The following is a 57,671-nucleotide window of genomic DNA, read 5'->3' as shown; positions in this document are numbered from 1 at the left end:
CACCACGGCCAGCTCGAGGGGCGGACGGTGCGCGCCTCGCTGCACCTCGCCCGCGCCCCCGAGGAGCCGGTCGATCAGGCCTGCCTCGCCTTCCACGAGCGGCTGCTCGCGGCCGTGCGCCGGCCCATCCTGCGCACCGGGAGCTTCGCCACGCTCACCGCGCGCGGGCCGGGCGCCGACGCGTTCGTCGCCTACCGGTGGGAGCCGCTCCCGGCCTGCGGCGCGCCCCGGAGCGCGGCGCCCCTCGTGGCGGTGATCAACTTCGCCCCGTCGCGCAGCGGGTGCCGCATCCCGCTCGACATCGCCGGCATCGCCGGCCGCAAGGTCCTGCTCGCCGACCTCATGACCGGCAACGAGCACCCGCGCGACGGCGACGAGCTCGTCGATCTGTCGCGCGGCCTCGGCGTCGAGCTCCCCGCGTACGGCATCCACCTCTTCGAGATCCGGCGCTGATGCGCGTCGCGCCCGGGTCGTCCAGGGACCTTGGAGATCCTCATGGCTGATCCTGGCGCGGGCGCGCCCCTCCGCCTCATCACCATTCCCTGGAGCCACTTCTGCGAGAAGGCGCGGTGGGCGCTCGATCGCGCCGGCGCGCGGTACCGGGAGGACGCCTACCTCCCGCTCGCCCACGCGCTCCCGTCGCTGAGGGCCGGCGGGCGCCGCTCCGTCCCGGTGCTCGTCTCGCCGGCGGGCGTGCTCGGTGACTCGACCGACATCCTGCGCTACGCCGACACGCTCGTGCCGCCGGAGCGCGCGCTCTTCCTCCAAGGTTCCCGCGAGCCCGACGCGGGCCGCGCCGAGGTCGAGGCGCTCGAGCAGCGCTTCGACGCCGACCTCGGCCCCGCGACCCGCCGCGTCGCGTACTTTCACCTCCTGCCCGACGCGGAGGGCGCGTTCGCCCTGATGGGCGGGTCGTTCCGCTCTCTCGAGGGCGCTGGCGCGGCGCCGCCCTGGTGGTTCGGGCGCGGCACCTTCCGCGCTTACTACCCGGTCGCGCGGGCGGTCATGAAGCGCGTCATGCGCATCGACGCCGCCTCCGCCGAGCGCTCGCGAGGCAAGCTCCGCGCGGTCTTCGACGCGGTGAACGAACGCCTCCGCGATGGGCGCCCGTACCTCGTCGGAGACCGCTTCTCGGCCGCCGATCTCACCTTCGCCGCGCTCGCCGCGCCGCTGCTCGCGCCCGAGCACCACCCGTCGCCGCTGCCGCCGCCCTCCGAGCTGCCGTCCGAGCTCCGCGCGCTCGCCGAAGGGCTCCGCGGCGAGCCGGCCGGCGCGTTCGCCCTGCGCATGTACCGCGAGCACCGGCGCGCGAGGCCCGGGCGAAGCGCCGTCGGGTGACGCTCGACGCCGCCCGGCCGCGGGCCAGCGCCGGCGCCGGCCCGCGCGCTCACGCGAGCGACGCGCTCACGCGAGCGCGGGCACGCCCGCGATGAGATCCCGCGCCGCAGGCCCTGCCTTCAGCGGGTCGCGGTGCGCGCCGAAGTGCCGCGCGTGATCCCGGACCGCGCCCATCGCCGCCTCGGGGGCGAGGCCGTGCCGGGCGCGCAGCCACGCCGCCAGCACGACGCCCGCGCGGCCCGCGCCGGACGCGCAGTGCACGACGGCAGGCGCGCCGCTGGACTCGGCGCGCCTCAGCGCGTCGAGCGCGCGCTCCAGCGCGTCGGGCGAGGGGAGCGCGCCTCCGTCGAGCGGCACGTGCGTCACCCGGAGGAACTCGCGCTGGTAGCGGCCGAGGAGCGGGATCCGGTGGAGCGCCAGCTCTCCCTCGTCGAGCAGGCAGAGCACCTCGCGCATCCCGTGCCGCGCCATGAAGGCGAGCCACGCCTCGACGGGCGCGTCGCTCGGATCCGGGTGAGCTGCCGAGCTCGGCGGCGCGACCACGGACGAGCGGATCCCGGAAGCCGACCAGTTCGCCATCCCGAAGCCGGGCCGCTCCGCGCCGTGGACGATCCGGTCGAGCGGCGACGCGGGCGCGAAGTTGAAGGGGGCCGGCGTCGCCTGCTCGTGCGCGCTCCGGTAGAACAGCTCGAACTCCGCGACCGACGCCTCGAGCTCGGGGTCGTCGATGGAGCCTGGCCGCACGCGCCGCACCTCGGCGATGGCCTCGGCCGCCGACCTGCCCAGCGACACGAGGCGGCACGCCAGCACGACCCCGGTGCGCCCGACGCCGCCCTCCCCGTGAACGGCGATCGGCCGCGGCGCCCGGCCGAGGAACGCCACGGCGCGGAGGAGGTCCACGCTCGGGATGCGCGTGAAGTCGGCGAGCGGGCAATGCAGGTGGATGAGCGGGCCCACCGCCGCAGGCGGTGGCGCCCGACGCGAGAGCGACACCAGGCTGCGGAAGCCGAGCTCCGCGAGCTCCTCGACCGCCTGGGGCGCGTGGGGATAGGCCATGCCGGCGAGCTCGCCGGGGATCACGAACGAGAAATTTTCGAGCTCACTCATGGCCGTCGCTCGGTGCGCAGGAGGTCGTGGCTCGCGCCTCGGGGTGGGGCATCCGTCTGCACCTCACCTCGAGGTCGCAGCTCGTCGCAGCGCTTCGCCGCCGCGCTCTGCGAGGCAACCCGGAGCGGCTGCTCCGGGCCGTCGGGCGGCGGCCGCTCGTCCGTCCTGCGGGCGAGCGGGGCGCCGGGCGGGCGGCGGCGGCGGCGAGGCCGAGGACCGCCGAGAGCGTGGGCCTGGGCGCAAGGGCATTCCTCATGGTGGGTGAGCATTGTAACGGCAGTTCACCGCCGCATGGCAGCCGTCACCGCGGGGCGGTTCGTCCAGGTCGCGCCGACCCGTGCGAATCGCGGACGGTACGGGTGAATCGCGGACGGTGCGGGTGACTCGCGGGGGGTGCGGGTGAATCCGGAGGGGCGGCGCGGCGGGGCCGCGCCCTGACGATCGCACGTCGCTCCTGGTTCCCTCGGCACGGTCCGGCGTGTATGAAGGGCCCGTGGTCCGCTTTGCCCTCGCCCGGACGGCCATCGCGCGTCCGCTGATGCTCGTCGCGCTCGGGCTGGGCGCGGCGTGCAGCGGCGCCGCTCCGCCGACGGCGGCGCCAGCGCCGCCGCGCCAGGGTGAAGAGGCGCCCGCGACCCTGGCGCCCGCGGCGGCCCGGCCGGATGCCGCCCCCCCGCAGGCGGCGCCGCCCGGCCCGGCCGAGGCGCAGGCCTTCGTGGCCGCCGTCGACCGGGAGCTGCGCAGGCTGCGGATCCAGTCCGCGCGCGCGTCCTGGGTCAACCAGACCTACCTCACGGACGATACCGACGCGCTCGCCGCCTCCGCCGAGGAGGCGAGCATGGAGTACCTGAACCGCACGATGAAGGCGGCGGCGCGCTTCGACGGGCTCGCGTTGCCCGCGGACGTCGCCCGCCAGCTGGCGCTCCTCAAGCTCTCGACCTCCCTTCCGGCGCCGAGCGACCCGGCGGAGCGCGCCGAGCTCGCCGCGCTCTCGGTCGAGATGACGAGCCTGTACGGCAAGGGCAAGCACTGCCCGAAGGCCAGGCCAGGGCGGGCGACGACCGCAGCCCGGGGCGCTGCGCGCGCGGGCGCCGGGGCCGAGCCGAAGTGCCTCGCGCTCGACGAGCTCTCCAGCCTCCTGAAGACCAGCCGCGACTGGGACGAGCTGCTCGATGCATGGGCGGGCTGGCACGCGATCGCACCGCCGCTCCGGCCGAAGTTCGAGCGTTACGTCGCCCTCGGCAACAAGGGGGCGGCGGAGCTCGGCCTCCCGGACGTCGGCGCGCTCTGGCGAGCCGGATACGACATGTCCCCCGATGCGTTCGAGGCCGAGACCGAGCGGCTCTGGGGCAAGCTGAAGCCGCTCTACGACGAGCTGCATTGCTATGTGCGCGCGAGGCTGCGCGCGATCCACGGCAAGGACAGGATCGGCGAGAAGTCCCCGATCCCGGCGCACCTCCTCGGCAACATGTGGGCGCAGGAGTGGTCGAACGTCTACGGGCTCATGGAGCCGTACAAGGGCCAGCCCTCGCTCGACGTGACGCGGAAGATCAAGGCGAAGAAGCTCGACGGGAAGCAGATGGTCTCGCTCGGCGAGCGGTTCTTCACCTCGCTCGGGTTCGACCCGCTGCCGGCGACCTTCTGGGAGCGATCGCTGCTCAAGAAGCCGGCCGACCGCGAGGTCGTCTGCCACGCGAACGCCTGGGACGTGGGCGACCGGGACGATCTCCGCCTCAAGATGTGCATCGAGCCGAGCGAGGAGGATCTCATCACGATCCACCATGAGCTCGGGCACATCTATTATTACCACCAGTACTACAAGCTCCCGATCCTGTTCCAGTCGGGCGCCAACGAAGGCTTCCACGAGGGGATCGGGGACACGCTGGCCCTCTCCGTGACGCCGAGCTACCTGAGGTCGCTGGGGCTGCTCGACAGGGTGTCCGAGGACGAGAAGGGGGTCATCAACTTCCTCTTCAAGAAGGCGCTCGACAAGATCGCGTTCCTCCCGTTCGGCAAGCTCATCGACCAGTGGCGGTGGGATGTCTTCTCGGGCAGGACGAAGCCGGCCGACTACAACGCGGCGTGGTGGGCGCTGCGGCTGAAGTACCAGGGCGTCGCGCCGCCGGTGCAGCGCAGCGAGGCCGATTTCGACCCGGGGGCGAAGTTCCACGTCGCGGCGGGCGTCCCGTACATGCGTTACTTCCTCGCGCACGTCTACCAGTTCCAGTTCCACCGCGCGCTGTGCAAGGCGGCCGGGCACACGGGGCCGCTCCACGCGTGCTCGATCCACGGCAGCGCGGCCGCGGGCGAGAAGCTGCGCGCCATGCTCTCGCTCGGCGCGAGCCGCCCGTGGCAGGAGGCGATGCAGGCGGTGACGGGGGAGACCGCGGCCGATCCGGGCGCCATGCTGGAGTACTTCGAGCCGCTCCGGAGGTGGCTCAAGGAGCAGAACAAGCGTGAAGTCTGTGGGTGGTAATTGAGCGTGGGTGAGCGTAGGTGAGCTGTGCGTGTCTTCGTCGCCGTTGATCCGGGAGCCGAGCTCCTCGCCAAGGTCGGAGATCTCCTGCGGGAGATCTCGCCGCGGGCTCCGTCCGCCAAGTGGGTGGAGCCTGCTGGGCTGCATCTCACGCTCGCCTTCATGGGCGAGATCGGAGAGGAGCGCCTGCCGCTCGTCATCGCTGCTGCCGGGAGCGTCGCCGCGTTCCACAGGCCGCTCACGTTGCGCATCGAGAAGGGCGGCGCGTTCGGAACGCGGCGCCGCCCGCGCGTGCTCTGGCTCGGCGTGGGCGGCGCTGTCGGCGCCCTCACCGCGATCCACCGCGACCTGGAGCAGACGCTCTCGATGTCGACGGGCTACGTCCCCGAGGACCGGCCGTTCGAGCCGCACCTCACCCTTGCCCGCTCGCGCGATCCGCGCGGCGATCCGGCGCTCGACGCCTGCGCTCAGGCGGTCGGCAACGTCGACTTCGGCGAGACGCGGATCGAGGAGATCATCGTCTACCAGAGCGAGCTGACCCCGAAGGGGGCGCGCTACACGGCGCTCGCGCGCGTGCCGCTCGAAGGGATCGGCACCCCCGAGCCGGCGCGCTGAGCGTCGTCCTCCTCCGTGGAGGCGCTGCGCTCCGTCCTTCGAGAGGACGGCGTCTCGCTCGGGCTCCTCAGCGCTTGCGCGGCCCGGCCGGAGGGATGAGCCCGAGGCGCACCGCCTCCTTGTAGGCGAACGATCGGCTCAGCCCGAGCAGCCGTCCGGCCGTCGCCGCGTTGCCGCCTGCCGCCCGGAACGCTCGGGCGAACGCGTCGCGGCGGGCCCTCTCGAGCGCCTCTGCCAGGAGCTCCACGGGCTGCCCCAGCGGCGCGTCCGCGAGCCGCAGCCGCTCCCCGGGGAGCTCGATCCGCGGGGCGAGCGAGCGCTCCTGCGCGCCGCCGTCGATCGCGTCGAGATCCTCGCGCCGCACGACGAGCGCCCTGCCGGCCGCGCTCTTGCCCTCCGCGATCGTCCGGCGAAGCACGGCGCGCTCCACGGCGTTCTTCAGCTCGCGGACGTTGCCCGGCCACGCTCCCTGCGCGAGCGCGCCCAGCGCCGGCTCGGTGAAGTCCACCCGCCCCGCGCCGAGCTCGGCCGCGAGCTCGGCGGCGAAGCGCTCGCAGAGGGCGGGGATGTCCTCGCGCCGCTCGCGCAGGGGCGGCACGCAGATCGGGTAGACCCAGAGCCGATGGAACAGATCGGCGCGAAAGCGCCCCTCGGCGACCTCCCGCCGGAGATCGCGGTTCGTGGCCGCGACGACCCGCGCGTCGACGCGGCGCGCCCGGTCCTCGCCCACGGGCTGGATCTCCCCCTCCTGCAGCGCGCGCAGGAGCTGCGCCTGCGCCGAGAGCGGGAGCTCGCCGATCTCGTCGAGGAAGATCGTCCCGCCGTGCGCCGCCTCGAACCTGCCAGCGCGCGCGGCCGTGGCGCCGGTGAACGCGCCTCTCCTGTGGCCGAAGAGCTCCGATTCGACCAGCTGCGCGGGGATCGCCGCGCAGTTGACGATCACGAGCGCCCGGCTCGCCCGGGGCGATCGCTCGTGCAGCGCGCGGGCGACGAGCTCTTTCCCCACGCCCGTTTCGCCCGTGACGAGCACCGGCACCGACAGCGGGGCGAGCACCGCGATCTCGCGCTCGATCCGCTGCATCCCGGCCGAGCGGCTCGCCGGCGCCGGGCCGCTCGACGCCGGCCCGGAGGCGCGCCGCGCGATCGGCCCGGCGCCGGCGTCGAGCCGCAGCGCGCCGGCGTCGAGCCGCAGCGCGCCGGCGCAGAGCCCCGCGAACACGCGCGCGTCCTCGTCGCGCAGGCCGCGGAGGCCGTGGGGATCGCAGGCGTCCAGCGTCAGCAGCCCGGCGAGGCGGCCCTGCACGTGCAGCGGCACGGCCATGCAGGCGTGGATCGGATGGATCTCTCCGGGGTTACCGAGCAGCCAGCCGCTGTAGGGGTCGGGCTCGCTCGGATCGAGGAACCGGATCGGCCCGGCCGCCTGCGTTGCCCTGCGGAGCCGCGGGTGCTCCGCTGGCCGGAAGCTCATCCCCAGGGCGGCCGGCGACAGCCCGATCTGCGCGGCGACGCCGACCGAGCCGTCCTCCGCCGCCGTGAGCACCGAGAGCGCGTCCGCCGCCGTCACCCGCGCGAGCGCGCGCAGGATCCGCTGCAGCGCCTCGTCGCGGGCGGGCGCTTCGGACAGGCTGAGCACGGCGTCGAGCAGGGTCACGCGGTTCCTCGAGGAGACGGAGGCGACGGAGGTTTCCTGTCGGAGACACCGGCAGGAAACACCGTGGGGTGCAGCGGAGCAAGGCGCGCGCCGGGGCAGCGCGCGGGGGGGCGCCCCCGGAGCGGCCGCCCTCGGCAGCCGGCCAGGTTTCCCGTGGGAAACCGCCGCCGGTCGCCGGGCGCGCCGACCCGGCGAGGATCGACGCGATCCCCGGAGAAAAGCCCCTGGCACGGCCCGTGCGAACGCTTTCGGCCAGCGCGCGCCGACGGGCGAATCGACCGCCGACGACGGCTATCACGGGCACAGCGCCCGGCCGGGAGGTTTTCATGGGATTGAATGTTGGCTTGCTGCGGGAGAGCTTCGAGCTCGTGATCGAGAGGGCGCCCAACCTCACGCACCGTTTCTACGGGATCCTGTTCTCTCGGTATCCGCAGGTGAAGCCGCTCTTCGGGCGCAATAGCCAGGAGCAGCAAGAGAAGATGCTCACGGAGGCGCTCGCCGCGGTCATCGACCGGCTGGAGGACGCGTCGTGGCTCGAGGAGAAGCTCATGGCGATGGGGGCAAAGCACGTCGACTACGGTGTCACGGACGCGATGTACCCCTGGGTCGCCGACGCGTTGATCTCCGCGATGGCCGAGGTCGCGGCCGCGGACTGGTCCCCGGCGCACCAGGAGGCCTGGACCGACGCGCTCGGCGCGATCGCCTCGCTCATGCAGCGCGGTGCGAGGGAGTACGGCGCCGCGAGGCCCCACGCGCCGCCACCCGCGGCGCACGCGGGCGGCTAGGGAGACGAGCCCCCTCGACCCTGTCGCCCGCGGAGCCCGCGCGTCGGCCGGCGGCGTCACTCTCCCATCGCCTTCACGACGACGCGCTTGCGCCGGCCGCCATCGAACTCCGCGTAGAAGATCTGCTGCCAGGGCCCGAGATCGAGCTTCCCCGCGGTGATGGGCACGATCACCTGGTGGTGCACGAGGATCGATTTGAGGTGAGCGTCGCCGTTGTCCTCGCCGGTCCTGTGGTGCTTGTAGTCGGGCCCCTCGGGGGCGAGCTGCTGGAGCCACGCCCAGATGTCCTCCCAGAGGCCCGGCTCGTGGTCGTTCACGAACACGCCGGCGGTGATGTGCATGGCGCTCACGAGGACCATGCCCTCCCGGATGCCGCTGGCGTTGACCACGGCCGCGACGCGCTCGGTGACGTTGATGAGCTCGCGCCTGGCCTTCGTCTCGAAGTAGAAATAATCGGTCTTCGATTTCATGGCTTCTCCCCCGCGCGGGTCACGGAGCGTGACGGAGCGCGTGATCGACGAGCGCGCCGCGGCCGCCTGCCGCCGCGGGCGCTCCCTCCTCGCGCCGCGCTCAGGGGTAGAGCCGCTCGACGCGCCAGCCGTCGCCGTGGCGGACGTACACCACGCGGTCGTGCAGGCGGTTCTCCTGGCCGTACCAGAACTCGACGCGCTCCGGCACCACCCGGTAGCCGCCCCAGAACTCCGGCCGAGGCACCGGCCGGCCCTCGAAGCGGCGCTCGATCTCGCGCACCCGATCGAGGAGCGCCTCGCGCGAGGGCAGCGGCGCGCTCTGCCGGGACGCCCACGCGCCGATCTGGCTGCCCCGCCCGCGGGTCTCGAAGTAGGCGTCCGACTCCGCGTCGCTGACCCGCTCGATCCGCCCCTCGACGCGGATCTGCTCCGCGGCCTTCGCCCAGTGGATGCACAGCGCGGCGAACGGGTTCGCCGCGAGATCCATCGACTTGCGGCTCTCGTAGTTGGTGAAGAAGACGAACCCGCGATCGTCGATGCCCTTCAGCAGCACCATCCGCGCCGAGGGGCGCCCGGACGCGTCCGCCGTGGCCAGCGTCATGGCGGTCGCGTCGGTCGGTTCGGTGGTTTGCCGCTGCTCGAGGAGCTCGCGCGCGAGGACGAACGGATCGGTCGGCTCGGTGATCATGGTGAAACGGTGCTCATGGTGAAATTGCGTCATGCATATACAAGCAGAGCGCGCCGCTGGCGAACCCGCGATGCATGCGAGCAACGCGCGCGAGCTCGGGTGGCTATGGCGGCGCGGCGGCTTCCCTCGCCCCTCGCTGATTTCCGGGAAAGCTCGCGTTGTCGCGCACGCGCTGTTTTGATACTAGCGGAGGGGCGGAGCGAGGGCGTGCATGGTCGTACCGGTGAGCGTGGGGGACGTCCTCGCGGAGAAATACGAGGTCGAGCGCGTCCTCGGTGAAGGCGGGATGGGCGTGGTCGTCGCCGCCCGCCATCTCCTGCTGGGCGAGCGGGTGGCCATCAAGTTCCTGCAGCCCCAGGCCCGCGAGCGCGCGGACCTCGTCGCCCGCTTCCTGCGCGAGGGGCAGGTCGCGGCGCGCATCCGGAGCGAGCACGTGACGCGCGTGTACGACGTCGGCACGCTCGCGCGCGGCGAGCCTTACCTCGTCATGGAGTACCTCGAGGGGACCGACCTCAAGGCCGTCCTGCGCGATCGCGGGCCGCTCCCGGTCGCGCTCGCCTGCGACTACCTGCTCCAGGCGTGCGACGCGCTCGCGGAGGCGCACGCGCTCGGCATCATCCATCGGGACCTGAAGCCGGGCAACCTGTTCCTGACCCAGCGGGCCGACGGCAGCCCGCTCATCAAGGTCATCGACTTCGGCATCTCCAAGATGGCCCTCGCGGCGGAGGCGGCCGGGCCCAAGGCGCACGACATGACCGAGAGCTCGACGATGCTGGGCTCGCCGTTCTACATGGCGCCCGAGCAGATGGTCTCCTCGAAGAGCGTCGACGCGCGGGCCGACGTCTGGTCGATGGGCGCCATGCTCTATCAGCTGCTCACGGGCGCCGTCCCCTTCCGGGGCGACTCCGCGATGGCCATCTACGACCGCATCCTGGAGGGGCCGCCGCGGCTCGACGCGCAGCGGTCCGACGTGCCCGAGCGCCTCGGCTGGGTGGTCCAGCGCTGCCTCCAGAAGAGCCCTGCCGATCGCTTCGGCAACATCGCCGAGCTCGCCGCCGAGCTCGCTCGGTTCGCGCCGCCGCACGCGCAGCACCTGGCCGATCGCGCCGCGCGCGTGCTGCAGATCCGCCTCGACGCGAGCGCCGAGGCGGGCCGCGCGCCCGGGCCGCCCCGCCGCTCGAACTCCACGTCGCCTGGGCCCGCCGGCGGGACGCCGTCGCCCAGCGACCCGGATGGGAAGGGCGTGGCGGCCGGCTCCGCGTGGTCTGGGGCGCCCACGGCGCTCCTCTCGGACGGCGCGGCGACGGATCGCTCCTGGGGCGGCACGCGCGCCTCGTCGGGCCAGGGCGGCGGGGCGCGCACCCTCGGGATCGCGGCGGCCCTCGCGGCGGCGCTCGTGGGCGCCGCGGGGCTCGCGTGGCTCGTGTGGTTCGCGCTCCGCGTCCCCGCGTCGGGTGGGGCGCCGCTCGCCGCGTCGGCGCCCTCGGAGGCGCCGCTTTCGCCGGAGGCACCCTCGCGCGACGCGGCGGTGCCCGCGGCCGATCCGGCTGCGGGCAAGGCGGCCGAGCTCCTCGACGGCGGCCCTGCGCCGCCGCCTGAAGCGCCCGTGTCCGAGGTCGCGACCGCGCGGCCGACCGCGAGCGGGTCTGCGGCGCCGCGGCCGCCGGCGTCGTCGAAGGGCGCGCGGCCGTCGGGGCGGACCCCGCCGCCGACCCGCCCCACATCGACCGCGCCGCAAGACTTCTTTTCCGATCCGCGATGACATCCCGTGAGCCCAGGAGAGGTGCCGTCTTGCTTTGCCATCGTCGTCTCGCGAGCCCCTGTCCGGAGTCCGGCTGCCCTGCTGCGGTCTCCCGCGCGCCGCTGGCCGGGTCCGGTCGCCGTCGAGCGGTAGCGCTCCTGTCGGCGCTCGCTGCGCTCGCCTCGCTCGCGCCGGCCGCGGGCGCCGCCGAGCCGACCCGGGAGGAGCGCGCCGCTGCGGTCGCGCTGTTCGACGAGGGCCGCGCGCTGATGGCCGCTGGGAAGCACGCCGAGGCCTGTCCGAAGTTCGCCGAGAGCCATGTGATCGACCCGGGCATCGGCACCCTCTTCAACCTCTCCGACTGCTACGAGCGCACCGGCAAGATCGCGACGGCGTGGATCGGCTTTCGCGACGTCGCGGCCGCCTCGCTCTCGGCCGGGCAGACGGAGCGCGAGCGGGTGGCGCGCGCCCGGGCCGCCGCGCTGGAGCCGCAGCTCTCCCGCCTCCAGATCGTGGTCCCGCCGGCGGCGTCGATCGCGGGGCTGGGCCTCACGCGGGATGGGGTCGCTGTGGGCAGGGCGCTCTGGGGGACGGCGGTGCCGCTCGACCCGGGCGAGCATCGGATCGCCGCCGCCGCGCCTGGGTACGAGCCCTGGGAGGTGAAGGTCACGATCGACAAGCCGGGCGTGGTGAGCGTCACGGTGCCGGCGCTCGAGCGCGCCACGGAGCCGGCCTCCGCCCCGGGAGCGAGCGGCGCGCCGACGCCGGCGATCGCGCCGCCCCCGGTCCGTCCGCCGGCGAGCGACCCGCCCTCGGCGCAGGGCGGGAGCATCCGCAAGCCGCTCGGCATGGTGGGGGTCGGGCTCGGCGTGGTCGGGCTCGGCGTCGGCACGGCGCTCGGCTTCATGGCGAAATCGACGTTCGACAAGGCCACCGAGGGCGGCCATTGCGACGAGGCGGGCCGCTGCGTCGATCAGACGGGCCTCGATCTGCGCGACGACGCGGTGGCGAAGGGCAACATCGGGACGGCGGTGTTCATCGCGGGTGCGGCCCTCGCCGTGGGCGGGGCGATCCTCTGGATCACCGCGCCGTCTGCGCCTGACGCCGCGGCGTCAGCGCGCGGCCGCGGGCCGACGGCCGACGCCCCCTGGAGCGCGCGCGTCGGCCTGGGCCCAGGGAGCGTGTGGATCGCGGGCACTCTCTGAGCGGAGCGCCACAGGAGCAGAGGGGGCGTCGTCGCAGCGGGGGAGCTCGCGGGACGCCGTACGACGTGCGGCGTCGAGCCGGGTGAGCCGACTGGCACCGAGGACAGAGGAGAGCCGGCGTGAGCGAGGGCGCCAGGAGATACCGGCGTTCAGCGAGGCGCCTCGATTGACACGGATCCCCTCTCCGACATGGCGCCGTGCGGCGAGCTGACCGATGATGCCGAGTCGGCCGGCGTCGATTGCGGTGCACGGGTGAAACACAGCACGTCTCTCCGCCGGGCTCGTCCGGCGCGGTGAGCCAGGCGCCGTCGCGCCATGGCGCGGCGCGGCTGGCCTGCTGGTGACGCTGCGCGCCGGCCAGCGAGCTCCGGCGGCGAGGGCGCGGCGAGCGATGATCCGTCGCAGGCGATGATCAGAAGGGTCCTGGACGGGAATATAGCCCCGGCCCCGAGCGGACCTCGGGGACTCGTACGTACCGCTCTGTTTCAAATATCCACCTCGACGAGTGAGCAGCGCATCGATGGCCCACGTCGGCGTGCGCCAGGCGCATTTCATCTGAACGGCTGATCAAATCATGGGCAATGCTGCTCGACACCGGTCGAGGGGCGCTGTTCTCCCATGGCTCGATTGCGGTGGCGACCGGGCGAACGAGCCTGTTGAATGCCCTTGCGCCCACAGGCCCTGGGGAGAGGAGGGGCCGCCGGCGTCTCCGAGCTCGCATCGAGCAAACGTGCGCCGTCGGCCGGCCAGACGAGCGCGTGTTGACGTCTTGCGGGCATGATCCGTCACCTGCTCACCCCGGGCTCCGATGTCCTGTTCTTTCCCCCGGCAGTAGTTCATGAGTGCGCCACGGCGCTTGTCATGTATAGAATGCGTCCCATGACGAAACAGCGTTCAACCTTGGCTTTGTGGATGACCTTCGCGCTGGGTGGCGGCGCGTGTCTCGCGCTGGGCGCCGGTGCGTGCAGCGACGACGGGGCGACCAGCTCTGGCGACACCGCGACGAGCGGGGGGAATCAGGGCTCCTCCGGTGCGCAGACGGGGACGGGGGCCGGCGCTGGCTCCGCCTCCAGCTCCGGCGCAGGCGCCGGCTCCAGCTCTGGTTCGGGCTCCGGTTCCGGCTCCGGCACCGGCGGTGGCAGCAGCACCACGTCGTCGTCCGGGACCACCGCCGGACAGGGCGGCTCCGGCGCCGGCGGCGGCGACCCGGTGGAGTGCGATGCCAGCGCGGCGCCCGACGTCGGGAAGCTGGCGCTCGCTCCCGTCGTCACCGGCGTGGACAAGCTGGTTTACGCCGCTCAGCCGAAGGGATCGAGCGACTGGTATCTCGTGCTGCAGACCGGGCAGATCCGCGTGTTCTCCGGCGGTCAGCTGCGCAGCGGGGTCTTCCTCGACGTGAGCAATCAGATCACGCTCAGCTCCGGCGCCTTCGACGACGAGCGCGGGCTCATCAGCATGGCGTTCCCGCCCGACTACGCGACGAGCGGCAAGTTCTACATCATGATGACGGCGACCACGGGCACGAACATGAACCGTGACATGGTGGTCGAGTACAAGCGGTCCAGCGATCCTTACGTGGCGGATGCAAATTCGGCGAAGACGATCGTGCGGCTCGACGCGTCCGCGGTGAATCACAACGGCGGCCATATCGTGTTCGGGCCCGACGGCATGCTCTACGTCGGTACGGGCGACGGGGGCGGCTCCTGCAACAGCGACAAGCCTGGCGGGCCGCAGGACCCGGCCTCGCTGTTCGGCAAGATCCTGCGCCTCGATCCGAATGCTGCCGAGCCGTACGCCGCGGCCGGCAATCCCTTGGACGGCGCGGCCTCGCGCGTCTGGCACTATGGTCTGCGCAACCCGTATACCTTCACCTTCGATCGTGGGACGGGCGACCTCTTCATCGGCGATGTCGGCCAGGATGGCTACGAGGAGGTCGACTACGTTCCTGCCGGCACCTCGGGGCTGAACTTCGGCTGGCCGAAGTGGGAAGGCACCCACGCGGATACCTGCCAGGGGCGCACCATGCGCGCGGGCGATACGCACACCCCGCCCATCGCCGACATGGATCGTCGGCAGAGCGCGACAGGGCCGTACCGCGACTACAAGTCGGTCGTCAGCGGGTTCGTGTACCGGGGCAGCCAGGTGCCGCAGCTCCGGGGCGTCTACCTGTTCGGCGACTACACCGGCGGGAAAATGGGCGCGCTCATGCAGTGCGGGGCGCAGACGTCGCCCATCACGATCATCAACAAGAACCCCGATCCGAACGCGCCGAACGCTCCGGCATTCGCGCGTCAGGGCAGCCTGCCGACCTTCAACGCGCTCACCGCGATCGTCGAGGACAACGACGGCGAGCAATACTTCGTCGCGAACCGCAACAGCCTGGTGAAGATCGTTCCCGGGACCTGACCAGGCCGCCCAGGGCGCGGGCGCCGGAATCTCGCGCCCGGCCCTGGATCCAGCGCGCGAGCTCCCGCACGCTCCTGGACGCGGGCGGCCACGCGCGCCCGCTCCGGCTCCTCCGACGCAGCCAGCCCCGCGCAGCCGCCGTCGCGCCGCCTCCGATGGCAGCGGACGGCGCGCCCCCCTTCCGAGCGCCCAGCGGATGTGCTTCGCTTGCCCCGCTCGTTCAGGAGGAGTCCCATGAAGAATGTCTTGACAGTGCTTGTTGCGCTCGGCGCCCTGTGTCTCTTCGGCTGCGAGGGCAAGCCCCAGGCGACGCCCGAGGCGAAGCCCGCCGCCACGACCGAGGCGGCGAAGCCCGCGCCCAAGGCCGAGCCGGAGAAGGCGGCGCCGGCCGCGACCGCGAAGCCGGCGAGCACTGGCGGCTGGTGATCGGCGCGGCGGCTCGGCCCGCTGCCCCCCGGCGCAGGCGCATGGCCGCGGTCCGCCTCGCGCTCGCGCTCGCGCTCTCGCTCGGCCTGGCCGCCGTGGCGTGCGACGGCCGCCCTGCGCCCCCGGTCCACGGCGGTGCCCCCGATCCGGACCCGCTCGAGCCGCTGCGGCGCTTCGAGGCGGCGCGCCGAGCGGAGGCCGATTTCTCCCGCGCATCCAGCTCCGACCGGCTGTTCGGGGCCGACCCGATCGCGCTCCGCCCCGTGGATCCGCTGGGCCGCCCCGCCGCGCCGGGCGCGCCCGCGCTGCTCTCTCCGCTCCGCGGCCGCGACGCGCTCGTCCTGCTCGACGCGTCGCTTCGCGAGCTCTCCCGCGCCCCCGCGCCGGCCTCGCCGACAGGGGTCGCGGTCACGCCCACCGGCGAGGTCTTCGCGAGCGGCGAGGCGTCGCCCTCGCTCTTCCGCTATGCCGTCCGCGGCGCCTCGCTCGAGCCCGCGGGGCGCATCGAGCTCGCGGGCCTCCACGGCGTCCGGGACGTCGCGGCCGGCCCCGAGGGCCTCCTTTACGCGCTCGACGAGCGCGCCGGCACGCTCGTCACGCTGCGCCCTGGTCGCACCGGCGCGGACGGACGCATCGAGGTCGAGCGCTGGGACGAGCCGATCGGCGCTGGCCCGTTCCGCGTCGTGCGCCTCGCGCATCACCTGATCGTCGATTGCCTCCTCGACCAGACGCTCGTCGTGCTCCCGGTCGGCCCCGATGGCCGCCCGCTCCCGGGCGGCGCGGCGCGCGTCCGCCACGACGGCCCGATCTGGAGCTTCGACGCGCTCGAGACGGGCGGCGCCGGGGGCGGGCTCCTGCTCGCGGCCGGCGGGGTCGAGGATCATCCGCTCGACCGGACCGGCGGCTCGTTCGGATACATCGACTCGTTCGTCTTCCTCTACCGCGTCGCCGCCGGCGCCCGGCCCGAGGTGACGCGGCTCTCGGCCGTGAACGTCTCGGAGCTCGGCGTCCTCACCCCGAAGGCCGTCGCGCTCTCGGCGATACCCGGATCGAGCGGCGTGCGCGTGATCGCGACGGGCTATGGCGGCGATCGCCGGGCCGAGCTCCTCTTCCGCGCCACGGACGCCGGCCTCTCGAGCGCGCCGGAGGTCTCCACCCGCCCGCTTTCCCCCGGCGTGGCCGCCATGGCCGCGCTCGGCGGCGGCGCCTTCGCCTATGCGAACCCATTGCTCGACGCGTGGCTGCTCGACGTGGGCGACGGCGCGGTCGTGAAGCAGCCGGTCCGGGACGGCGGCGAGGACGCCCGCTCCGACGAGATCCGCCTCGGCGAGGCGCTCTTCTTCACCTCGCTGATGGCCCCATGGAACAAGGCCGACGGCCCGCTCAGCCGGTTCACGTGCGAGACGTGCCACTTCGAGGGCTACGTCGACGGCCGCACGCACCACACGGGTCGAGGCGACGTGCGCGCCACGACCAAGCCGCTGCTCGGTCTGTTCAACAACCGCCCCCACTTCTCCCGCGCCCTCGATCCGGATCTCACCGCGGTGGCGGACAACGAGTTCCGCGTCGCCGGCGCGCTGAGCGGCCACGACCCATGGTTCTCCATCTCGAGCGAGGCCGCGCCGTGGCTCGCCGATCTCGGGCTCGCCGACGCCGGGCGCGCGGCGCGGCCTCCCGAGGCGCTCCGCCGCGCGCTCATGAGCTTCCTCATGGCGTTCTCGCACCGCGCGAACCCCGCCATCCTCGGCCGGACGAGCTTCACCCCGCTCGAGCGCGACGGCGCCCGGGTGTTCCGGGACCGCTGCGCTCGCTGCCACGCGCCGGTGCTCCGCAGCGACGACCCCGGCTCCGCGGCCCCGTTCGAGCGCTGGGAGGCGCTCGTGTTCGCGCCCGAGGGCCCGATCGTGTGGGGGAGGGCCGGCTACGAGAAGACCGGCGTCGTGCCGTACGTGCACGAGGACGGCGCGCGGGTGCCGTCGCTCCGGCGGCTCTACAAGAAGCGGCCCTACTTCACGAACGGCTCCGCGAAGACGCTGCGCGATGTGCTCGAGCGGGCGCGCTTCGAGGACACGGGCGGCCGCGCCGCCGGCGATCACCGCAGCACGGCCGCTGCCGCTGCGCCGAGCGCCTTCTTCCACGACGGCGCGCCCGCGGGCGAGGGCCTCGTCGCGCTGGACGCCGGCGCGATCGAGGCGCTCCTCGCCTTCCTCGATCTGCTCTGATCGCGCGGCGCGTCCGCCCGTCCGCGGGCAGGCAGACCGTGGGCGCGCCGTGCGGAGCGCGCGTGTCCGCGTGTACCCGATCCCGGCGGCGGCCAGCCCTGAGCCCGCCCGCGCGGATCCCCCAGCATCGCCGCGCGATCCGCGGTAAATGGGGGAGATGCGACAGCATCCCACGTTCCCCCGCCCGTCGGCGTCGGCCATCGACAAGGCGCGCCGGCTCCTCGAGCGCGCGCTCGGCCCCTCGAAGGTCATCACGTCGGCCGACGGGTGCGCGGCCTACGCGGGCGACGAGTCGGATCAGCCGCCGGTGAGCCCGGACGCGGTCGTGCTCGCATCCTCGGCCGCCGACATCGAGAAGGCGGTGCGGGCGGCGAGCGAGGCGGAGGTGCCGGTCGTGCCGCGCGCCGCTGGCAGCGGCAAGTCGGGCGGCGCGGTGCCGGTCGGGGGCGGGATCGTCATCGCCACGATCGGCATGAACTCCATCAAGGAGATCAGCCGCGAGGAGCAGATCGCGGTCGTCGAGCCGGGCGTCATCCTCGCCGACCTGCACGCGGCCGTCGAGGCCGAGGGGCTCTTCTATCCGCCCGATCCGAACTCGCTCAAGATGTGCGCGCTCGGCGGCAACATCGCCGAGAACGCGGCCGGCCCGCGCGCCTTCAAGTACGGCGTCACGCGCGAGTACGTGCTCGGGCTCGACGCGATCCTCATCGACGGCACGCGCCTCCGCACCGGCCGGCGCACCGTGAAGGGCGTGACGGGGTACGACGTCACGGCGCTGCTCGTCGGCAGCGAGGGCACGCTGGCGATCACGACGGAGGCGACGCTCCGGCTCATCGCGAAGCCCCCGTCGGTCATGACGCTGCTCTGCCTGTTCCCGGACGTGCGCGCCAGCGGGCGCGCGGTGAGCGCCCTGGTCGCCGCCGGCGTCGTCCCGCGTTGCCTCGAGCTGCTCGATCGCCCCACGCTCGACGCGGTGCGCGCGCGCGGCGTCGGGGTCGACGAGCGCGCGGGCGCGATGCTGATCATCGAGGTCGACGGCGAGCCCGCCGACTGCGAGGTCCAGGCCGAGCGGGTGGGGGAGGTCTGCATGGATGCCGGGGCGCTCGACGTGCTCGTCGCGCAGGACGAGGCGCAGCGCGAGCGGCTCTGGGAGGCGCGCCGCCAGCTCTCGCCCACGACGCGCGCCATGGCGCGCTACAAGATCTCGGAGGACGTCGTGGTCCCGCGCGACAAGATCCCGGCGCTGCTCGACGAGGTCGCGGAGATCTCGGCGGCGACGGGCGTCCGCATGCTGACGTACGGCCACGCCGGGGACGGCAACCTCCACGTCAACCTGCTCTGGAACGACCCGGACCTCGTCCCCCAGGTGGAGACGGCGCTGTCGCGCCTGTTCCGCGCGGTGATCGGCATGCGCGGCACGCTGAGCGGCGAGCACGGCATCGGGACGTCGAAGGCGGACTTCCTCGCGCTCGAGCAGTCGCCGGAGCTCATCGCGATCGAGCGAAAGATCAAGGCGCTGTTCGACCCGAAGGGCCTGCTCAACCCGCACAAGATCTTCCCGCGGCGGACGCTCGAGGCGGCCGAGCGGGGCGAGCGCGACGGGGGGGCCGAGCGCGCGCCGGGCTTCCCGACCCACGTCGTGGCGCCCTCGCACGGGGCCTGCTGAGCCGATGCGGGTCCTCGGCATCGATCCCGGCTCGCGCCACCTCGGCTGGGGCCTGCTCGTGCGGCACGGCACGCGCATCGAGCACGTCGCGCACGGCGTCATCGACATCGACACGAGCGGGACGTTCGCCGCCCGGCTCGTGGAGATCGACGACGAGCTCGGCAAGGTGATCGCGTCGCTCGCGCCCGACGCGGCCGCGGTGGAGAGCCTGTTCTTCGCCAAGGACGCGCAGAGCGCGGCGAAGCTCGGCCACGCGCGTGGGGTCGTGCTGCTGCGGCTGGCGCGCGCGGGCGTGCCGATCTCGGAGTATCCGCCGGCGCTGGTGAAGCGGACCATCGTCGGCCGGGGCGCGGCCGAGAAGGCGCAGGTCGCGCAGGTGATGACCGCGGTCCTGCGCCTCGCCGCGCCCCCGCGGCCGGACGCTGCCGACGCGCTGGCCATCGCGATGACCCACCTCAGCGCCGCGGGCTTCGCGGCGGCGCTGGCGGCGTCGGGCGCGCCCGCCCCGCGCCGCGCCCGGCCGCGACGGGCGCGCCTCGGGTGAACGTGGGCCGACGCGGCTCCCTGGTTGCGCATGGGGACGAAGGGCGCGGCGCCTCGTTTGACTGCGTGACAGGGGGGCGGGCGGGGGCGGTCCGGGCGCACATCCCGTGTGCTATGGAGCCTGCATCGGACGCTCCCGCGCCGCGTCCAACATGAAAACGTGCGGCGCGCCCCGGCTTCAGCGAGGGTGCGGCTGCCAGGGCACGGAACCGGCGGTGCATCTGCCGGCGCCCCCACCGCCGACGAGCGGGGGCGAGACGCCTCTGGACATCAAAGGAGATCGGGAAGGATGACGCGAACCTCACTCAACCGCCTCGCCGCCGCGTGCCTCATCGGGCTGACGGCGCCCCTCACGGTCGTGCTCGCGACGCTCGCGACCGCCGGCGAGTCCCAGGCCGCGGGTCCCACCGCCGAAGAGCTCGGCAGGCGCGTCCAGCAGTTCTACGACTCCACGAAGACCTTCAAGGCGAGCTTCACCCAGACCTACACGATCAAGGTCCAGGACGTGAAGAAGGTCTCCACCGGCAAGGTGACCTTCGAGAAGCCGGGCAAGATGAGCTGGATCTACGACGCGCCGAACGGAAACCGCGTCGTCTCCGACGGCATCACGATCAAGGTCTACGAGAAGGACAACGAGCAGATGTTCGAGACCCCGGTGAAGGGCTCTCAGTATCCGGCGGCGCTCGCGTTCTTGATGGGCAAGGGGCAGCTCACGAAGGATTTCTCGCTGCGCCTGCTCGATCCTGCGCAGATGAAGTTCGAGGGCGGCTATGTCCTCGAGGGGACGCCGAAGGAGGCGACCCCTGCGTATCAGAAGATGCTCCTTTACGTGGACGGGCAGACCAACCAGGTCCGCCGCGTGCTGATCCTCGACGCGCAGGGCAACCGGAACCGGTTCGATTTCTCGTCGCCGGTCGTGAATCAGCCGGTCGGGAAGACCGAGTTCGACTTCACGCCTCCACCGGGCACGCGCGTCGTCCGCCCCTGACGTTCTCCCGCCACGTTCGGCGCGGAGGAGCCGCTGCTGCGTTACCCCGCCGACCCCCGACAGCTCGTGGAACCCGTGGAAGCGGAGCGTCACAGCCTCCGCGCTCCTCGCCGGCAGCGCGCCGTGGCGAAGCTGCTGGGATATATGCCCGGCGCGTCCCTGCCGTGGTAGAAATATTCCGTGATACTTCGATCCCACGGGCGTGAGCGACAGCTCCGAGGCTGGCGTCGCCCGGCGCGGATCGTCACCGCTGCTTTCGGCTCCACGCGCGCGGCGGGGATTCGCCTCGGCTGAACGGTCAACGCTGTCACGAGGCTTTCGCGAGAGCGCTCGATCCATGCACAATCCCCACGGACATCGTCCCGATTCCCCCGGCGTGCCGCAACAACCCCGGCCGGCGGAGCGCTTGAGCGAGCGCGCGCAGGGGGGCGGGCAGGGCCCTTCGGGGTATCCGGCGCAAGGTGCGGGGCAGAGCACCATGGGGCAACCGCCGCACGGGCAGCAGGGCCACGGGCAGGCGCCGCAGGGGTACGCGCACGCGCAGCCAGCGCAGGGCTACGGGCAGGGGCACGCGTATCCGCAGGGGCCGCAGGGCTATGCGCAGGGGCCGCAAGGCTATGCGCAGGGGCCGCAAGGCTATGCGCAGGGGCCGCAAGGCTATGCGCAGGGGCCGCAAGGCTATGCGCAGGGGCCGCAGGGCCACGCGTATTCGCAGGGGCCGCAGGGCCACGCGTACCCGCTGGCACCCCAGGGCTACGCGCGGGGGCAGCAGGGTCACGCATACGCGCATCACCACGCAGGCTACCCGGCGGCCGTTCGGAGGTTCGACCCGGACCGGCGGCTGCGCATCGCCGGGCTGTGGCTGTGGGCCATCGGCCTCACCGCGGGCGCGGTCCTCAACGTGCTCTTCACGCTCCTCGGCGTCATCGAGTCCGGGGGGAGCATGCTGAGCGCCATGCTCGTCGGGGCGCTCTTCGCGTTCCCGCCGCTCGTCCTCTACCTGTTCGTCCCGATGATCATCGATCGGTACGATCCCGAGCCGTGGTGGTGCCTGCTGATGGCGTTCCTCTGGGGCGCGCTCGCGGCGACCGGCTTCTCGATCCTGATCAACACGGGCGTCCACATCGGCGTCTCGAGCAACTTCGGCGAGCCGGCCGGCGAGCTCGTCAGCGCATCGGTCAGCGCGCCGTTCGCAGAGGAGCTCTTCAAGGGGCTCGGCGTGTTCGGCTTCTTCTACTTCCTGCGCCGGGAGTTCGATGGGATCGTCGACGGCATCATCTACGCCACGTTCTGCGCGCTCGGCTTCGCCGCGGTGGAGAACGTGCTCTATTACGCGCGCGCCTCGATGCAGGGCAGCGACGTTCTCGCCGGCACGTTCGTCCTGCGGGGCGTCTTCACGCCCTGGCTCCACCCGCTGTTCACGTCGATGACCGGCATCGGCTTCGGGCTCGCCCGGGAGTCGTCAAAGACGTGGGTGCGCGCGGCGGCCCCGATCGGCGGCTACCTGCTCGGCGTCGCGCTGCACGCGGTGTGGAACTTCCTCCCCACCGCCCTGGGGCGCGCGATGGGGGACATCTTCATGCCGTGGCTCCTGCTCTGGTTGTGCTTCGTCGCGTCGTTCTTCGGGATCATCGTGGCGCTCGTGATCCGCAAGGGCTGGGTGATCCGGGATCATCTGCGCGACGAGGTCGCGCTCGGCATGCTCACCCAGGACGAGCTCGAGCTCGTCTGCTCGCCGATCGGCCGGCTCCGGTGCACCCTGGGCTGGCGCGGCGCCACGGGGCGGAGCTTCATCCGCGCCGGCGCGCGGCTCGCGCTCAGCAAGTGGCACACGGCGCGCGCGCTGCAGGGCCGGAACCGCACCCTGAGCGCCGATTTCATCGGCCCGCTCCGGCAAGAGATCGCGCAGCTCAGGCAAGAGCTCCTCGCCCGGGCTCCTCGATAGAGCGCCGGTAGAGCGGCGGTCACCCGCGTCGGATACGGGCCCATCTCGACGTTTTCGGTGCTCAGCGCACGTGAGTGCGCTTCCGCGCCGAAAACGCCGATCTGGGCCCGTCTCCTGTGCGGGTGACCGCCGCTCTGGAACCCTCGATCCGCCGTGCGCCGGTCAGCTCTGCGAGGTGTTGGTCCCGTCCGCGGCCGGGCGCGCGGCGGGCTGGGCGGCGCGGTCCTCGCGCCGCTGCACGGGCTTCGCGGGGATGCCCACGACCGTGGTGTTCGGCGCGACATCGTGCACGACCACGGCATTGGCGCCGATCCTGGCGCCGTCACCGACCGTGACCCCGCCGACGATCTTCGCCCCCGCGCCGATGAAAAGGTCGCTCCCGAGCACCGGTGTCTGCCGCCGATCGGCGCCGATGGTCACCTGGTGCTCGATGAGCACGTTCGATCCGCCTCGGACGTTGCCATTGATGACAACGCCGTTCGAGTGGATGAGCACGAACCCGGGCCCGAAGTCCGCGCCGCGCCCGATCACGCAGCCGCCGGCCAGGTTGGTCGCCTTGTTGAGCACCATCTCGAGCACCGGCATCCGGTGGGCTCGCGCGGCCTGCGTGAACCTGTAGAGGACCATCGCCGCCGTGCCGTCGGTCGCCAGCGTCTTCAGGAGTGTCGGCAGTGGATCGCTGCCGTAGCACCATGTGGCCTTCTGGCGCACGTCGGCCGCGATGAGTCGCAAAGTCCGCAGCATCCCGACGAGCCTAGCGCATCTCGCCCCGCCCGTGCGACCTTTCGCCGCGCGCCCTCGGGGCACCTCGTCTGTCTCGTCTCGTCTCGTCTCGTCTCGTCTCGTCTCATCGCGCCGCGCCGCGCCGCGCCCGCGTGACCTTTCGCCGCGCCTGCGCTCCCCTGCTACATCCCGTCGTGCGCCCGCTGCGCCAGCGTGCCCGTGCGGTCTTTTCGGCGCCGCACCGCCCTGTTGCCATCCGGTCATCGCTCCGTCACATCGCTCGGGTACACGCGCTCTTCACCATGGCGCGGATTTTAGTCATCGAGGACGAGCCGGCGCTCCAGAAGGTGCTCGATTACAACCTCAGGCAAGCCGGGCATGAGGTGCTCCTCGCGGGGCAGGGCGGTGAGGGGGTCCGGCTGGCCGTGGACCAGCGGCCCGATCTCGTCTTGCTCGATCTCATGCTGCCCGACATCCCGGGGACCGAGGTGTGCCGTGCTCTCCAGCAGAGCGATGGCACCCAGCGGATCCCCGTGATGATCGTGTCGGCGCGCGGGGACGAGGTCGACCGCATCGTCGGCTTCGAGCTCGGCGCCGTCGACTACGTCGTCAAACCGTTCAGCGTGCGGGAGCTCGTGCTGCGCGTGCAAGCCGTGCTCCGCCGCGCGAAGTCCTCCGGGGACGGGGAGCGGAGCATCGAGTTCGGGTGCCTGCGGATCGACGAGGGCGCTCACCGCGTGTGGGTCGAGCGCGAGGAGGTCGAGCTGACGCTCCTCGAGTTCAAGCTCCTCGTCGCGCTGTACGAGGCGCGCGAGCGCGTGCAGACGCGCACCGCGCTCCTCGACGGCGTCTGGGGCATCGACGTGAGCATCACGACGAGGACCGTGGATACCCACGTCAAGCGGCTTCGCGACAAGCTGCGCCGCGCCGGCGATTATATCCAGACCGTCCGCGGTATCGGTTATCGATTCGCCGCTTCGCCCGACCTCCCCGAGAGCCGCAGCGCCTGAGCGCCCTGCCGGGCGAGCACGACAATCGTTGCCCCACCGTCACCGGGCCGCAACGGCGGCCGGTGTACCGTGCAGACGGTGATTCACATGATGGGCGACCTTGTTGAAGCCTGCCGGTCCCTCTCATGAGGTCAGGTGGAGCTCTGGTGTTGTCGCCAACGTGTGCCGGGAGCCTCGATGCACCTTGAAACGTGGAATGCAGGGGAGGCCGATCCTGAGCGGGCAAAGCGCCTCGCGATCGGGGTTGCGGCAGGGCTCCTGCTGTTCGCGGCCATCACGCTCGCCGCTGCCCGCCTGAGCGGCGCGATCGCGCCTCCTCCACCCGAGGAGGAGGTCGTCGAGGTCAAGCTCGCCACCCAGCTCCCCGAGGCGCCCCCCGTCGCCCCGGCGCCCGCGCCCCCGCCGCCGGCGGCGGAGGCTCCGGCGCCTCGCCCCGCGGCGCCCCGGCGCCCGGCGCTCGTCGCGCCGACCGCCGTGCCCAGCGAGGCGCCGGCGGAGGCGGACCCGAGCCAGGCCAAGGCGAGCGACGACGACACCTACGGAGAGCCGGGAGGCGTACCGGGCGGCGTGCCCGGCGGGGTCCCCGGCGGCACGGGGACGGCCGCCGTGGCTGCGCCCGCGCCGCCGCCACCGCCGCCGCCTCCGCAGCCGAAAGGGCCGATTCACCTCCCCGAGAACGCCACGCCGCCTGTCGCGCTCTCCAATTCCCTCCCTCCCATCCCCGAGGCGGCGCGGAGCGCGGGGATAGAGGCCACCGTGGTCGTCAGGTTCGTGGTGACCGAGACCGGCGAGGTCACGAACGTCACCATCGTCCGCGGCCATCCGCTGTTCAACGACGTGGTGCTCGCGACGGTGAAGACGTGGCGCTACCGGCCGGCGATCCACGAGGGGAGGCCGGTGTCGACCTTCAAGACGGTCCGGATCCCGTTCAAGGCGAAGAGATGACGTCGAGCGCGCGGCCGCGGACGCGGCCTCTCGCCCGAGGAACGAAGGAGGTTAACCATGATGCAGTTTGATCTCGGGCACATCTGGGCGACCATGGGGCTTTTGAGCAAGCTCGTCGCGTTCGCCCTCGTGCTCATGGCGCTGGCGAGCGTCGCCGTCGTGGTGGAGCGGCTCATCGCGCTCGCGCGTCAGGCGTCGGAGACCCGGCGCTTCGCGAGGGAGGCGCGCCCCGTGATGGAGGCCTGGGACACCGCGCGGCTCGTCTCGATCGCCGACGGCTATGGACGCTCCGCGCTCGCCCGGCTCGTCGGTGCGGCCGTGCGCCGCTTCCAGCGCGCCGTCGAGGCCGGCGAGGGCGGCGTGCCGCCGGTGGAGCTCGCGCGCCGCGAGGTGTCTCGGCGCCGGGAGGCGATCTCCGCCGACCTGCGCCGCGGCCTCTCGGTGCTCGCGACGGTCGGCTCGGTGGCCCCGTTCGTCGGGCTGCTCGGCACCGTCATCGGCATCATCACCGCCTTCCAGACCATCGCCTCGACCGGCTCGGGCGGCCTCGGCGCCGTGAGCGCCGGCATCTCCGAGGCGCTCATCGTCACCGCGCTCGGGCTCGCGGTCGCCATCCCGGCGGTGCTTTGCTTCAACTACCTCACCACCCGTATCGCTGCGGTGGAGCTCGCGCTCGAGCGCAGCGCGGGTGAGCTCATCGACGAGATGGAGAACGAACATGGGCGTTCGAGCGGAGAGCGGTCGCTCGGGTCGGCAGCAGCCGCCTGAGCCGGAGATCAACGTCACGCCGCTCGTCGACGTGGTGCTCGTGCTCCTCATCATCTTCATGGTGATCGCGCCCCAGATGGAGCACGGCGAGCGGGTCGAGCTCCCGGCGGTGTTTCAGCCGGATCCGAAGGCGAAGTCGAAGCTCGATCCGATCTACGTGACGATCACCGGCGCAGGCACCGTGTTCCTCGAGAAGGAGGCTGTCGCCGACCTCGGCGCGCTCGGCGAGCGGCTGCGGGCCATCCGCGCCGCCGAGCCGGAGCGCCGGGTGGTCATCAAGGGCGACTCCTCGGTGAGGTACGGCCGCGTGCGGGAGGCCTTCGCGCTGTGCCAGGAGGTCGGGTTCGCCGGGATCTCGCTGCAGGTGAGCCAGCGGGGCGGCGGGGCGTCCGCGGAGCCGGAGGAGGGATAGCGCCGTGGGAATGAGCGTTCCGCAGGGCGGAGGCAAGAAGGGCGGTGTCGCGCCGAGCATGAACGTGACGCCGCTCGTCGACGTGGTGCTCGTGCTCCTCATCATCTTCATGGTCGTGACACCGCTGCTCGCCAAGCAGTTCTGGCTGAATCTGCCCAAGAAGGACGACACCGCGAAGCTCGCGCCGCCTCCCATCGACGCCGACAAGCCCGTGGTGCTCACGGTGGATCGGCGCGGCGTCCTCCGCATCAACCAGGCCGAGGTGCAGCGCGGCGAGCTGAAGGAGCGGCTCGCGCGCATCTTCGCGGCGCGCTCGGACAACGTTCTTTATTTCGACGCGGATGACGAGGCCGTCTACGCGGTCGCCGTGGAGGCCATGGACGCCGCGCGCATGGGCGGGGCCAAGACGATCGCCGTCCTGACGGAGAAGCCCGCGCGCTGAGCCAGGGCAGAGGCCCGAAGAGGTGAAGTCGAGGCGCGCGGGAGCCGCCGCCGCGTCGCTCGAGCGCGCGAGCGCGGCGGGGTGCACGGGACGGGAGAGGGCGCGAGTTGGCCCTCCGCTCTCCTCATCAGACGGGCGCGCGTGCGCCCGGCCATCGAATCGAGAGTCGCGCCCGGGCTCGGAGCGCGCGAAGGGACAGGTGCATGAGTCGCAGAAGGATCTCGGGGGTAGTCGCAGCGCTGGTGACACCGCTTTGCTGGGGGGCCACGGCCCTCGCGCAGGGCGACCCCGGAGCCGCCGCGCCGCAGCCAGACGGCGCGGCGCCTCGGGCCGGCGGTCCTGCGGCGGAGGACGTCGCGGGGCTCGACGAGCCGAGCCCGTCGCGCCCGCCGCCCGCGGGGAAAGGCGTGGTGTGGGGCGTCGTCACGGACACCGCCACGAAAGAGCCCTTGCTCGACGCCCAGGTGTCCGTCGTGGGGACGAAGCTCAAGGCGATCGCGGACCTCGACGGGCGGTATCGCCTGGAGCTCCCGCCGGGCACCCATCAGCTGCGGGTCTGGTACGAGGCGTACGAGCCGCAGCGCGTGCAGGACGTACGTGTGACCGCCGGGCAGGTGGTCCAGGTCGATGTCGGCCTCGATCCCGATCAGCAGACAGAGGAGGTCATCGAGGTCGAGTTCGAGCCGGAGCGGGCGAGCGTCGCGGCGCAGCTGCTCATCCGGAAGAACGCGGCCCACGTGGGCGACGCCATCGGCGCGAAGGAGATCGCGAAGACACCCGATCGCAACGCCGCCGAGGCCGCGAAGCGCATCGTCGGCGCGACCGTGGTCGACAACAGGTACGTCTACGTCCGTGGCCTGGGCGAGCGCTACACGAACGCGCTCCTGAACGGCGCCCCGCTGCCGAGCCCCGAGCCCGATCGGCAGGCCGTCCCGCTGGACCTCTTTCCGTCGCTGGTCCTCAGCGACATCACCGTCGTCAAGACGTTCACGCCCGATCTCCCCGGCGACTTCGCGGGCGGCTCGGTCCAGATCAACACGCGCGAGCTCCCGACGAAGTTCCTCTTTCAGGCATCGCTGTCGCTCGGGCTGAACAGCCAGGCGACGTTCCGCGATCGCCTGACCTACGCCGGATCGAGCACCGACTGGCTCGGGATCGACGGCGGCGCGCGCGCGCTTCCCAGCGAGATCCCCGACTACAAGGTGTTGCGGCTCGGCTCCAAGCCGGGCGGCGGCACCATCACGAGGGACGAGATGACGGCCTATGGGCGGGCGATCAACTCGTCGATGGTGACGACGCGGTCGTTCACCCCGCCGAACGGGAGCGGCAGCGTGGTCGTCGGCGACACCCTGAAGCTCGGCGGCGAGCAGCGCCTCGGTTACATCGCCACCCTGAGCTATGGCCGGAAGTTCGCTCCGCGCGCTGAAGAGCGCACGAGGAAATTCGATCCCGATCCTCTGGGCGGCGAACCCGTACCCAACGCCGACACCAGCACCGGGAGCATCCGTGACCAGGTGTCCTGGGGCGCGTTCGCCAGCGCCACCTACAACCCGGATCAGAACCACAAGGTGACGATCACCGGGCTCCACAGCCGCTCGTCGGAGGATCTGGCCAGCGAGATCAGCGGGAACCCTCTGGACGGCAGCAGCGCGTTTCGCGACACACAGCAGCGGTTCATCTCCCGCGCCCTCACCTTGGGTCAGCTCCAGGGAGAGCACCGCTTCGGAGCGCTGGACGGCGGTACCCTCGACTGGAAGGCGTCCATCTCCGGCGCGTCCTCGGACGAGCCCGATACGAGGGAGACCGTCTACATCAGGGACGATACGAGCGGAGCCTTCTCGTGGGACGAGGGCACGCTGAGCGGCGCCCACTTCTTCAGCGACATGACCGACGTGAACTACGGCGGGCAGCTCTCCTATACCCAGCCTCTCGTCCGTGGGGACACTCCGACCCGGCTGAAGCTGGGCGGTCTGTTCAACCTCCGAGAGCGCGAGTTCAACGCGCGCCGGTTCCGGTTCAAGCAAAGCCCGGGCTCGGATCCGACGATCTTCCGCCAGGAGCCGGGCCAGCTGTTCTCGGACGAGAACATCGGTACGGCGCTCGAGCTGGAGGAGATCACGCGCGAGACCGACTCCTACACGGCGAACAGCGATCTCTACGCCGGTTACGTGATGACGGACGCCGCCATCACACGATGGCTCCGCGCGGTGCTCGGCGCCCGGATCGAGGCCTCCACGCTGTCGCTTAGGGCGTTCGACAGGTACTCCCCGGCAAGCCCGGAGATCAAGGAAGAGAGCGACAAGGTCGATCTCTTGCCTGCGGCCAACGTCATCGTCAAGGCGAGCTCGATCTCGAATGTCAGGCTCGGCGTATCCAGGACGCTGGCGCGACCCCAGCTCCGCGAGCTCAGCCCGACCTTGTATCAGGAGGGATACAGCGGGATGGAGGCGAAAGGCAATCCGGAGCTCGGGCGGACGAGCGTCGTGAACGCCGATCTCCGCTTCGAGATCTTCCCGACGGCCGGCGAGGTGGCGGCGGTCAGCATCTTTTACAAGCACTTCCAGGATCCGATCGAGGAGATCATCGTCCCGAACAGCGGCAGGGGCAGGCTCAGCTACGTGAACGGAGAAGCCGGTTATGTCGCCGGGATCGAGCTCGAGCTCAGGAAGGGCCTGGGCTTCATCACCCCGCTCCTGAAGGAGGTCACGGCGCTCGGAAACCTCACGTTCGTGCAGTCGGAAGTGACGGTCGATCCCGACGACAACCCGGGAGGGGTCACCATCGAGAGCAACCCGACGCACCCGCTCCAGGGGCAATCCCCCTTCGTCGTGAACCTGGGGCTCGACTACGCCAGAGAGTCGACCGGGACGAGCGCCCGGCTCCTCTACAACGTGTTCGGCGCCCGGCTCAAGCGGGTGGGTCGCAACGGGCTGAAGGACGAGTACGAGCAGCCGCGGCACCAGATCGACCTGACCGTGGCCCAGCGCCTCGGCGAGCACGTCGAGCTGAAGCTGGCCGGTGAGAACCTCATCGATGCGCCCGTCCGCGTCACCCAGGGGAAAGCGGACGATGAGGACAAGATCGTCAGCCAGTACAGCGTCGGAACGACTGTGACGTTGAGCGCAGCGCTCACCTACTGAGCACCTGCCATTGAATCGTCACGCCGCGCTCGTCACGAGTTTTCCTACATGCGCCATGTTGGGGGAGGAGGTAGAATAAATTGCGTACATTCAAATTGGGCTTGGTTTGCGCCTCGGCGCTCTCCGTCGCGGCGTTCGCCGCGTGCGGCGATGACGACTCGGTCTCCCCGACCTCGACAAGCACCTCGTCCGCGAGCAGCTCCGCCAGCGGCGGTGACGGTGGCGGTGGCGGCGAGGGCGGCGGTGGCGACGGCGGCGGTGGTGGCGACGTCAGCGCCGATTGCTCCTCCCCGGTGGAGGTCAGCGAGGCGATCACCGCCAGCACGAAGTGGACCGCCGACAAGTGCTACCTCATGAAGGGGATCGTCTTCGTCGAGCGCGGCGCGACCCTGACCATCGAGCCCGGAACGACGATCATGGGCGAGAAGGTGAGCCTCGCCACGCTCGTCGTGAAGCCCGGCGCCAAGATCAACGCCAAGGGCACGGTGAGCAAGCCCATCGTGTTCACGAGCCAGGGCGAGGAGGGCGATCGCGCCGCCGGCGACTGGGGCGGCGTCATCCTGCTCGGCGAGGCGCCCGTCAACGTCGAAGGCGGCAAGGCCAGCGTCGAGGGCATCACCGGCGAAGGCACGGAGTACGGCGGCGACAAGCCCGCGGACAACAGCGGTGTCCTCGAGTACGTGCGCATCGAGTACAGCGGGATCCTCCTCTCCCAGGACAACGAGGTCAACGGCCTCACCTTCGCCGGCGTGGGCTCCGGGACGACCGTCGATCACGTGATGGTGCACCACACGCTCGACGATTGCTTCGAGTTCTTCGGCGGCACCGTCAACGCGAAGCACCTCATCTGCGCGCAGAACGGCGACGACGGCTTCGACTTTGACCTCGGCTACACCGGCAAGCTCCAGTTCCTCGCGCTCCAGCAGGACCCGTCCGTGGCCGACGAGACGAACGGCTTCGAGGGCGACAACGACGCCGACTCGTCGGCCAACACGCCCCTCAGCGAGCCCACGATCTACAACGCGACCCTGTGCGGCAAGAACAAGGAGGTCGACAAGCAGCAGTACGGCATGCTCCTCCGCCGCTCGACGAAGGCCCACATCTTCAACACCATCGTGACCGGCTTCGAGGCGGGGGTGGATCTCCGTAACGAGCTCACCGAGGTCGAGCTCGCGAGCTCGATCTTCTTCGGCAACATCGAGGCGAACATCGCCTACGAAGAGACCGACACCGAGGCGGCGACCGAGTCGAAGCTCGACGACGACGACGACGCTGGCGCGGACGAGGTCGCGTGGTTCGAGGGCGAGGCGACCAACAGCACCGAGGATCCCGGGCTCGCCGACTGCTTCGCCGCCACGCCCGACTTCCGGCCTGAGGCCACGCTCACCGAGAACGCGGCGACCCCGCCGGATGACGGCTTCTTCGACCCGGAGGCGAGCTACATCGGCGCCTTCAAGGCCGATGACACCTGGGCGACGGGCGCCTGGGTCTCGTTCGACGCGAACTGACGCGGCGCCGTCCGCGCCGGCCCTCCGCGATGCGGCGGGCGGACCGGATCCGTGGCGAGAGAAATGACGAAGGCCGGCTCTTCAGCCGGCCTTTATCGTCTCTGGCGTCACGACTCCGCCGCAGGCGCTCAGCGCACCCGCGGCGTAAACCCGGACACACTGCTGCGATGCTCGCTGCATACGCCTCGCGCGTCCGCGGTCTCCTTGAATGACACCCTTCCGCACACCTCGCAGATGCACAGGTGTGCGCGATAGAACTCCCGGTCGAGCAGGATGTCGGCGGCGAGCAAGCTGAGCACAATGTCGCCGAGGAAGTCGATCTCGCGCGGCGAGGCGACCCAGACGGGACGGCCGCCGACCGCGGCCCGGCGGACCCTGCCCCCGTAGATCGCCGCGTTCAGGAACCGATCGTCGGCGACGGGCGCGATCAGCCCCCGGAGGGCCGTGATGACGCGCCCGCGGGCCTTGTGGATGAGCTCCTCGAGGTTGCTGCCGCCGTCCGCCCGGGGATCGAGCATGACGGGCGTCGCGCCGGGCTCGCGCACGATCTGGGGGCGCTTCATCAGGCCCGGGGTCACGAGGTGGTCCACGAACCAGTCCTGGAGGTCCTTGGGCGTCCACTCGGACGCCGGCCACTCCAGGAACTCGAGAGCGCCGCGGAGGCCGCTGACGCCCTGGAGACCGGGGTGGGTGGGGAGGCTCGGCAGGGTGCGGGATGTATGCAGACGCCGGGACGAGCGGCGGCTCGCCTCCTCGATGTTGCGGCCGGATCCCATGTTCACCTCGAGGGCAGCCCCCCGGTCCCGATGGATGCGAGCTCTTGCAGAGGCCACCATGCCGAGGGAACAAGCACAACTTGTGCCGAACCTGGCGAACGGGGCGACCTGGATTTGCTGGGAGTTCTGCCCGGAGAGCCTTTGCAGGCCGTTGGGATGGCCGGCCACTGGCCGGCCAGGTTCTTCAGCGGGTAAGATTGCGCCCGATGGACCACTCCACCGTCCGCGTCTCGGTTGCACCGGAGCCCTCGGTCGCCGAGCCTGTTCCCGGCATCGTCCTGATCTTCTCGGGGGATCAGCCGCGCTGCGCTCCCATCCCGCTGGATCGTGGCTCCGTGGTGGTGGGTCGCGGAGGCGTCGGCGGCGTGCCGCTCATGGACGACTCGCTCATGTCGCGGCGACACGCCCGCATCGCGTACGACGGCGGCGCTTGGACCGTGGAGGACCTCGGCAGCACCAACGGGACGTCGGTCAACGGCGAGACGATCCGCGGCGAGGTGCGGAGGGACGCGATCCAGGTCGTCGGCGCGGGGACGTCGGTGTTCCTCGCGCTCAGCGACATCCGGAGCTTCGCGCGCGGGGGCGTGCGCCTCGAAAAGGAGAGCGTCCTCGGGCCGAGGCTGCAGCTGATTTACGACACGATCATCCGCGCCGCGGCCGGGGGAGACAGCCTCCTCGTGACGGGCGAGAGCGGCACGGGCAAAGAGCTCGCGGCGCGCGCCTACCACGAGGCGGGGCCGCAGGCGCGCGGCCCATTCGTCGCCGTCAACTGCGCGGCCATCCCGGAGGGCCTGGCGGAGCGGCTCCTCTTCGGCGCCAGGCGCGGCGCTTACTCCGGCGCGACGCACGACACCGACGGCTATGTGCAGGCCGCCCACGGAGGCACGCTCTTCCTCGACGAGGTGGCGGAGCTCGACGCGGCCGTCCAGGCGAAGCTGCTGCGGACGATCGACACCCGGCAGGTCCTCGAGCTCGGCGCGGTCGCGCCTCGCCCGGTGCAGATCCGGATCTGCGCGGCGACACACGACCTCCGCGCCCGCGTCGCCCAGGGCCGTTTCCGGGATGATCTCTACTACCGTATCGGCCGGCCCGAGGTCCGGCTCCCGCCCCTCCGCGAGCGGACCGAGGAGATCCCGTGGCTGCTGGCGCAATGCGCAAAGGCGGTCGGCGCGGCCGCTCAAAGCGCGCCGCCGGCGATTCATCATTCGATGATCATCGCGTGCGCGATGCGCCGATGGCCGGGGAATCTGCGCGAGTTCGTCGGCGAGGCGCGGCGCGCCGTGACGCGCGCGCTCGACGAGGGGCGGCGCACGGTCGAGGCCAAGGATCTGGATCCGCTCGCCGGCGTCGGGCTGAGCCCGGAGTCGATCGAGCCGCAGGCCCGGCCGACGGCGAGCGATGTTCGACCGGCGCGCGCAGGACAGGCGCCGCCCGAAGATGAGATCGCCGAGGCGCTTCGCCTCGAGCGAGGCAATGTGTCTCGCGCGGCCATCAGGCTCGGAGTGCACAGGAATCGAATTCGACGCTGGCTCGAGAAGAATGGCGTCGATCGCTCCCACTTCGCCGAGGGAAGCGACCTGTCCGATAACGACTGAACCGCTGGCGCCCGCCGTCGCATGCACAGGTGCAGGAGTGCGTCAATGGTGCCGCCGCGTCGCCGGAGAGCGCTCGTCTTCCGGCTGCGTTGCGATGACGAAGTCACTCCCGGCGTAGGCTGCTGAGCCCGAGGGGGCGGTCGTTCCATACATCACCTCCAGCAAACGCTCTGCTCCTCTCGAAGGCCTGAAGGCCTTCGCGGCGCTGTTTCTCGGGCGAAGGAGCGCCCGATCGTCGCAGGGTTGCCTTCATCTGGCGACGCAACGTGGGCTCGATCGACCGAACGCCCATGTATAGGGACTTTACAGAGCTGATTATGCGGGTTGTAATGTGGTGTGTAAGCCCCGTCCCCAGCGAGGTGCTGTCACGACCACGGTCAACTCAACGAGTCCGGCGCGTGCTCGTCAGGTCGGAGCCCACGATGTGCCCTGAAGAGACCATCGATGAAGTGTGCCGTGGCACGTGCGTCGCGCGCGGCCTGCGTCATCGAGGCCGCGCTCCTCGCGATCCGCGCGCGCCGGGGCCGGCGGGGCTTCCGCCTGCGGCGCGATCACGCGCGCCTCGCGGGACGCCTACGAGTGCCTACGTTTGTCGCCAGAAGACAGGCTCGGACGGCGCGCGGAACACGAGGACGGGGGCGCGACGCACAATGACGATCTTGGACTTGACCGGGCGGGCGGCTTCATCGATGTACAGAGAGTTGTCTGTCGGGTCTCCCTGCGAGCTCAGGCCCCGTCGCGTCACGGGCGGGCGCCGCGCTTCGCGGCCTTGCCGCGGGCGCGCGGCCGCCGAGCGCCTGCCCCTTGCTCGTCGTCGGGCTCTCCCTCAGCGACATCTGCAAACATTGAAACCCCTGGCTCCTGCGAGGTGGTCGACGTCATGCGTTCTCGCCTGAAATCGGCTGCCCGCGGAGAGCCCAGCCAGGACGGCGGGCTGCCTGGTTGAACAGCCCTGGACACCATGAACGCGATCCGTAGACACGTATCGGCCGAAGAGGCGCCTCTTAGCCTACGAGCGCACATCGAGGGGCCCACCAGCTCGACCGCGTCCAGCCCAGGGCAGCAGCCGAGCTCGGGGACCCGCCAAACCCACTCGCGTCGCCGCCCGTTCCTGAGCCGCCTCCTGGCGGCGGGCGAGGCGATCGAGGCGGGGGATAGCGAGCGCGCGAGGGCCCTCATCGAGGGCATCCTGCGGGCCGAGCCCGATACGGGGGACGCGTCCGAGCGCATCTCTGGCGTGTTTGGCCGGGCGCTGCTCGCCCGCCTGGACGGAGATCGCTCCGGCGACGGGAATCTGTACCTGCGCAGCGCCGGGCCGCGGGACATGCTCGCGGCGTTTCAGCTGCTCGTCCACGCGACGCCGCTCATCCGGTTCGGCTACCTCAGCGCGAACGCGGCCATCGTCGAGGCGTTCCAGGACGAAGGGGAGATCCATGTCATCGACATCGGCGTTGGCGGCGGTACGCAGTGGCCATTCCTGCTACACCGGCTGGCGACGCGGCCCGGCGGCCCGCCGCGGGTCCGGCTGACCGGCATCGATCTGCCGTGCCGGGGCCCCGATCCCGAGCAGCGGCTGCGCTGGGCGGGCGCGTTCATCGGGGGGTGGGCGGAGCGGCTGAAGGTCCCCTTCGAGTTCCACGGCGTCGCGTCCTCGGTGGAGCGCGTCGACTGGAGCCGTATCGCGTCCCGCTCCACGGCGCCCATCGCGGTCAATGCGGCGTTCGCATTGCACCACGTGCCGGATGCCTCGGTGCACGCCACCGCGAACCGCGACACCATCCTCACGAGGATCCGCGCGCTGTCGCCGCGCGTGCTGACGCTCGTCGAGCCGGATGTGGAGCACAACGCGCACCAGTTCCTCCCGCGGCTGTCGGAGGCGATCGGCCACTACTACGCGGTATTCCAGGCGCTCGAGGCGCTGCTCCCGCCGCACATCGCCGCGCGGGAGACCATCGAGCAGGTCTTCTTCGGGCAGGAGGTGATGAACGTGGTGGTGGGCGAGGGGGCCGCGCGGGTCGAGCGGCACGAGCGCCGGGGCGCCTGGCAGCGCCGCCTCCGCATGAACGGCTTCGAGCCGCTCCGCGTCTCGCCGCACGAGTCGCTGGTCCGCGGAGCGCTCCGCCTGAGCCAGGGGTTCGACGTCCGGAGCGACGAACCCGCGCTCCTGCTCATGCGCAACGGCGTGTCCATCGTGGCCGCGTCGGCGTGGCGTCCGCGGCAGCTCCCGCCGCCATCGCGGTTCATGTCGGGGCTGTTCCGCCGCTAGGAGCGCCGCACAGCGCAGGTGAGCCCATAACGCACGAATCTGCGCCCCTCTACCAACAACCGCTTCCCTGTCCGGATCACATCCGGACGCGAGCGGCTCCTCGCCCTCAGCGCCTCAGGAGGACGAATGCCACCCAGAGCACCAGCGCGCCGAGCGCGAGGCACGCGAGGGGGAGCCACAAGGCGCGGCGCTTGTGCATTGCGGTTTCCCAGAGGTCACGCCGGTACCCCGGCGTGTGACCGCCCTCGGCCGCGGACCGGGGGTCGTGGAGGGGAAGAGGGCTCAGCCCTTCGCGCCTGACGAGCTCGAACAACACCGAGCCGCGCGCCTGGGCCCGTGCGAGCTGCCCCAGCAGCTCACGGCGACAATGAAGGCAAAACGTCGACGCATCCTCTTCAATGCCGACGAGGTCGAGCTCTCGTAGCCGCTGCTGCTCCCAGCTCTCCCTGGCTTGCCGGGCCTCGTTGTGCGCGTCCTCTCGGCGGTCGTCGTGGTGTGGGCTGTCCTTCGCGCTCATCGCAGCTCCTGATCGGGGGCGCGGTCTGCGGCTCCCTATGAGGATCTATTCCGGCCAGCGGCGAGAAATTCTCACACAATGCGCCTGGCGAACATGCCGCGCTGGCCGCAGGCCACCCGGACGAGCAGCTGACAGTCAGCGAGCGGCGAGCTCACCGAGCTCAGCAGGTGACGAGCACCTTGAGGGCGCCGGGCGCCGCAGCGGCCGCCAGCGCCTCTGCGGCGCGCTCCAGCGGGAGCCGCGCCGACACGAGGGAGCGGACGTCGACGGTCCGGGCCTCGAGGGCGCGCAGCGCTGGCCCGAACAGCCCGCAGCGCGACCCAACGACGGTGATCTCGTTGACGACGAGCTCCGCGAGGTGGACGCTGGAGAGCCCGGCCACCGTGCTCTTGAGCACGAGCGTGCCCCTGGGCCGGGTCGCGCGGGCGGCCCTCACGAACCCCTCGGCGGTGCCGGTGGCCTCGACCACCAGCTCGGCCGGATCTCCGGCCCAGGCGCCCGGAGGCGGCGAGGCACCGGCGTCGGTCTGGCCCGAGGGCTCCGGGCGAACGAGCTCGGTCGCGATGCCCTGCGCGCGCATCAGGGCGAGCTTCTCCTCGTGTTTGCCGACCGCGAGGACGCGGGCGCCAGCCTGGTGGAGCACCTGCGCGATGAGCAGGCCGAGCTTCCCGTCGCCGAACACGAGCGCCGACGCGCCCGGCGACACACGCACCTGCTCCAGGATCGCGAACGCCGCCGCGAGCGGCTCCGCGAACACCGCCTCCTCGTCGTCGACCCCGTCGGCCACGGCGTGGAGGTTCGCCAGGGGCACCGCGACGCGCTCCGCCAGCGCGCCGTCGGCGCCGACGATGCCCATGACCGTGCGCGTCGGGCAGTGCCTGCCCAGCCCGCGCGCGCAGCTCTCGCAGCGGCCGCACGCGAAGTTGATCTCGCCCACCACGCGGCGGCCGAGCCAGGCGGCCGGGCCCTCCACGACGTCGCCGACGAACTCGTGCCCGAGCGTGCCGCGGAAGCCCATGTAACCTTTGATGATCTCGAGATCCGTGTTGCAGATCCCGGCGCACCGCACCTCGACCACGGCCATGCCGGCCGTGGTCGAGGGGGGGTCGCGGTCGATGACGCGCGCGGCCGTTCCGTCCCAGACCAGCGCTCGCACGATCGAGCTCTAGCCCGCCGCGAGCGCCAACCGGCGCTTCGCCGGCTGCATCAGGTACGCGTCGACCGCGTCCGCTGCCTTGCGCCCCTCGGCGATGGCCCAGACGACGAGGCTCTGTCCGCGCGACATGTCGCCGGCGGCGAAGACGCCCTCCACGCTGGTGCGCCCGCCGTGGGCCTTCACGTTGCCGCGCTGGTCCATCTCGACGCCGAGCTGCTCGAGCAGCCCCTCGCGCTCGGAGCCGACGAAGCCCATCGCGAGCAGGACGAGCTCGCAGGGGATCTCGAACTCGCTCCCCGGGACCGGCACGAACTTCCCGCCTTCCAGCTTCACCCGCGCCGCCTGGAGCGCGCGGACGTGCCCTTGCTCGTCCCCGAGGAACGCGGTGGTCGACACCGACCAGTCGCGCTCGCCGCCCTCCTCGTGCGAGGACGAGGTGCGGAGGATGAGCGGCCACGCGGGCCACGGGTTCGTCAGCGAGCGCTGCTCGGGGGGGCGGGGGAGGAGCTCGAGCTGCGTCACGTGCGCCGCGCGGTGGCGGTGGCTCGTGCCGACGCAGTCGGAGCCGGTGTCGCCGCCGCCGATGACGACCACCCGCTTGTCCGTGGCGAAGATCGCCTCGCTGTCGGGGATCACGTCGCCGGCGACCCGCTTGTTCTGCTGGGTCAGGAAATCCATCGCGAAATGGACGCCCTTCAGCTCCCGGCCGGGCACCGGCAGGTCGCGCGGCCGGCGCGCCCCGCCGCACAGCACGACGGCGTCGTACTGCCCGCGCAGGGCGTCGCCGGTGATGTCGACGCCGCAGTGGACGCCCGTGCGGAACGTCACCCCCTCGGCCTGCATCTGCTCCATGCGCCGGTCGATGAGGTGCTTCTCCATCTTGAAGTCGGGGATGCCGTACCGGAGCAGGCCGCCGATGCGGTCGTCACGCTCGAAGAGCGTCACGTCGTGGCCCTTGCGCGCGAGCTGCTGGGCAGCAGCGAGCCCGGCGGGCCCCGAGCCGATCACCGCGACCTTCTTGCCCGTGCGCTGCTTCGCGATGACCGGCGCCACCAGGTTCCGGTCGAACGCGCGATCCGCGATCGCGCGCTCGACGTTCTTGATGGTGACCGGCTTGCTCTCGATGTTCAGCACGCACCCCGCCTCGCAAGGCGCGGGGCACACGCGCCCGGTGAACTCGGGGAAGTTGTTCGTCGCGTCGAGCGACGCGATCGCCTCCGGGAGGCGATCGCGGAACATGTGATCGTTCCAGTCGGGGATCAGGTTCCCGAGCGGACATCCGTCGTGACAGAACGGGATGCCGCAGTCCATGCACCGCGCTGCCTGATCGCGCAGCTCGGCGTCGGGGACCGGGAGCTCGAACTCCTGCCAGTCGTTCAAACGCTCGGAGACGGGCCGCTTCTTGATGTCGACCCTCTGGATCTCGAGGAAGCCTCGTACCTTACCCATGGGCGGCCGACCTCTCTCCCGTGCTCAGGGGACCCGCGTTGGCGGGGATGTAACGTCCAGTGGAAACATAGGGGGTGGAAGGAGAAAGGAGAGACACGAGCCTGTCGGACCCGTCCGCTCCGTTCGTCGCGGGCGACGCCGCGGCCTCCAGGGCGCGGCGGTACTCGCTCGGGACGACCTTCACGAACTTCGACAGGACGGCCTGCCAGGACTCGAGCAGCTCGATCGCCTTCCGGCTGCCCGTGCGCCGCACGTGCTCCTCGAGCAGCGCCCGCACCGACTCGGCGTCGGCGGCGGTCATCGTCTCGAGCTGCACCATCTCCTTGTTGCAGCGCGCCTCGAAGAGCGCGTCCTCGTCGAAGACGTAGGCGAGCCCGCCGCTCATGCCGGCCCCGAAGTTGCGGCCGGTGGTGCCGAGGATGATCACGGTGCCGCCCGTCATGTACTCGCAGCCGTGGTCGCCCACGCCCTCGACGACGGTGGTGGCCCCGCTGTTCCGGACCGCGAAGCGCTCGCCGGCGCGGCCGTTGAAGAACGCGCGGCCGCCCGTCGCGCCGTACAGCACGACGTTGCCCACGATGACCTGATCGTCCGGCCGGAACGGCGCCTCGCGCGGCGGTCGCACCGCGACCACGCCGCCCGAGAGGCCCTTGCCGACGTAGTCGTTCGCGTCGCCTTCGAGCTCGAGCGTCATGCCCCGCGAGGCGAAGGCGCCGAAGCTCTGGCCGGCGCTGCCGGCGCACTTGACCACGATGCTGTCCTCGGGGAGCCCGGCGCTGCCGTGGCGGCGCGCGATCTCGCCGCTCAGCATCGCGCCGAGCGTCCGATCCGAGTTCTTGACGCGGGTCTCGATGACGACGGGCGCCCCGCCGTCGATCGTCGCGCGCGCCTTCTCGATCAGCTTGAGGTCGAGCACCCGGTCGAGCTTGTGGTCCTGCAGCTCCACGCAGTGGGTCGGGCTCGTGAGCGCCTCCTTCGGGCGGTACAGCACCTCGGAGCAGTCGATCTTCCTCGCCTTCGGGTGGAGCCCGGTGCTCCGCTGCACGATGCAGTCGGAGCGCCCGACCATCTCGGTCAGCGTGCGGAAGCCCAGGCGCGCCATGATCTGCCGGAGCTCCTCGGCCACGTAGAAGAAGAAGTTGATGACGTGCTCCGGCGCGCCCGTGAACTTCTTGCGGAGCTCGGGGTCCTGCGTGGCGATGCCGACCGGGCAGGTGTTGAGGTGGCACTTGCGCATCATGATGCAGCCGGTCGCGACGAGCGGCGCCGTGGAGAAGCCGAACTCCTCGGCGCCGAGCAGCGCGGCGAACGCGACGTCGCGGCCCGTCATCAGCTTGCCGTCGGTCTGCACGATGGCGCGGCCGCGGAGCCCGTTCATCACGAGCACCTGGTGCGCCTCGGCGAGGCCGAGCTCCCACGCGACGCCCGCGTGGTGGATCGACGTGAGCGGGGAGGCGCCGGTGCCGCCCGAGTCGCCGCTGATCAGCACCACGTCGGCGTGCGCCTTCACGACGCCCGCGGCGATGGTGCCGACGCCCGCCTCGGCGACGAGCTTCACGCTGATGCGCGCCTTCGAGTTGATGTTCTTCAGGTCGAAGATGAGCTGGGCGAGATCCTCGATCGAGTAGATGTCGTGGTGCGGCGGCGGCGAGATCAGCGTCACGCCGGGCGTCGAGTGGCGCACCTTCGCGATCACCGCGTCGACCTTGTGGCCCGGGAGCTGGCCGCCCTCGCCGGGCTTGGCCCCCTGCGCCATCTTGATCTGCAGCTCGTCGGCGTTCACGAGGTACTCGGCCGTGACGCCGAACCGCGCCGAGGCGACCTGCTTCACCGCGCTCCGCTTCGAGTCGCCGTTCGGCAGCCGGAGGAAGCGCACCGGGTCCTCGCCGCCCTCGCCGGTGTTCGACCGCGCGCCGATCCGGTTCATCGCGATCGCGAGCGTCTCGTGCGCCTCCTTCGAGATGCTCCCGAAGGACATGGCGCCCGTGGCGAAGCGCTTCACGATCGAGGCGGCGGGCTCGACCTCCTCGATCGGCACCGGCGGGCCCGCGGGCCTGAAGTCCCACAGCCCGCGGAGCGACATCGGGTGCTCCTGCTGCTCGTTGATGATGGAGGCGTACTCGGCGTAGCTCTTCGCGTCGTCGAGGCGGACCGCCCGCTGGAGCGAGGCGATCGACTGCGGCGTCCAGAGGTGCCGCTCGCCGGACACGCGGAAGTGGTGGTGGCCGCCGACGTCGAGGTGCGCGCGCGCCCGCTCGCCGTACGCCGCGTGGTGGCGCGCGAGCGCCTCCTCCGCGATCTCGCGCAGCCCGACGCCGCGGACGCGCGACGCCGTGCCGGTGAAGTACGCGTCGATGACGAGCTGATCGATGCCGATCGCCTCGAAGATCTGCGCGCCCTGGTAGCTGGAGAGCGCGCTGATCCCCATCTTCGACATGATCTTCAGGATGCCCTTCTTGAGCCCCTTCACGTAGCGCGAGCCCGCCGCGGTCGGCGAGAGGTCGGCGCCGAGGGTCTTGTCGCGGCACATCGCCGCGATCGACTCGAACGCGAGGTACGGGTTCACCGCGCCGGCGCCGTAGCCGATGAGCAGCGCCATGTGGCCGACCTCGCGCGCCTCGCCGGTCTCGACGATGATGCCCGCGCGCGTGCGCGCCCCCTCGTTGATGAGGTGGTGGTGCACGGCGCCCACCGCGAGCAGGCTCGGGATGGGGGCGAGCGTCTCGTCGATGCCGCGGTCGCTGAGGATGAGGATGCTCGCGCCGTCGGCGATCGCGCGGCTCGCGTCCTTGCAGAGCTTCGCGATCGCGGCGCGCAGGTTGTCCTCCGGGTCGCCGTCGACCGGGAAATACATGGGCAGCGTGGCCGCGCGGAAGTCGGGGAAGACGTTCTTCCGCAGCTTCGACAGGTCGTCCTGCGTGAGGATCGGGTGCGGCAGCTCGAGCATCCGGCACTGGCGGGGCGTCTCCTCGAGGAGGTTGCCCTCGCCGCCGACGCAGCTCACGAGCGACATCACGATCTCCTCGCGGAGCGGGTCGATCGGCGGGTTCGTGACCTGCGCGAACAGCTGCTTGAAGTAGCGGAAGAGCAGCTGGGGCTTCTCGGAGAGCACGGCGAGCGGGATGTCGATGCCCATCGAGCCCACCGGCTCCTCGCCGAGGGTGGCCATCGGCCCGAGGATCATCCGCAGGTCCTCCTCGGTGTAGCCGAACGCCTGCTGCAGGCCCCGGAGGTCCGCGTGCGGGATGGTGTAGAGGCTCGGCACGTCCTCGAGGGCGCGCAGATCGATCTTGTTCTCGGCGACCCACGCCGCGTAGGGCTTCTGCGTCGCGACGCGGCGCTTGATCTCGTCGTCGCTGACGACGCGACCCTCGGTCGTGTCGACGAGGAACATCTTGCCCGGCTGGAGGCGCCCCTTCTGGATCACGCGCGCCGGCTCGATGTCGAGGACGCCGAACTCGCTCGCGAGCACGACGAGCCCGTCGCTCGTCACGACGTACTTCGCGGGGCGCAGCCCGTTCCGGTCGAGCGTCGCGCCGATCAGCCGTCCGTCCGTGAAGCACAGCGCCGCGGGGCCGTCCCAGGGCTCGATCAGACAGCCGTGGTACTCGTAGAACGCCTTCTTCTCGGCCGACATGTCCGGGTCGAGCGCCCAGGCCTCGGGCACGAGCATCATCATCACGTGGGGCAGCGAGCGGCCGCTCGCGAGCAGGAAGTCGACCACGTTGTCGAGCGCGGACGAGTCGGAGCCGCCCGGGCGGATGATCGGCTTGAAGTCCTCGATCGCGTTCGCGAAGACATCGCTCTTCAGCAGCGCCTCGCGCGCCGACATCCACGCGGTGTTGCCGCGCACGGTGTTGATCTCGCCGTTGTGCGCGATGACCCGGTACGGGTGCGCGCGCTCCCACGTGGGGAAGGTGTTCGTGGAGAAGCGCGAGTGCACCATCGCGAGCCGCGACACGGTGCGCTTGTCGGACAGATCGGGGTAGAACGCCGCGACCTGCTCCGCGAGCATCAGGCCCTTGTAGACGACCGTCCGCGACGAGCACGACGTGATGTAGAAGTCGTCGGCGTTGGCGGCGCGGCCGGCGCGCTTGCGGATCGCATACAGGACCTGCTCGAAGGACTGGCGAGGCGCGACCCTGCCGATGAACAGCTGGCGGATCGCGGGGCGCGAGTCGCGCGCGATCGGGCCGAGCGCCGCGTCGTCGATGGGGACGTCGCGCCAGCCGAGGACGCGCTGTCCGTGGTGCACGACCGCGGCCTCGAGGATCGCCTCGCACTGGCGGCGCCGCGACGGGAGCTGGGAGAAGAACGCCGTCGCGACGGCATAGTCGCCGGGAGCAGGCAGCGCGATGCCAAGGGCGGCCAGGGACGTGGCGTACAGCTCGTGCGGGATCTGGAGGAGGACGCCCGCGCCATCGCCGGTGCAGGGGTCGCAGCCAGCGGCGCCGCGATGGGTTAGATTTTCGAGGATCTCGAGCGCTTGGCAGACGACCTCGTGCGTCGCTTCACGGCGGAGCGTGGCGACGAATCCGAGACCGCATGCGTCGTGTTCGAAAGCCGGATCGTAAAGACCTTGTCGTTGGGGCAGAGGCATGGTGCTGACTTCACACGCGCGTAGCACAGGTGGCACAAGGATTGGAGCCCTAGTTTAATGCGGCGCGCCAGGAGCCGCGGAACCGGGCCCAAAATGGGGGAGGGGTGTCGCGTCGCCTTGACCGTGTGCCGCCGCGCCCGGCGGCGGCGCTCGGCAGTGGACGCCCGTCGTCGGCCGTGGTGTGGGTGGGGGCGGCCGGCTCGCCGGGCCGGCTCCCCGGCCGCGCGGTATTCGGATGAAGCTCTTCGCACTCAGCGATCTCCACGTCGGGTATGCGGAGAACCGGTGGGCCATCGAGCGCATGACGCCGCGGCCGAGCGACTGGCTCATCCTCGCCGGCGATCTCGGGGAGACGGAGCAGCACCTCATCTACGTCCTCGAGACCCTGGGTCCGCGGTTCAAGCGGCTCGTGTGGACGCCGGGCAACCACGAGCTCTATACGATGCCGAGTGAGCGCGGCGGCCCGCGCGGCCAGGCCCGGTACGAGCGGCTGGTCGAGCTGTGTCGGAGCCGCGGCGTGCTCACGCCGGAAGACCCCTACGTGCTCTGGGACGGCGAGGGCGGACCGCACGTGCTGGCGCCGATGTTCCTGCTCTACGACTACAGCTTCCGGCCGGACGGCGTGCCCGAGCGCGACGCGGTGGCGTGGGCCATGGAGAGCGGCGTCCTCTGCAGCGACGAGGAGCTGCTCGACCCGGCCCCCTACGCGAGCCGACCCGAGTGGTGCCGGGCCCGCCTCGCCGCGACGGAGGCCCGTCTCGGCGCGATCGAGGGGCGCCCCACGGTGCTCATCAACCACTTCCCGCTGCGCGAAGAGCTCGTGCGGCTGCGGCACATCCCGCGTTTCTCGATCTGGTGCGGGACGCGGCGCACGCACGACTGGCACACGCGGTTCCGCGCGCGGGTGGTCGTGTCAGGGCACCTCCACATCCCCCGCACCGACTGGATCGACGGTGTTCGTTTCGAGGAGGTGTCGTTCGGATACCCGCGCCAGCGGCCCGTCGAGCGCAGCGCCGACAGCTGCCTTCGAGAGATCCTGCCGGGCCCTGCAGGCGCGGCGCCGCCGAGGATGTAGATGCTCACGATCGGCCCCGGCGCCGCGCACCTCTGGTACGTCTTCTGCGACTCGGCTCGCGACGAGGCGTTGCTCGAGGCGTACCACCGGCTGATGGCCCCCGACGAGGCGGCGCAGCAGGCGCGCTTCCTTTTCGCCGAGAACCGGCACGAGTACCTGCTCACCCGCGCCCTCGTGCGCACGGTCCTCTCGAAGTACGCGAACGTCGCGCCCGAGGCGTGGTCGTTCGTCCGGAACGAGTTTGGCCGCCCGCAGATCGCCGGACCTCCGGGGGTGCCGCCCATCCGGTTCAACCTGTCGAACACGCGGGGGCTGATCGCCTGCCTGGTCGCGCTGGATCGCGACGTGGGCGTCGACGTCGAGGACACCGAGCGCGCGAGCGGCGCGGTGGACATCGCCGATCGCTTCTTCTCGCCAGGCGAGGTGAGGGCGCTGCGCGCGCTGCCGCCGGAGAGGCAGCGCGCGCGCTTCTTCGAGTACTGGACGCTCAAGGAGTCGTACATCAAGGCGCGCGGGATGGGGCTCGCGATCCCGCTCGATCAGTTCTCGTTCCACCTGGACGATGGACCGGCGATCGGCATCTCGTTCGATCCGCGGCTCGGCGACGACCGCTCGGCCTGGCAGTTCGCGCTCTACCAGCCCTCGGCGCGGCACACGATGGCCGCCGCGATCCGCAGCGGGGGCGGACCCCCGCTGTCGATCGAGCTGCGGGAGACGGTGCCGCTGCGCGACGGCGGATGAGCGACGGCCGGGGCCGCCCGCGCGAGGCCGCCGCGCGGCGGGGCCGACGCGCATCCCTCCCTGGCAGGCCTCCGGCTGGCTGGGGAAGCGCGCCCGCGGCCCCGGCGCGCGGCGCGCGAGGTCAGTCAGGCCGCGCGATCGAGAGCTCGACGTTGCGCCACGAGGGCTCTCCGCGGCCGTCGTCGCCGAAGCCGGAGGTGACGTCCACGACGGCCCGGCGGCGCCCTTCGGAGGCGATCGGGTCGTCGCCGACGGCGTAGTCGAGGGCGGCGCCCCGGATGGCGACGAAGCCGTTGTCCTCGTCCCAGATCTCGATGACGCGGACCTGATGGGGGTAGTCGGCGAGCGCGGAGGTCTCGAGCTCCCAGTACGCGTGCCCGCCGGCCGGAGAGACCCGGGTCACCCGGTGCACGTGGGTGTGTCCGGCGAGGTGGAGCAGGACGTTGTCGTAGCCGCCGACGAGCGACTGCCACGCATCGACGTCGATCGCGCCAGGCACGGCGGGGGTGCCCGTCGCGGCGAAGGAGCCGTCCCCGAGCGAGCGCGACGCGTGGTGGGACGTGAGGATGACCCACCTGCGCTCGCGCTTCGCGCGGTCGAGCGCGGGACGGATGAACCGATCGACGTCGTCCTGGAGGATCACGCCGTTCGGTCCGCCCGTCTCGGCGGCCGTATCGAGCACGATGACGCGAAGGGGGGTGTCCTTCATGTCGAACTCGTAGAACGCTTTGCCGTACGCGCGCTCGTCGGGCCCGATCCCGTGCCCGTCGCCGGTCGCCGCGACCCGATCGAGCAGCTCGGGGCGGCTCAGCAGCGCTCTCCTCGGGTCGGGGACGACCTGGCCCGTGATCACCGGAGCGCCGGGGAGAGACCAGTCGCGCGTCCCGCCGTCCGACCAGCTCCCCGTCGCGAGCTCGGCGCGCGTGTGCACCGGGAAGTTCCCCTGGTGCAGGACATCGTGGTTGCCGGTCACCCATCGCCAGGGCACGAGCAGCCCCTCGGCGAAGAACGGATCCTTGGGATCGTTGTCCGGGCCTGGCACGGGGTCGTCGTCAGCGCCCGAGTCGCACTCGACGCGCTCGGCGCCGTCGAGGATGGCCGAGAACCACGCGATCTCGTTCGTCTGCGCGCTGTCGGCGTTGTCGCCGCCGAGCAGGACGAAGTCGATCGGCGTGCTGCGATGGAGCGCGTTGATCGTGCGGACGGCGGCGTTGAGGATCCGGCACTCGTGCCCTTCCTGCGGGCGGAACGCCGACGCGAACGCGCCGGGCGAGTCGAAGATCGCCAGCCGAGCAGGCGACTCGTCGTCTGCGAGCTGGGCGTCGGCGAGGTGGACGAACCTCGTCAGGAGCGTCGGCCGCTCGCCGCGCGGCGGTGGAGGGGGGTCGTCGAGCGTCGCCGGGGCGAGCGGCTGCCCCGGCCCGCTCTCGAGCTCGCCGTAGCCCTCCGCGAGCATCTGCTCGATCTCCGCCGGGACAGCGGGGTTCCTGTCCGGTGGATCGGCCACCGCGGCGCGCGGCGCCCAGGTGCGAGCGGTCGTCAGCGGCGGCGCGCCGCGGAGCGCTGGCAGCGGTACCGGCGCAGGGAGCGGCGCCGGAGCGATGGACTCCTCCCCGGCACACGCGGCGAGCGCAAGGGACGCAAGGAAGAAGCGCGCCGCGGGGCGACCTGGGCGCGCTCGCGCGATCCGCCGCCGACCGGGCTCCCCTGTTGCGATGCCCACCGCTCGTGTCTGGCTCATCGCTTCCTTACATGACAACACCACAGCGCCAGATCAAGAAATGTTCACTCGGGCGGTAGCGTTGCCGTTGGGGGCCGGCGCCGACCGAGGAAGAGAGAGCGCAGAACGCGCGTAGTACGTCCCACGTAGCGCGGCGCGGCGCCGCGGAGCGTCACGTCGAGGCGCACGAGCGAGCCGAGCCATGGTAGGGCGAGCCGCGGCCGGCGCGCCGGCGGCTGCTAGGATGCGGCGCGTCCGAGCCAGAGGCGCTCGTCTCGAGGTCATCTATGGTCATTTCGCGATTCCTGGGTTGCGCGCTCGCGGCGGCGATGCTGGTGAGCTGCAGCGATCCCGAGCCCATCATCGAATACCGCTACAGGGCCTACGAAGGCGACGCGTATCCGGACCGACTCCCTGAGATCAAGGTTCCGGAGGGCGGGATGGGCGTGGTGAGCGATAGCCTCTCCGATACGATCTCTCTTGTCTCGCTCGCGACCGGCGAGCGGTTCGGCGTCCACCCCGTGGGCCGCGATCCCGTGACGATCGACGGGCCTCACCATGTGGCCGTGGACGCCGAGGACGGCGCCGTCTACGTCGCGCTGTCGTACCCTGACGTCGCCGGCGCGATCGGCCCCCACGCGGTGCACGGTGGGAGCGTTGTGGCGGGCTACGTCCAGAAGCTCGCGCTCGACGATCTGCGCATCCTCGGGCAGGTGCGCGTCGAGGCCAACCCGGGCGATATCGTGATCTCGGAGGACGGCAAGCGCGTGGTCGTCTCTCATTTCGATCTGAAACGCGTGCTCGACAACCCGGGCGACGTCGAGGCGGCGCGCTCGTCCCTCGCGGTGATCGATCCCGAGAAGGTCCTGCTCTCGGGATCGGCCGATCCGGTGTTCATCCCGGTCTGCATGGCAGCCCACGGAATCGCCCTCTCGCGCCCGGACGGCGCCCGCGCTTACGTCGCTTGTTACGGCGAGGACGTGCTCGCGATCGTCGACCTGACGGACCCTTCCGCCGAGGTGAAGCGCGTGCCGGTGGGGTCTACCTCCAGCCCGTCGCCTCATGCCAACAACTACGGACCCTACGCGGCCGTCATGTCGCCCGATGGGAAGACCATCGCCGTGAGCAGCACGGAGAGCAGGGACGTGCGCTTCTTCGATGTCGCGTCGGAGACGTTCGACGATTCCCGGAAGATCCTCACGATCGGCGCGCCCTACTTCCCCGCGTGGACCCCCGACGGGAGCGCCATCTATGTGCCGACCCAGGTGCCCGACACCATCGTGCGGATCGGCGTGACCCCGGACGACGACGGCGTCGTCACCCGGAACATCGCCGACGAATGCATGCGGCCGCACCTCGCGCAGCTCGACGAGGAGCACGGGCTCTTCCTCGTCTGCGAGGGCGACAGGAGCGCGACGCCCGGCAGGGTGCTCCGGCTCGATCCAGAGACGCTGGAGACGCTCAGCGACACGGAGGTGGGCCTCTATCCCGACGGGCTCGTGCGCGTCGCGCCGGAGGCGCCGTGAGGACGCCCCGCAACCTTGCGGCCGCGCTCGCGTGCGCGGCGCTCCTCTGCGGCTGTCCTGGCGATCCCGAGACGAAGGTCGTCGACGCGACGGCCGTCGACCACGGCGCGGCGCTCTTCCGGGACCCGTCGATCGCGGAGACGCGCTTCAATCGCTATTCCTGCTCGACGTGCCATGAAGCTGTCACCGGCGACGCGGGGGACGCCATGCTCCCGGGCGCCCCGCTGGCCGGCGCCGTGGAGCGCCCGCATTACTGGGGCGGGCAAGAGGTCGAGCTCCTCGGCGCGATCAACCATTGCCTCTATTACTTCATGACGAAGGACCTGCCCTGGACCACGGACGACGACGTCGCGCAGGCCATCTATGCCTACCTGGAGTCGCTGCCCAGCGACGGAGGCGCGGCCGAGGCCGTCCCCTTCACGCCTGTCTACGAGCTGAGCCAGATCCCGGCTGGCGACGCGGCCGCGGGCGGGCGCATCCACGAGCGCGCCTGCGCCTCGTGTCACGGGCGCGCCCATTCGGGGGAAGGCCGGCTCGTGGCGCGGGCGCCGGCGCTGCCCGACCAGACGCTGAAGGAGCACCCGCTCGGCGAGTACACGGAGGCCGACCGGCGGCTGGTCTTCATCGAGAAGGTCCGCCACGGCGGGTTCGTGGGCTACGGCGGGCAGATGCCGCCGTTCTCCCGCGAGGTCCTCTCCGATGAAGAGCTCGGCGATCTGCTCTCGTTCTACGGGCTACCCTGGCCCCCGTGAAGCGCGCCGAGAAAGCCGCGAGGATCGCCGAGATCCTCGACCGATTGTACCCGGCCCCGCCCATTCCGCTGGTCCACGACGATCCGTATTCGCTGCTCGTCGCGGTGATGCTCAGCGCCCAGACGACGGACAAGATGGTCAACGCGGTGATGCCGGCGCTCCTCGCGCGCGCCCGGACGCCCGCGGCCATGGCGGCAGTGCCCACCGAGGAGATCGCCCAGCTCATCCGGAGGATCGGGTTCGCGCCCACCAAGGCGCGGCACCTGAAGGCGCTGAGCGAGCGGATCGCGACCGAGCACGGCGGCGTCGTCCCCGCCTCGTTCGACGCCCTGGAGGCCCTGCCGGGGGTCGGTCACAAGACGGCCTCGGTCGTCATGGCACAGGCCTTCGGCCACCCCGCCTTCCCGGTCGATACCCACATTCACCGGCTCGCGTTCCGCTGGGGGCTGTCGTCCGGAAGGGACGTCGTCGAGACGGAGCGCGACCTGAAGCGCACGTTCCCACCCGAGCAGTGGAACAAGCTCCACCTGCAGCTCATCTACTTCGGCCGCGAGCACTGCCCGGCGCTGCGCCACGACATGACCGGCTGCCCCATCTGCAGCTGGGCCGCCCGCCGACGATGATCGCGGCGCCCGGCGGCCGCCGAAGATGGGGGCGGGTACAACGCCGCCAGCAAAGCTGGCAGCTTATCGAGGCGGCGCGTTTCCGTCAAGCAGGGTGCAACGTCCCGGCGATCTCATGAGCGCGACCACGCCCGCCGCGCTGCGGCGCGAGGCGGCCGGGCGCGGTCGTGTGCGGGTGTGCGGTTCCCGGTCGCGGCGCGCCTGCGGTTCGGGTAAGGCACTTCTGTGACAAAGATTGGATTTGAGATCATCGGGACGGGCCACTACGTGCCCGGAGAACCTGTCACCAACGACGACCTCGCGCGGGTGATCACGACCTCCGACGAGTGGATCTACCAGCGCTCCGGTATCCGCCAGCGCCATTACGCGCCGGATGGGGTGGGGGTGAGCGATCTCGCGTGCGAAGCGGCGAAGCGCGCGATCGCGTCGGCGCGCATCGCGCCGTCGGAGATCGATTACATCCTCTTTGCCACGATGACGCCGGACTATATTTTCCCTGGCTCCGGGGCGCTGCTCGGCGCGAAGCTGGGCATTCCGGGCGTCCCCGCGCTCGACATCCGGCAGCAGTGTGCCGCGATGCTGTTCGGCCTCCAGACGATCGACGGGCTGATCCAGACCGGGGCCGCCAAGACCATCCTGTTCGTGGGCGCAGAGGCGCACGCCGGCTTCATGCCCTGGGAGGACTGGGGGGCGCTCGACCCGAAGAATGGCCGCTCCGCGACGCCGGAGGCGCGGGCGCACGCCGACCGCCACCGGAACCTCGCCGTCCTGTTCGGGGACGGGTCGGGCGCGCTCGTCCTCCGCGCGACCGATCGCGACGCGGGCCTGCGCGGCAACAAGATCTGCTCCGATGGACGCTTCGCCGAGCTCCTCTTCGTGCCGGGCGGCGGCTTCCGCTCGCGCCCGTACTGGAAGCCGACGTCGTTCGACGAGGACCTGCATATCCCCCGCATGGATGGCCGCGAGCTCTTCAAGTTCGCGGTGACCAAGCTCCCGGCGACCGCGCGGGAGCTCTGCGCCTCTCAGGGCCTCGCGATCGAGCAGATCGACGTGTTCCTGGCGCACCAGGCGAACGGCCGGATCAACGAGCACATTCGCAAGGACCTCGGCGTGCCCGTCGAGAAGCTCCCGAGCAACATCGATCGATTCGGCAACACGAGCGGCGCCACCGTGCCCATCCTCATCGACGAGGAGATGCGCGCCGGAAGGGTGAAGAAAGGGCAACTCGCCATGGTGCTCGCGCTCGGGACCGGCGTCCACTGGGGCTGCGCGCTCTGGAAGCTCTGAGCGGCTGAGCGGCGGCGCCTCGCTCGCAGGCGTCACCGTCATCCTCGTCATCGTCATCGAGCCGCGGCGGTTGCGCGGGGCATATTGCGTCCGGTGCGGAACGCTGCGGAAATTTCGTGCGATCGTGTCGCGACGGATTGCACGTGGCGTATCCCTTGTTACGTTTCCATCAACGCCCGCAGCAGACCCCGTGTTTGCAGTGCGATCGACCTGACGACCAGGCGCGGGCGCTACCGGGAAGGGAGTCGCCTCAGGGCTCGGCTGCACGGCCCCTCCCCGGCCAGCGGCGAATTGCGCACGAAGCACCTAACGCGCAGCAGGTAGCGCGCAGCAGCCAAAGCGCAGCGCGGGACCTACGTGCGGGGGTGCGGTGTTCGCGAGTGCGCGTGAGCGCGTGTGTTCGGATGTCGTCTCTTGCCGTTCGTGCTCATACGGTTGTCGGCCATTCACTTCATTGGAGCATGTTTTCCTTGATGGCGAGGACGCAAACTCTTCGCATTGACTCGGACGCACAATTATCGGATTTTGCACACTGAGGTGAGTGTGATCGGAGAACACGGAGCGTCGATCTTGAGAGACACACCGACCCAGCTTGGGCTCGGCCGGTATCGTCCCATCGCGAAGCTCGGCCGCGGCGGGATGGCAGACGTCTTCCTCGCGATGGCTCACGGGCCCGCCTCGGTGAACAAGCTGGTCGTCGTCAAGCGTCTCCGCAGCTCCGGGGACGAGGAGGATCGCCAGGTCCTCATGTTCATGGACGAGGCCAAGCTCTCGGCTCGCATGAACCACCCGAATGTCGTCCAGACCTACGAGGTCGGTAGCGATCGGGACGGCTACTTCATTGTGATGGAGTACCTGGAGGGCCAGCCGCTGAAGCGCGTCATGAAGGCGGCTGTCGAGCGGGAGTCCGGCACGGGCGGGCTCGTCCGCGGCACGTGGATCCGGATCGTGGCCGAGGTGCTGCGCGGGCTCCATTACGCGCATGATCTCTGCGATTTCGACGGTCGGCCTCTCGGCATCGTGCATCGCGACGTCTCGCCGCACAACATCTTCATCACGTACGACGGCGCGGTGAAGCTCGTGGATTTCGGCGTGGCCAAGGCCGTCGTCAACGCCTCCAGCACCGAGAGCGGGACCTTCAAGGGCAAGCTGACGTATATGGCGCCCGAGCAGGTCACGGCGGGCAAGACGGTGGACCGCCGGGCGGACATCTTCGCGGTCGGCGTCGTGCTCTGGGAGCTCCTCGCCGGGCGGCGGCTGTTCGAGGGCGATCAGATCACCGTGATGCACCAGCTCCTGCTGGGGAAGATACCGCGGCTCTCCACCGTCGTTCCGGGGATCCCCATCGCGCTCGATCAGATCGCCGCGAAGGCCCTTGATCGCGAGCCATCGAAGCGCTTCGCGACGGCGCAGGAGATGTGCGATGTGCTCGAGAACTACCTTCAGTGGTCGGGCGAGGACGTCCGCAGCGAGTTCCTCGGCGCCTGCATGCGGGGGATCTTCGCCGAGAGCCGGGCCTCCATACGCCAGCAGATCAAGGCGCAGATCGAGCGGGTGGCCAGCGCGTCGCTGCTGAGCGACGCCTCCAGCCAGGTGACGATGAGCGGCATCGGCGTCGCGATGGTTCCCTTGAGCTCCGGCTCGGGCAGCAGGCTGCCCTATGTCGGGGAGTCCAGCCGGTCGGGCGTCGAGCGCGTGTCGGGCGTCGAGCGGGCGTCGGGCGTCGAGCGGCCCAGGACCCCCGTGAGCGACTCGGTGAGCCTGCGAGCGACCACGTCGGGGCCCGTGTCGGCCTCGAAGCGCGGCTACCTGATCGGCGCGTCCGCCCTGACCGCGCTGGTCGCGCTGGTCGGCGGCGCGGTTCACGTCGCGAATCAGCGCGCGCCCGCCCTCGATGCTCCTGCGACCTCGGTCGCTTCGCACGGCGCCGAGGCCGGGGAGACCGTCGAGAAGAAGCCCGAGCAGGGCCCCAGGGCGAGCGTGACGATCTCGAGCGATCCACCCGACGCGATCGTGAGCTGGAAGGGAAAGACGCTCGGCAAGACGCCGCTCAAGACCGAGCTGCCCGTGGGCACGCAGGTCGTGGTCGTGTCGAGGTCCGACTGCTTCGATGAGACGCTCATGCTGGCGCTCTCACCCGCGGAGGCCGTGGAGCGCTCCGTCAAGCTCCGCCCCAAGGACTTCGCGCACTAGAGCGACGGTCACCCGCTTCGGATACGGGCCCACCTCGGCGTTTTCGGTGCTCAGCGCACCGGAGTGCGCTTGCGCGCCGAAAACGCCGATCTGGGCCCGTCTCCTGTGCGGGGGACCGCCGCTCTGCTGCCGCTCTGCTGCCGCTCTGCTGCCGCTCTGCTGCCGTTCTGCTGCCGCTCTGCTCTGGATGGCGCAGAGGGGGGCGGAAACCGAAGGATCCGGGCGGTGCATCCGCCCGTCGTCGGCGACCGGATGCACCTCCGTGACCACGGCTAGGCCGACGACCTCATGGCGTCATGTGCCGTGACGGATGTAGGAGATCACCTTGGTGACGCCGTCGGCGTCCATGGCCTCCTTCACCGCCTCGGTCGCCTCCTTCACGCTGGCGACGGTGCCTTGCAGCGTGACCACGCCGTCGCGCACCGTGACGTGCAGCTTCTTCACCGCGTCATGATCGCTCTCCGCGAGCTTGCCGCCGACCGCGTTGCGGAGCGTCTCGTCGGACGGGCGCGCGCCGGTCCGCTTCGCCTCCTTCGTGGCGATGACCGAGCCGTCGCGGCCGAAGGTGACCTGATAGTCGTTGTCCTTCGCTGCCTTCGTCCACTCGTCGCGCTCCATCGCGGCGGCATTTCCCTCCTGCTTCTTGGCTCCCTCAGCCTGGCCCTGTTGCGGGGGCTGCGGCGCGGCCTTGTCCTTGGGAGCGGCGGGCGGCGCGGACTGCGGGCGCGCGCCCTGGTTGTCCTTGAGCGCACCGGTCTGCTCGCCGACCCTGTTCATCTGGTCGTTGACATCGCGGCCCGCCTGGCGCCCGCGCTCGGCGAGCTGCTCTGCCTTTTCGCCCACGCGCTCGGCCTTCTCGCGCGTCTCCTGGCCGAGCTGCTGACCCTCCCGGGCGAGCTGCTCTGCCTTGTCACCCGCGCGCCCGGCCTGCTCTCGCGCCTCCCTGCCGAGCTCCTTGCCCTCCTGGGCGAGCTGCTCCGCCTTTTCGCCCACGCGCCCGGCCTGCTCGCGCAGGTCTTTGCTGGGCGTCTGGTTCGGGCCCGGAGGCGGTTCGCCTCTCCTGATCGTCTGGTCCTCGGGCTCGCGGACCGCTCCTTCAGCTCTCTCGCTCTCGCTCCTGCAGGCCGTGCCGGCGAGCGCGAGCGCGAGGACGGTTGGGCCGGAGAACCAGCGTACTCTGCTCATCGTGCAGCGATAGCTCATGGTGCATCTCCGGGTGCACACCGAGGCAGACGTCGTGCCAGGAACTCGGTCGTTCCCGGCCGCCCGGGAACAACGGCGCGCCGCGCGTGTCGACGGGGTCATGCCGAGACCCTCCCTGGCCACCGCGCAGCGGCGGCACCGGACACCGGACGAGCGCTCCGGCCCGACGCATCGTAGTAGGCTCGAGGTCGTGAGCGCGGCGCCGCCGGAACCCGTCCTGCCTGACGCCCCGCCAGGACAGCGCTCCGCGCCCGATCTCCTCTCGCACCGGCCGGCGCTCCGGGTCGACGCGCGGGCGGTCAAGGAGTCGCTGGCGTTCGCGTTCGCGGGCGGCGCGCCCGCGGGGGCGTTCGATCGGCACGTCGAGTCGGCGTCGCTGCCCGCGTCGACGTGGGATCCAGCCCGCTTCGCGCAGCACGTCTTCCTGCGTGAGCTCATCGTGGGCTGCCTCCATTTCACGAGCGAAGGCCGCACGTACATCCCGAGCCCAGCGCTGCTGGGCCGCGCCCTCTCCCAGCCGCCGAGCGATCGCGACACCGTCGAGCTCCGGCGCGCGATCTTCCGGGAGCTCACCGGGTCGGAGGCGCAGCGCCGCGATCTCGAGCGCGCCTACGCGGCGCTGCGCCGCTGGGTGGGCCAGATCGAGACGATCCCCATCTCTCGCGGCGAAGGGAGCCGGCGCCGGCTCGACATCCTCGCCGCCGCCAAGGACGCGTTCGACGCGCTCGCCGGTGGGTTCGCGGGCGCGCGCTCGGGCCTGTCGCGGCTCTCGGCGTTCGGCGCGGCCGTGCGCGAGAGCGAGGCGTACCGCCGCCTCGCGGATCTGCTCGCGTACGACGAGGAGATCGCGACGCTGGATGTCCGGATCCGCGTCGGCTCCGACGGCCATGTCCGCGATCTGCGCGCCCTGTCGATCCGCGAGAACAGCGGGAACCGCTTCTACCAGTCGCCGCTAGGGCGCCTGGTCACGAAGCTCGTGATGCTGTGGAGGGGGTACCGGTTCAGCGACGACGAGCTGCTCACCCGCCACGTCAACAGCGTGTTCGACGGCATCGAGGACGATCTCGTCGCGCTCGTCCAGCTGCTCGGAGATCTCGAGTTCTACCTCGCCGGCCTCGCGCTGCGCGACCGCGCCCGCGCGGCCGGGCTCTCCGTCTGTCTGCCCGAGCTCGTCTCGCCGGGCTTCTCGGACGGCGCGCGCGGCGGGAGCCCCGGGCGCGAGCTCAAGGGGCTGTTCAACCCGCTGCTCTTGGCGAGCTCGGTGAGCACGGTCCCGTGCGACATCGCGACCGATCACCACGACGCGACCGTCATCGTGACCGGGCCGAACTCGGGGGGGAAGACCCGGCTGCTCGAGGCGCTCTCGCTGGCCCAGATGATGGGGCAGGCGGGCTTCTTCGTGCCGGCCGCGGAGGCGCGCCTCTCGCCGTGCCACGGGCTCTTCGTGTCGCTGATCGAGCAGGCGCAGGCCGATCAGAGCGAGGGCCGCCTCGGGATGGAGCTGCTCCGCATCAGGTCGCTGTTCGAGGCGATGCAGGTCGGCGACATGGTGGTGCTCGACGAGCTCTGCTCGGGCACGAACCCGTCGGAAGGCGAGGAGATCTTCCAGCTCGTGATCTCGCTCCTCTCGGAGCTCCGCCCTCAGGCCTTCATCACGACGCACTTCCTCGAGCTCGCGGCGCGGCTCGAGCGGGAGCGGCCGGTCGATCGGCTCGTGTTCCTGCAGGTCGAGCTCGACGCGCAGCAGTGGCCGACATACCAGTTCGTCGACGGGGTCGCCCGGACGTCGCTCGCGCACCGGACGGCGGCGCGGCTCGGGGTCACGCGCGAGGAGCTCGTCGCGCTCGTCGAGCGCAGCAAGCGCGCGCACCGCCGCCGCGGGGCCGAGCCCGCCTGAGCGCGGCCACGCTCGCCGTGGCGGGGGAAATCTGGTTGTATGCGCCGCCATGGAGTATCGACCTCTTGGCAGGACGGGTTTCCGCGTCTCCTCGGTGAGCTTCGGGGCCTGGGCGATCGGGGGCACCTGGGGCGACGTCGACGACAAGGAGTCGCTCGCGGCGTTGCACCGGGCCGTCGATCGAGGCGTGAATTTCTTCGACACCGCGGACGTGTACGGGGACGGCCGGAGCGAGCGGCTGCTCGCGCGGCTCAGGCGCGAGCGGCGCGAGGAGATCGTCGTCGCGACGAAGGCGGGCCGGCGCCTGAGCCCGCACACGGCGGCAAGCTACAACGAGGGGAACCTCACGGCCTTCGTCGAGCGCAGCCTGAAGAACCTCGAGACGGACGCGCTCGACCTCGTCCAGCTGCACTGCCCGCCGACGGATGTCTACTATCGGCCCGAGGTGTTCGACGCCCTCGATAGGCTCGTGAAGGCGGGCAAGATCCGGTTCTACGGCGTCAGCGTCGAGCGGGTGGAAGAGGCGCTCAAGGCCATCGAGTACCCCGGCGTGCAGTCGGTGCAGATCATCTACAACGTCCTCCGGCAGCGCCCGGCCGAGCTCTTCTTCCCCGAGGCGAAGCGCCGGCAGGTCGGGGTCCTGGCGCGACTGCCGCTCTCCTCGGGGCTGCTCACCGGAAAGATGAGCGCGGCGACCCGGTTCGCGGCCGACGATCACCGCAATTTCAACCGCGAGGGCGCCGCGTTCGACAAGGGCGAGACGTTCTCGGGCGTCGACTACGACCTGGGCCTCGAGGTCGTCGAGGAGCTCCGCCCGCTCGTGCCCGCCGGCGTGAGCATGGGCTCGTGGACGATGCGCTGGATCCTGATGCAGGACGCGGTGACGTGCGTGATCCCCGGCGCGAAGCGGCCCGAGCAGGTGGACGAGAACGCGAGCGCGGCGGACCTGCCGCCCGTGCCGCAGGAGACGATGGCGAAGATCCGCGAGATCTACGACCGGCGGCTCCGGCCTCAGGTTCACCAGCTCTGGTAGGCGCCCGGGCGAGGGCTGCGAGGGCTCACAAGATGCGCGGCA

Annotated in this window: 45 protein-coding genes (2 of these 45 cut by a window edge); 32 read left to right on the top strand and 13 right to left on the bottom strand. The window is 71.4% G+C overall.

The features are described from left to right. Together WMF39_RS27840 and WMF39_RS27835 are read left to right on the top strand one after the other, a co-directional pair. On the top strand, positions 1-453 hold the final stretch of the coding sequence (locus WMF39_RS27840; RefSeq protein WP_437739507.1) for an alpha-amylase family glycosyl hydrolase. The gene continues 1,017 nt to the left of window position 1, outside the view; only the last 453 of its 1,470 coding nucleotides appear in the window; the start codon falls outside the window, past its left edge; it ends in the stop codon at positions 451-453. A 42-nt stretch (positions 454-495) separates the two neighbouring features. Then, a complete protein-coding gene (locus tag WMF39_RS27835; protein ID WP_437739506.1) occupies positions 496-1,338 on the top strand; it encodes a glutathione S-transferase family protein in 843 nt (280 codons plus the stop codon). A 66-nt stretch (positions 1,339-1,404) separates the two neighbouring features. Here the strand turns inward: WMF39_RS27835 and WMF39_RS27830 are convergent, their stop codons facing one another. Further along, complete coding sequence (locus WMF39_RS27830; protein ID WP_437739505.1) at positions 1,405-2,445, bottom strand: phosphatase domain-containing protein; 1,041 nt, start codon at positions 2,443-2,445, stop codon at positions 1,405-1,407. A gap of 538 nt (positions 2,446-2,983) precedes the next feature. Here WMF39_RS27830 and WMF39_RS27825 point away from each other — a divergent pair. Next, the gene (locus tag WMF39_RS27825; protein ID WP_437748040.1) at positions 2,984-4,921 is read left to right on the top strand and encodes a M2 family metallopeptidase; all 1,938 of its coding nucleotides are present in this window, start codon (positions 2,984-2,986) and stop codon (positions 4,919-4,921) included. Positions 4,922-4,948: 27 nt separating this feature from the next. After that, on the top strand, positions 4,949-5,536 hold the full coding sequence (thpR, locus tag WMF39_RS27820; RefSeq protein WP_437739504.1) for an RNA 2',3'-cyclic phosphodiesterase: 588 nt from the start codon (positions 4,949-4,951) through the stop codon (positions 5,534-5,536). Between the two features lie 67 nt (positions 5,537-5,603). Here thpR and norR read toward each other — a convergent pair whose 3' ends face one another. Further along, positions 5,604-7,187: a nitric oxide reductase transcriptional regulator NorR gene (gene norR / locus WMF39_RS27815; protein ID WP_437739503.1), complete on the bottom strand. Its 1,584-nt coding sequence runs from the start codon at positions 7,185-7,187 to the stop codon at positions 5,604-5,606. Positions 7,188-7,513: 326 nt separating this feature from the next. Between norR and WMF39_RS27810 the strand changes: the two genes are divergently transcribed. After that, a complete protein-coding gene (locus WMF39_RS27810; RefSeq protein ID WP_437739502.1) occupies positions 7,514-7,972 on the top strand; it encodes a globin domain-containing protein in 459 nt (152 codons plus the stop codon). A 56-nt stretch (positions 7,973-8,028) separates the two neighbouring features. On the opposite strand, the gene WMF39_RS27805 is transcribed toward WMF39_RS27810, so the two are convergent. Both WMF39_RS27805 and pdxH read right to left on the bottom strand, forming a co-directional pair. Beyond that, positions 8,029-8,442, bottom strand: a complete 414-nt coding sequence (locus WMF39_RS27805) for a secondary thiamine-phosphate synthase enzyme YjbQ (RefSeq protein WP_437739501.1) — start codon at positions 8,440-8,442, stop codon at positions 8,029-8,031. A gap of 100 nt (positions 8,443-8,542) precedes the next feature. Beyond that, positions 8,543-9,130, bottom strand: a complete 588-nt coding sequence (gene pdxH, locus WMF39_RS27800; RefSeq protein WP_044965793.1) for a pyridoxamine 5'-phosphate oxidase — start codon at positions 9,128-9,130, stop codon at positions 8,543-8,545. Positions 9,131-9,341: 211 nt separating this feature from the next. Here pdxH and WMF39_RS27795 point away from each other — a divergent pair, with 211 nt between their 5' ends. The 9 genes from WMF39_RS27795 to WMF39_RS27755 all read left to right on the top strand — a co-directional run bounded on the left by WMF39_RS27795 (position 9,342) and on the right by WMF39_RS27755 (position 22,272). Then, the gene (locus WMF39_RS27795) at positions 9,342-10,892 is read left to right on the top strand and encodes a protein kinase domain-containing protein (protein WP_437739500.1); all 1,551 of its coding nucleotides are present in this window, start codon (positions 9,342-9,344) and stop codon (positions 10,890-10,892) included. 29 nt (positions 10,893-10,921) lie between these two features. Then, positions 10,922-12,076, top strand: a complete 1,155-nt coding sequence (locus tag WMF39_RS27790) for a hypothetical protein (RefSeq protein WP_437739499.1) — start codon at positions 10,922-10,924, stop codon at positions 12,074-12,076. 912 nt (positions 12,077-12,988) lie between these two features. Next, positions 12,989-14,482: a PQQ-dependent sugar dehydrogenase gene (locus WMF39_RS27785; RefSeq protein ID WP_437739498.1), complete on the top strand. Its 1,494-nt coding sequence runs from the start codon at positions 12,989-12,991 to the stop codon at positions 14,480-14,482. Positions 14,483-14,716: 234 nt separating this feature from the next. Beyond that, entirely contained in the window at positions 14,717-14,908 is a 192-nt protein-coding gene (locus WMF39_RS27780; RefSeq protein ID WP_437739497.1) for a hypothetical protein, read from the top strand. Between the two features lie 41 nt (positions 14,909-14,949). Next, positions 14,950-17,130: a hypothetical protein gene (locus WMF39_RS27775; RefSeq protein ID WP_437739496.1), complete on the top strand. Its 2,181-nt coding sequence runs from the start codon at positions 14,950-14,952 to the stop codon at positions 17,128-17,130. 157 nt (positions 17,131-17,287) lie between these two features. After that, on the top strand, positions 17,288-18,796 hold the full coding sequence (locus tag WMF39_RS27770; protein WP_044969192.1) for an FAD-binding oxidoreductase: 1,509 nt from the start codon (positions 17,288-17,290) through the stop codon (positions 18,794-18,796). Positions 18,797-18,800: 4 nt separating this feature from the next. Further along, positions 18,801-19,340: a crossover junction endodeoxyribonuclease RuvC gene (gene ruvC / locus WMF39_RS27765; protein WP_437739495.1), complete on the top strand. Its 540-nt coding sequence runs from the start codon at positions 18,801-18,803 to the stop codon at positions 19,338-19,340. Positions 19,341-19,628: 288 nt separating this feature from the next. Further along, positions 19,629-20,327, top strand: a complete 699-nt coding sequence (locus tag WMF39_RS27760) for a LolA family protein (RefSeq protein ID WP_437541581.1) — start codon at positions 19,629-19,631, stop codon at positions 20,325-20,327. 478 nt (positions 20,328-20,805) lie between these two features. Further along, positions 20,806-22,272 carry a PrsW family glutamic-type intramembrane protease gene (locus tag WMF39_RS27755; RefSeq protein ID WP_437739494.1) on the top strand — a complete coding sequence of 489 codons (1,467 nt, stop codon included), beginning with the start codon at positions 20,806-20,808 and terminating at the stop codon, positions 22,270-22,272. Positions 22,273-22,434: 162 nt separating this feature from the next. Here the strand turns inward: WMF39_RS27755 and WMF39_RS27750 are convergent, their stop codons facing one another. Continuing rightward, on the bottom strand, positions 22,435-23,016 hold the full coding sequence (locus WMF39_RS27750; protein WP_437739493.1) for a serine O-acetyltransferase: 582 nt from the start codon (positions 23,014-23,016) through the stop codon (positions 22,435-22,437). A 281-nt stretch (positions 23,017-23,297) separates the two neighbouring features. Here WMF39_RS27750 and WMF39_RS27745 point away from each other — a divergent pair, with 281 nt between their 5' ends. From WMF39_RS27745 to WMF39_RS27715, 7 genes are all read left to right on the top strand, one after another. Next, entirely contained in the window at positions 23,298-24,005 is a 708-nt protein-coding gene (locus WMF39_RS27745) for a response regulator (RefSeq protein ID WP_012237704.1), read from the top strand. Between the two features lie 177 nt (positions 24,006-24,182). Then, on the top strand, positions 24,183-24,950 hold the full coding sequence (locus WMF39_RS27740; RefSeq protein ID WP_437739492.1) for an energy transducer TonB: 768 nt from the start codon (positions 24,183-24,185) through the stop codon (positions 24,948-24,950). 57 nt (positions 24,951-25,007) lie between these two features. After that, on the top strand, positions 25,008-25,718 hold the full coding sequence (locus WMF39_RS27735) for a MotA/TolQ/ExbB proton channel family protein (RefSeq protein ID WP_437739491.1): 711 nt from the start codon (positions 25,008-25,010) through the stop codon (positions 25,716-25,718). Further along, on the top strand, positions 25,669-26,130 hold the full coding sequence (locus WMF39_RS27730; RefSeq protein ID WP_437739490.1) for an ExbD/TolR family protein: 462 nt from the start codon (positions 25,669-25,671) through the stop codon (positions 26,128-26,130). The genes WMF39_RS27735 and WMF39_RS27730 overlap by 50 nt, the downstream gene beginning before the upstream one ends. A gap of 10 nt (positions 26,131-26,140) precedes the next feature. After that, complete coding sequence (locus WMF39_RS27725; protein ID WP_437748039.1) at positions 26,141-26,572, top strand: ExbD/TolR family protein; 432 nt, start codon at positions 26,141-26,143, stop codon at positions 26,570-26,572. Between the two features lie 203 nt (positions 26,573-26,775). Beyond that, positions 26,776-29,712 (top strand): carboxypeptidase regulatory-like domain-containing protein, encoded by a 2,937-nt coding sequence (locus WMF39_RS27720; protein WP_437739489.1) that lies wholly within the window; start codon positions 26,776-26,778, stop codon positions 29,710-29,712. Between the two features lie 101 nt (positions 29,713-29,813). Continuing rightward, entirely contained in the window at positions 29,814-31,220 is a 1,407-nt protein-coding gene (locus WMF39_RS27715; protein ID WP_437739488.1) for a hypothetical protein, read from the top strand. 128 nt (positions 31,221-31,348) lie between these two features. Here WMF39_RS27715 and WMF39_RS27710 read toward each other — a convergent pair whose 3' ends face one another. Next, positions 31,349-31,996 carry a hypothetical protein gene (locus tag WMF39_RS27710; RefSeq protein ID WP_437739487.1) on the bottom strand — a complete coding sequence of 216 codons (648 nt, stop codon included), beginning with the start codon at positions 31,994-31,996 and terminating at the stop codon, positions 31,349-31,351. A gap of 206 nt (positions 31,997-32,202) precedes the next feature. Here WMF39_RS27710 and WMF39_RS27705 point away from each other — a divergent pair, with 206 nt between their 5' ends. Both WMF39_RS27705 and WMF39_RS27700 read left to right on the top strand, forming a co-directional pair. Beyond that, positions 32,203-33,591 carry a sigma 54-interacting transcriptional regulator gene (locus WMF39_RS27705; RefSeq protein WP_437739486.1) on the top strand — a complete coding sequence of 463 codons (1,389 nt, stop codon included), beginning with the start codon at positions 32,203-32,205 and terminating at the stop codon, positions 33,589-33,591. 961 nt (positions 33,592-34,552) lie between these two features. Beyond that, on the top strand, positions 34,553-35,857 hold the full coding sequence (locus WMF39_RS27700; RefSeq protein WP_437739485.1) for a GRAS family protein: 1,305 nt from the start codon (positions 34,553-34,555) through the stop codon (positions 35,855-35,857). A 106-nt stretch (positions 35,858-35,963) separates the two neighbouring features. Here WMF39_RS27700 and WMF39_RS27695 read toward each other — a convergent pair whose 3' ends face one another. The 4 genes from WMF39_RS27695 to gltB form a co-directional block, all read right to left on the bottom strand. Continuing rightward, complete coding sequence (locus tag WMF39_RS27695; protein WP_437739484.1) at positions 35,964-36,374, bottom strand: hypothetical protein; 411 nt, start codon at positions 36,372-36,374, stop codon at positions 35,964-35,966. A 160-nt stretch (positions 36,375-36,534) separates the two neighbouring features. Continuing rightward, positions 36,535-37,530: an MDR/zinc-dependent alcohol dehydrogenase-like family protein gene (locus WMF39_RS27690; RefSeq protein WP_437739483.1), complete on the bottom strand. Its 996-nt coding sequence runs from the start codon at positions 37,528-37,530 to the stop codon at positions 36,535-36,537. 9 nt (positions 37,531-37,539) lie between these two features. Next, the gene (locus tag WMF39_RS27685) at positions 37,540-38,979 is read right to left on the bottom strand and encodes a glutamate synthase subunit beta (protein WP_437739482.1); all 1,440 of its coding nucleotides are present in this window, start codon (positions 38,977-38,979) and stop codon (positions 37,540-37,542) included. After that, positions 38,972-43,579, bottom strand: coding sequence for a glutamate synthase large subunit (gltB, locus tag WMF39_RS27680; RefSeq protein WP_437739481.1), 4,608 nt, complete (start codon positions 43,577-43,579; stop codon positions 38,972-38,974). The genes WMF39_RS27685 and gltB overlap by 8 nt, the downstream gene beginning before the upstream one ends. Before the next feature lie 235 nt (positions 43,580-43,814). On the opposite strand from gltB, the gene WMF39_RS27675 reads away from it, so the two are divergent. After that, positions 43,815-44,654, top strand: a complete 840-nt coding sequence (locus tag WMF39_RS27675; RefSeq protein ID WP_437739480.1) for a metallophosphoesterase family protein — start codon at positions 43,815-43,817, stop codon at positions 44,652-44,654. After that, on the top strand, positions 44,655-45,395 hold the full coding sequence (locus tag WMF39_RS27670; protein ID WP_437739479.1) for a 4'-phosphopantetheinyl transferase family protein: 741 nt from the start codon (positions 44,655-44,657) through the stop codon (positions 45,393-45,395). 121 nt (positions 45,396-45,516) lie between these two features. On the opposite strand, the gene WMF39_RS27665 is transcribed toward WMF39_RS27670, so the two are convergent. Then, complete coding sequence (locus WMF39_RS27665) at positions 45,517-47,136, bottom strand: metallophosphoesterase (RefSeq protein ID WP_437739478.1); 1,620 nt, start codon at positions 47,134-47,136, stop codon at positions 45,517-45,519. A gap of 266 nt (positions 47,137-47,402) precedes the next feature. On the opposite strand from WMF39_RS27665, the gene WMF39_RS27660 reads away from it, so the two are divergent. The 5 genes from WMF39_RS27660 to WMF39_RS27640 all read left to right on the top strand — a co-directional run bounded on the left by WMF39_RS27660 (position 47,403) and on the right by WMF39_RS27640 (position 53,496). Next, positions 47,403-48,641 (top strand): YncE family protein, encoded by a 1,239-nt coding sequence (locus WMF39_RS27660; protein WP_437739477.1) that lies wholly within the window; start codon positions 47,403-47,405, stop codon positions 48,639-48,641. Then, positions 48,638-49,393, top strand: coding sequence for a c-type cytochrome (locus tag WMF39_RS27655; protein WP_437739476.1), 756 nt, complete (start codon positions 48,638-48,640; stop codon positions 49,391-49,393). The genes WMF39_RS27660 and WMF39_RS27655 overlap by 4 nt, the downstream gene beginning before the upstream one ends. After that, positions 49,390-50,016 (top strand): endonuclease III domain-containing protein, encoded by a 627-nt coding sequence (locus WMF39_RS27650; RefSeq protein ID WP_437739475.1) that lies wholly within the window; start codon positions 49,390-49,392, stop codon positions 50,014-50,016. Before WMF39_RS27655 ends, WMF39_RS27650 begins: the two co-directional genes overlap by 4 nt. Positions 50,017-50,241: 225 nt before the next feature. Then, positions 50,242-51,303, top strand: coding sequence for a 3-oxoacyl-ACP synthase III family protein (locus WMF39_RS27645; RefSeq protein WP_012237684.1), 1,062 nt, complete (start codon positions 50,242-50,244; stop codon positions 51,301-51,303). A gap of 570 nt (positions 51,304-51,873) precedes the next feature. Next, positions 51,874-53,496 carry a protein kinase domain-containing protein gene (locus WMF39_RS27640; protein WP_437739474.1) on the top strand — a complete coding sequence of 541 codons (1,623 nt, stop codon included), beginning with the start codon at positions 51,874-51,876 and terminating at the stop codon, positions 53,494-53,496. Positions 53,497-53,790: 294 nt separating this feature from the next. Here WMF39_RS27640 and WMF39_RS27635 read toward each other — a convergent pair whose 3' ends face one another. Next, a complete protein-coding gene (locus WMF39_RS27635) occupies positions 53,791-54,681 on the bottom strand; it encodes a BON domain-containing protein (RefSeq protein ID WP_437739473.1) in 891 nt (296 codons plus the stop codon). Positions 54,682-54,799: 118 nt separating this feature from the next. On the opposite strand from WMF39_RS27635, the gene WMF39_RS27630 reads away from it, so the two are divergent. Continuing rightward, positions 54,800-56,596, top strand: coding sequence for a MutS-related protein (locus WMF39_RS27630; RefSeq protein ID WP_437739472.1), 1,797 nt, complete (start codon positions 54,800-54,802; stop codon positions 56,594-56,596). Between the two features lie 49 nt (positions 56,597-56,645). Continuing rightward, the gene (locus WMF39_RS27625; RefSeq protein ID WP_437739471.1) at positions 56,646-57,629 is read left to right on the top strand and encodes an aldo/keto reductase; all 984 of its coding nucleotides are present in this window, start codon (positions 56,646-56,648) and stop codon (positions 57,627-57,629) included. Positions 57,630-57,654: 25 nt separating this feature from the next. Here the strand turns inward: WMF39_RS27625 and WMF39_RS27620 are convergent, their stop codons facing one another. Next, positions 57,655-57,671: the 3' end of a phage holin family protein gene (locus WMF39_RS27620; protein ID WP_437739470.1), read on the bottom strand. Its footprint extends 343 nt past the window's final position; only the last 17 of its 360 coding nucleotides appear in the window; its start codon lies off the right edge, out of view; its stop codon occupies positions 57,655-57,657.

Origin of the sequence: Sorangium sp. So ce1504 (genome assembly GCF_051521635.1) — a bacterium.
Classification (GTDB): Bacteria; Myxococcota_A; Polyangia; order Polyangiales; family Polyangiaceae; genus Sorangium; species Sorangium cellulosum_B.
The sequence above is the reverse complement of the archived record's forward strand: the minus strand, read 5'-3'. Positions and strand labels throughout refer to the sequence as shown.

Bases quoted from the DNA above. Each gene is read 5' to 3' on its own strand.
- WMF39_RS27835 (WP_437739506.1), top strand. From the start codon at position 496: ATGGCTGATCCTGGCGCGGGCGCGCCCCTCCGCCTCATCACCATTCCC.
- WMF39_RS27830 (WP_437739505.1), bottom strand. From the start codon at position 2,445: ATGAGTGAGCTCGAAAATTTCTCGTTCGTGATCCCCGGCGAGCTCGCC.
- WMF39_RS27825 (WP_437748040.1), top strand. From the start codon at position 2,984: ATGCTCGTCGCGCTCGGGCTGGGCGCGGCGTGCAGCGGCGCCGCTCCG.
- WMF39_RS27810 (WP_437739502.1), top strand. From the start codon at position 7,514: ATGGGATTGAATGTTGGCTTGCTGCGGGAGAGCTTCGAGCTCGTGATC.
- WMF39_RS27805 (WP_437739501.1), bottom strand. From the start codon at position 8,442: ATGAAATCGAAGACCGATTATTTCTACTTCGAGACGAAGGCCAGGCGC.
- pdxH (WP_044965793.1), bottom strand. From the start codon at position 9,130: ATGATCACCGAGCCGACCGATCCGTTCGTCCTCGCGCGCGAGCTCCTC.
- WMF39_RS27795 (WP_437739500.1), top strand. From the start codon at position 9,342: ATGGTCGTACCGGTGAGCGTGGGGGACGTCCTCGCGGAGAAATACGAG.
- WMF39_RS27785 (WP_437739498.1), top strand. From the start codon at position 12,989: ATGACCTTCGCGCTGGGTGGCGGCGCGTGTCTCGCGCTGGGCGCCGGT.
- WMF39_RS27780 (WP_437739497.1), top strand. From the start codon at position 14,717: ATGAAGAATGTCTTGACAGTGCTTGTTGCGCTCGGCGCCCTGTGTCTC.
- WMF39_RS27775 (WP_437739496.1), top strand. From the start codon at position 14,950: ATGGCCGCGGTCCGCCTCGCGCTCGCGCTCGCGCTCTCGCTCGGCCTG.
- WMF39_RS27770 (WP_044969192.1), top strand. From the start codon at position 17,288: ATGCGACAGCATCCCACGTTCCCCCGCCCGTCGGCGTCGGCCATCGAC.
- ruvC (WP_437739495.1), top strand. From the start codon at position 18,801: ATGCGGGTCCTCGGCATCGATCCCGGCTCGCGCCACCTCGGCTGGGGC.
- WMF39_RS27760 (WP_437541581.1), top strand. From the start codon at position 19,629: ATGACGCGAACCTCACTCAACCGCCTCGCCGCCGCGTGCCTCATCGGG.
- WMF39_RS27755 (WP_437739494.1), top strand. From the start codon at position 20,806: ATGGGGCAACCGCCGCACGGGCAGCAGGGCCACGGGCAGGCGCCGCAG.
- WMF39_RS27750 (WP_437739493.1), bottom strand. From the start codon at position 23,016: ATGCTGCGGACTTTGCGACTCATCGCGGCCGACGTGCGCCAGAAGGCC.
- WMF39_RS27745 (WP_012237704.1), top strand. From the start codon at position 23,298: ATGGCGCGGATTTTAGTCATCGAGGACGAGCCGGCGCTCCAGAAGGTG.
- WMF39_RS27740 (WP_437739492.1), top strand. From the start codon at position 24,183: ATGCACCTTGAAACGTGGAATGCAGGGGAGGCCGATCCTGAGCGGGCA.
- WMF39_RS27735 (WP_437739491.1), top strand. From the start codon at position 25,008: ATGATGCAGTTTGATCTCGGGCACATCTGGGCGACCATGGGGCTTTTG.
- WMF39_RS27730 (WP_437739490.1), top strand. From the start codon at position 25,669: ATGGGCGTTCGAGCGGAGAGCGGTCGCTCGGGTCGGCAGCAGCCGCCT.
- WMF39_RS27725 (WP_437748039.1), top strand. From the start codon at position 26,141: ATGAGCGTTCCGCAGGGCGGAGGCAAGAAGGGCGGTGTCGCGCCGAGC.
- WMF39_RS27720 (WP_437739489.1), top strand. From the start codon at position 26,776: ATGAGTCGCAGAAGGATCTCGGGGGTAGTCGCAGCGCTGGTGACACCG.
- WMF39_RS27710 (WP_437739487.1), bottom strand. From the start codon at position 31,996: ATGGGATCCGGCCGCAACATCGAGGAGGCGAGCCGCCGCTCGTCCCGG.
- WMF39_RS27705 (WP_437739486.1), top strand. From the start codon at position 32,203: ATGGACCACTCCACCGTCCGCGTCTCGGTTGCACCGGAGCCCTCGGTC.
- WMF39_RS27700 (WP_437739485.1), top strand. From the start codon at position 34,553: ATGAACGCGATCCGTAGACACGTATCGGCCGAAGAGGCGCCTCTTAGC.
- WMF39_RS27695 (WP_437739484.1), bottom strand. From the start codon at position 36,374: ATGAGCGCGAAGGACAGCCCACACCACGACGACCGCCGAGAGGACGCG.
- WMF39_RS27685 (WP_437739482.1), bottom strand. From the start codon at position 38,979: ATGGGTAAGGTACGAGGCTTCCTCGAGATCCAGAGGGTCGACATCAAG.
- gltB (WP_437739481.1), bottom strand. From the start codon at position 43,579: ATGCCTCTGCCCCAACGACAAGGTCTTTACGATCCGGCTTTCGAACAC.
- WMF39_RS27675 (WP_437739480.1), top strand. From the start codon at position 43,815: ATGAAGCTCTTCGCACTCAGCGATCTCCACGTCGGGTATGCGGAGAAC.
- WMF39_RS27670 (WP_437739479.1), top strand. From the start codon at position 44,655: ATGCTCACGATCGGCCCCGGCGCCGCGCACCTCTGGTACGTCTTCTGC.
- WMF39_RS27665 (WP_437739478.1), bottom strand. From the start codon at position 47,136: ATGAGCCAGACACGAGCGGTGGGCATCGCAACAGGGGAGCCCGGTCGG.
- WMF39_RS27660 (WP_437739477.1), top strand. From the start codon at position 47,403: ATGGTCATTTCGCGATTCCTGGGTTGCGCGCTCGCGGCGGCGATGCTG.
- WMF39_RS27635 (WP_437739473.1), bottom strand. From the start codon at position 54,681: ATGAGCAGAGTACGCTGGTTCTCCGGCCCAACCGTCCTCGCGCTCGCG.
- WMF39_RS27630 (WP_437739472.1), top strand. From the start codon at position 54,800: ATGCCGAGACCCTCCCTGGCCACCGCGCAGCGGCGGCACCGGACACCG.
- WMF39_RS27625 (WP_437739471.1), top strand. From the start codon at position 56,646: ATGGAGTATCGACCTCTTGGCAGGACGGGTTTCCGCGTCTCCTCGGTG.